The 50,600-nt window shown below is 35.2% G+C and carries 49 protein-coding genes, 1 tRNA gene and 1 pseudogene (1 of these 51 running past the window's edge); 18 read left to right on the top strand and 33 right to left on the bottom strand.

The window, feature by feature from the left end; translation table 11 throughout:
* On the bottom strand, positions 1–1,259 hold the 5' portion of the coding sequence (gene asnS / locus EKL97_RS01725; RefSeq protein ID WP_126567892.1) for an asparagine--tRNA ligase. The gene continues 178 nt to the left of window position 1, outside the view; 1,259 of the gene's 1,437 nt are visible here — the first part of the coding sequence; its start codon is at positions 1,257–1,259; its stop codon lies beyond the left edge, outside the window.
* A gap of 397 nt (positions 1,260–1,656) precedes the next feature.
* Between asnS and EKL97_RS01730 the strand changes: the two genes are divergently transcribed.
* A complete protein-coding gene (locus tag EKL97_RS01730; RefSeq protein WP_126567894.1) occupies positions 1,657–2,115 on the top strand; it encodes an RNA methyltransferase in 459 nt (152 codons plus the stop codon).
* A gap of 53 nt (positions 2,116–2,168) precedes the next feature.
* Here the strand turns inward: EKL97_RS01730 and EKL97_RS01735 are convergent, their stop codons facing one another.
* From EKL97_RS01735 to EKL97_RS01745, 3 genes are all read right to left on the bottom strand, one after another.
* On the bottom strand, positions 2,169–3,020 hold the full coding sequence (locus EKL97_RS01735; RefSeq protein WP_126567895.1) for a sulfurtransferase: 852 nt from the start codon (positions 3,018–3,020) through the stop codon (positions 2,169–2,171).
* Between the two features lie 42 nt (positions 3,021–3,062).
* The gene (lgt, locus tag EKL97_RS01740) at positions 3,063–3,890 is read right to left on the bottom strand and encodes a prolipoprotein diacylglyceryl transferase (RefSeq protein WP_126567897.1); all 828 of its coding nucleotides are present in this window, start codon (positions 3,888–3,890) and stop codon (positions 3,063–3,065) included.
* A gap of 261 nt (positions 3,891–4,151) precedes the next feature.
* Positions 4,152–6,569, bottom strand: coding sequence for an efflux RND transporter permease subunit (locus EKL97_RS01745; protein ID WP_126567898.1), 2,418 nt, complete (start codon positions 6,567–6,569; stop codon positions 4,152–4,154).
* Positions 6,570–6,767: 198 nt separating this feature from the next.
* Between EKL97_RS01745 and EKL97_RS01750 the strand changes: the two genes are divergently transcribed.
* On the top strand, positions 6,768–9,038 hold the full coding sequence (locus EKL97_RS01750) for a cation:proton antiporter (RefSeq protein WP_126567900.1): 2,271 nt from the start codon (positions 6,768–6,770) through the stop codon (positions 9,036–9,038).
* 1 nt (position 9,039) lies between these two features.
* Positions 9,040–9,369, top strand: a complete 330-nt coding sequence (locus EKL97_RS01755; RefSeq protein ID WP_126457989.1) for a DMT family transporter — start codon at positions 9,040–9,042, stop codon at positions 9,367–9,369.
* On the opposite strand, the gene EKL97_RS01760 is transcribed toward EKL97_RS01755, so the two are convergent.
* The 4 genes from EKL97_RS01760 to EKL97_RS01775 form a co-directional block, all read right to left on the bottom strand.
* Positions 9,366–11,864, bottom strand: coding sequence for a DUF5686 family protein (locus EKL97_RS01760; protein WP_126567901.1), 2,499 nt, complete (start codon positions 11,862–11,864; stop codon positions 9,366–9,368). The two genes, EKL97_RS01755 and EKL97_RS01760, sit on opposite strands and share 4 nt — an antisense overlap.
* Before the next feature lie 111 nt (positions 11,865–11,975).
* A complete protein-coding gene (gene frr / locus EKL97_RS01765) occupies positions 11,976–12,539 on the bottom strand; it encodes a ribosome recycling factor (RefSeq protein ID WP_126451955.1) in 564 nt (187 codons plus the stop codon).
* Between the two features lie 70 nt (positions 12,540–12,609).
* Positions 12,610–13,317, bottom strand: coding sequence for a UMP kinase (pyrH, locus tag EKL97_RS01770; RefSeq protein ID WP_126458007.1), 708 nt, complete (start codon positions 13,315–13,317; stop codon positions 12,610–12,612).
* Positions 13,318–13,385: 68 nt separating this feature from the next.
* Positions 13,386–14,165: a patatin-like phospholipase family protein gene (locus EKL97_RS01775; RefSeq protein ID WP_126567903.1), complete on the bottom strand. Its 780-nt coding sequence runs from the start codon at positions 14,163–14,165 to the stop codon at positions 13,386–13,388.
* A gap of 105 nt (positions 14,166–14,270) precedes the next feature.
* Here EKL97_RS01775 and EKL97_RS01780 point away from each other — a divergent pair, with 105 nt between their 5' ends.
* Complete coding sequence (locus tag EKL97_RS01780) at positions 14,271–14,876, top strand: thioredoxin family protein (RefSeq protein WP_126567904.1); 606 nt, start codon at positions 14,271–14,273, stop codon at positions 14,874–14,876.
* Positions 14,877–15,297: 421 nt separating this feature from the next.
* Here the strand turns inward: EKL97_RS01780 and EKL97_RS01785 are convergent, their stop codons facing one another.
* A complete protein-coding gene (locus EKL97_RS01785) occupies positions 15,298–15,888 on the bottom strand; it encodes a thymidine kinase (RefSeq protein ID WP_126451959.1) in 591 nt (196 codons plus the stop codon).
* Between the two features lie 248 nt (positions 15,889–16,136).
* Here EKL97_RS01785 and EKL97_RS01790 point away from each other — a divergent pair, with 248 nt between their 5' ends.
* The 6 genes from EKL97_RS01790 (at position 16,137) to EKL97_RS01815 (ending at position 22,050) form a co-directional block, all read left to right on the top strand.
* Entirely contained in the window at positions 16,137–17,213 is a 1,077-nt protein-coding gene (locus EKL97_RS01790) for a hypothetical protein (protein ID WP_126458016.1), read from the top strand.
* A gap of 77 nt (positions 17,214–17,290) precedes the next feature.
* Positions 17,291–18,004 (top strand): 16S rRNA (cytidine(1402)-2'-O)-methyltransferase, encoded by a 714-nt coding sequence (gene rsmI / locus EKL97_RS01795; RefSeq protein ID WP_126451961.1) that lies wholly within the window; start codon positions 17,291–17,293, stop codon positions 18,002–18,004.
* A 13-nt stretch (positions 18,005–18,017) separates the two neighbouring features.
* A complete protein-coding gene (locus EKL97_RS01800; RefSeq protein ID WP_126553003.1) occupies positions 18,018–18,362 on the top strand; it encodes a HopJ type III effector protein in 345 nt (114 codons plus the stop codon).
* 106 nt (positions 18,363–18,468) lie between these two features.
* Complete coding sequence (gene recJ / locus EKL97_RS01805; RefSeq protein WP_126567906.1) at positions 18,469–20,160, top strand: single-stranded-DNA-specific exonuclease RecJ; 1,692 nt, start codon at positions 18,469–18,471, stop codon at positions 20,158–20,160.
* Positions 20,161–20,169: 9 nt separating this feature from the next.
* A complete protein-coding gene (locus tag EKL97_RS01810; RefSeq protein WP_126458025.1) occupies positions 20,170–21,438 on the top strand; it encodes an MFS transporter in 1,269 nt (422 codons plus the stop codon).
* A gap of 255 nt (positions 21,439–21,693) precedes the next feature.
* The gene (locus tag EKL97_RS01815) at positions 21,694–22,050 is read left to right on the top strand and encodes a hypothetical protein (protein ID WP_126458028.1); all 357 of its coding nucleotides are present in this window, start codon (positions 21,694–21,696) and stop codon (positions 22,048–22,050) included.
* Between the two features lie 58 nt (positions 22,051–22,108).
* Here the strand turns inward: EKL97_RS01815 and EKL97_RS01820 are convergent, their stop codons facing one another.
* The 4 genes from EKL97_RS01820 to EKL97_RS01835 form a co-directional block, all read right to left on the bottom strand.
* Positions 22,109–22,315, bottom strand: coding sequence for a hypothetical protein (locus tag EKL97_RS01820; RefSeq protein ID WP_126515206.1), 207 nt, complete (start codon positions 22,313–22,315; stop codon positions 22,109–22,111).
* Positions 22,316–22,318: 3 nt separating this feature from the next.
* On the bottom strand, positions 22,319–23,077 hold the full coding sequence (locus EKL97_RS01825; RefSeq protein ID WP_126561296.1) for a UDP-2,3-diacylglucosamine diphosphatase: 759 nt from the start codon (positions 23,075–23,077) through the stop codon (positions 22,319–22,321).
* Positions 23,078–23,081: 4 nt separating this feature from the next.
* A complete protein-coding gene (locus tag EKL97_RS01830) occupies positions 23,082–23,546 on the bottom strand; it encodes a 6-pyruvoyl trahydropterin synthase family protein (RefSeq protein WP_126561295.1) in 465 nt (154 codons plus the stop codon).
* Between the two features lie 262 nt (positions 23,547–23,808).
* On the bottom strand, positions 23,809–24,576 hold the full coding sequence (locus EKL97_RS01835) for an enoyl-CoA hydratase/isomerase family protein (RefSeq protein WP_126567907.1): 768 nt from the start codon (positions 24,574–24,576) through the stop codon (positions 23,809–23,811).
* A gap of 125 nt (positions 24,577–24,701) precedes the next feature.
* Here EKL97_RS01835 and EKL97_RS01840 point away from each other — a divergent pair.
* Positions 24,702–24,775 (top strand) — tRNA-Ala (locus EKL97_RS01840).
* Positions 24,776–24,863: 88 nt separating this feature from the next.
* Here EKL97_RS01840 and mtgA read toward each other — a convergent pair.
* Positions 24,864–25,547: a monofunctional biosynthetic peptidoglycan transglycosylase gene (gene mtgA / locus EKL97_RS01845; RefSeq protein ID WP_126458041.1), complete on the bottom strand. Its 684-nt coding sequence runs from the start codon at positions 25,545–25,547 to the stop codon at positions 24,864–24,866.
* A gap of 61 nt (positions 25,548–25,608) precedes the next feature.
* On the bottom strand, positions 25,609–26,721 hold the full coding sequence (locus EKL97_RS01850; RefSeq protein WP_126567909.1) for an NAD(P)/FAD-dependent oxidoreductase: 1,113 nt from the start codon (positions 26,719–26,721) through the stop codon (positions 25,609–25,611).
* Between the two features lie 233 nt (positions 26,722–26,954).
* On the opposite strand from EKL97_RS01850, the gene EKL97_RS01855 reads away from it, so the two are divergent.
* Both EKL97_RS01855 and EKL97_RS01860 read left to right on the top strand, forming a co-directional pair.
* Entirely contained in the window at positions 26,955–28,868 is a 1,914-nt protein-coding gene (locus EKL97_RS01855) for a S9 family peptidase (protein WP_126567911.1), read from the top strand.
* A gap of 110 nt (positions 28,869–28,978) precedes the next feature.
* Complete coding sequence (locus tag EKL97_RS01860; RefSeq protein ID WP_126567912.1) at positions 28,979–31,411, top strand: ATP-binding protein; 2,433 nt, start codon at positions 28,979–28,981, stop codon at positions 31,409–31,411.
* Here EKL97_RS01860 and EKL97_RS01865 read toward each other — a convergent pair.
* The 10 genes from EKL97_RS01865 to pdxA form a co-directional block, all read right to left on the bottom strand.
* Positions 31,408–32,754, bottom strand: coding sequence for a sigma-54-dependent transcriptional regulator (locus tag EKL97_RS01865; RefSeq protein ID WP_126553021.1), 1,347 nt, complete (start codon positions 32,752–32,754; stop codon positions 31,408–31,410). The two genes, EKL97_RS01860 and EKL97_RS01865, sit on opposite strands and share 4 nt — an antisense overlap.
* A gap of 114 nt (positions 32,755–32,868) precedes the next feature.
* Positions 32,869–33,165 carry a hypothetical protein gene (locus EKL97_RS01870; protein ID WP_126564373.1) on the bottom strand — a complete coding sequence of 99 codons (297 nt, stop codon included), beginning with the start codon at positions 33,163–33,165 and terminating at the stop codon, positions 32,869–32,871.
* A 34-nt stretch (positions 33,166–33,199) separates the two neighbouring features.
* Positions 33,200–33,496, bottom strand: a complete 297-nt coding sequence (locus EKL97_RS01875) for a hypothetical protein (protein ID WP_126458056.1) — start codon at positions 33,494–33,496, stop codon at positions 33,200–33,202.
* A gap of 35 nt (positions 33,497–33,531) precedes the next feature.
* Complete coding sequence (locus EKL97_RS01880) at positions 33,532–33,828, bottom strand: hypothetical protein (RefSeq protein ID WP_126567914.1); 297 nt, start codon at positions 33,826–33,828, stop codon at positions 33,532–33,534.
* A gap of 266 nt (positions 33,829–34,094) precedes the next feature.
* Entirely contained in the window at positions 34,095–35,441 is a 1,347-nt protein-coding gene (gene accC, locus EKL97_RS01885) for an acetyl-CoA carboxylase biotin carboxylase subunit (protein ID WP_126458062.1), read from the bottom strand.
* A gap of 84 nt (positions 35,442–35,525) precedes the next feature.
* A complete protein-coding gene (gene accB, locus EKL97_RS01890; RefSeq protein ID WP_126458065.1) occupies positions 35,526–36,005 on the bottom strand; it encodes an acetyl-CoA carboxylase biotin carboxyl carrier protein in 480 nt (159 codons plus the stop codon).
* A 23-nt stretch (positions 36,006–36,028) separates the two neighbouring features.
* Entirely contained in the window at positions 36,029–37,027 is a 999-nt protein-coding gene (locus EKL97_RS01895; protein WP_126451979.1) for a beta-ketoacyl-ACP synthase III, read from the bottom strand.
* A gap of 172 nt (positions 37,028–37,199) precedes the next feature.
* Positions 37,200–37,394 carry a 50S ribosomal protein L32 gene (rpmF, locus tag EKL97_RS01900; protein WP_007137315.1) on the bottom strand — a complete coding sequence of 65 codons (195 nt, stop codon included), beginning with the start codon at positions 37,392–37,394 and terminating at the stop codon, positions 37,200–37,202.
* 9 nt (positions 37,395–37,403) lie between these two features.
* A complete protein-coding gene (locus EKL97_RS01905; protein ID WP_126458068.1) occupies positions 37,404–37,946 on the bottom strand; it encodes a YceD family protein in 543 nt (180 codons plus the stop codon).
* 85 nt (positions 37,947–38,031) lie between these two features.
* Positions 38,032–39,081 carry a 4-hydroxythreonine-4-phosphate dehydrogenase PdxA gene (gene pdxA, locus EKL97_RS01910; protein WP_126458071.1) on the bottom strand — a complete coding sequence of 350 codons (1,050 nt, stop codon included), beginning with the start codon at positions 39,079–39,081 and terminating at the stop codon, positions 38,032–38,034.
* A gap of 57 nt (positions 39,082–39,138) precedes the next feature.
* Between pdxA and EKL97_RS01915 the strand changes: the two genes are divergently transcribed.
* Positions 39,139–39,726, top strand: coding sequence for a riboflavin synthase (locus EKL97_RS01915; RefSeq protein ID WP_126561290.1), 588 nt, complete (start codon positions 39,139–39,141; stop codon positions 39,724–39,726).
* Between the two features lie 35 nt (positions 39,727–39,761).
* Here the strand turns inward: EKL97_RS01915 and EKL97_RS01920 are convergent, their stop codons facing one another.
* Both EKL97_RS01920 and EKL97_RS01925 read right to left on the bottom strand, forming a co-directional pair.
* On the bottom strand, positions 39,762–39,998 hold the full coding sequence (locus EKL97_RS01920) for a hypothetical protein (protein ID WP_126567916.1): 237 nt from the start codon (positions 39,996–39,998) through the stop codon (positions 39,762–39,764).
* Positions 39,999–40,335: 337 nt separating this feature from the next.
* A complete protein-coding gene (locus EKL97_RS01925) occupies positions 40,336–41,427 on the bottom strand; it encodes an ImmA/IrrE family metallo-endopeptidase (protein ID WP_126567917.1) in 1,092 nt (363 codons plus the stop codon).
* Positions 41,428–41,980: 553 nt separating this feature from the next.
* On the opposite strand from EKL97_RS01925, the gene EKL97_RS01930 reads away from it, so the two are divergent.
* The 4 genes from EKL97_RS01930 to EKL97_RS01945 all read left to right on the top strand — a co-directional run bounded on the left by EKL97_RS01930 (position 41,981) and on the right by EKL97_RS01945 (position 45,524).
* Positions 41,981–42,418, top strand: a complete 438-nt coding sequence (locus EKL97_RS01930) for a multiubiquitin domain-containing protein (protein WP_126567919.1) — start codon at positions 41,981–41,983, stop codon at positions 42,416–42,418.
* Between the two features lie 2 nt (positions 42,419–42,420).
* Positions 42,421–42,780, top strand: a complete 360-nt coding sequence (locus EKL97_RS01935; protein ID WP_126567920.1) for a hypothetical protein — start codon at positions 42,421–42,423, stop codon at positions 42,778–42,780.
* On the top strand, positions 42,777–44,249 hold the full coding sequence (locus EKL97_RS01940) for a ThiF family adenylyltransferase (protein WP_126567922.1): 1,473 nt from the start codon (positions 42,777–42,779) through the stop codon (positions 44,247–44,249). Before EKL97_RS01935 ends, EKL97_RS01940 begins: the two co-directional genes overlap by 4 nt.
* A 225-nt stretch (positions 44,250–44,474) precedes the next feature.
* Entirely contained in the window at positions 44,475–45,524 is a 1,050-nt protein-coding gene (locus tag EKL97_RS01945) for a ParA family protein (protein ID WP_126567923.1), read from the top strand.
* Between the two features lie 125 nt (positions 45,525–45,649).
* Here EKL97_RS01945 and EKL97_RS01950 read toward each other — a convergent pair whose 3' ends face one another.
* From EKL97_RS01950 to EKL97_RS01975, 6 genes and pseudogenes are all read right to left on the bottom strand, one after another.
* Positions 45,650–46,297, bottom strand: a complete 648-nt coding sequence (locus EKL97_RS01950) for a GIY-YIG nuclease family protein (RefSeq protein ID WP_126567925.1) — start codon at positions 46,295–46,297, stop codon at positions 45,650–45,652.
* On the bottom strand, positions 46,287–47,690 hold the full coding sequence (locus EKL97_RS01955) for a primase-helicase family protein (protein WP_126567926.1): 1,404 nt from the start codon (positions 47,688–47,690) through the stop codon (positions 46,287–46,289). Before EKL97_RS01955 ends, EKL97_RS01950 begins: the two co-directional genes overlap by 11 nt.
* Before the next feature lie 204 nt (positions 47,691–47,894).
* Entirely contained in the window at positions 47,895–48,665 is a 771-nt protein-coding gene (locus EKL97_RS01960) for a hypothetical protein (RefSeq protein ID WP_126567928.1), read from the bottom strand.
* 178 nt (positions 48,666–48,843) lie between these two features.
* Positions 48,844–49,092 carry a hypothetical protein gene (locus tag EKL97_RS01965; protein ID WP_126567929.1) on the bottom strand — a complete coding sequence of 83 codons (249 nt, stop codon included), beginning with the start codon at positions 49,090–49,092 and terminating at the stop codon, positions 48,844–48,846.
* Between the two features lie 71 nt (positions 49,093–49,163).
* Positions 49,164–50,140: pseudogene (locus EKL97_RS16055) on the bottom strand (DUF3871 family protein).
* On the bottom strand, positions 50,121–50,519 hold the full coding sequence (locus tag EKL97_RS01975; protein ID WP_126567931.1) for a hypothetical protein: 399 nt from the start codon (positions 50,517–50,519) through the stop codon (positions 50,121–50,123). The pseudogene EKL97_RS16055 and the gene EKL97_RS01975 overlap by 20 nt, the downstream one beginning before the upstream one ends.
* Between the last annotated feature and the right edge of the window lie 81 nt (positions 50,520–50,600).

Below are 50,600 nucleotides of genomic sequence, written 5' to 3' on the forward strand. Positions count from 1 at the left end.
TTCATTTTTTCAACCAAAACATCAAAACGCTCTTCTCTTTGAGAACCGCCCACGATTTCTCCAATCCCTGGGAAAAGAATATCCATCGCACGAACTGTTTTTCCGTCTTCGTTCAAACGCATGTAAAATGCTTTGATATTTGCCGGGTAATCAAACAAGATTACCGGACATTTAAAGTGTTTTTCCACCAAATAACGCTCGTGTTCTGATTGTAAATCAGCTCCCCATTCGTTGATGATATAGTTAAATTTTTTCTTTTTATTAGGCGTACAATCCCTTAAAATATCAATGGCTTCGGTGTACGAAACACGTTTGAAATTGTTTTCCAAAACAAAGTTTAGTTTGTCCAGCAAAGCCATTTCGCTTCTTTCCGCAACTGGTTTCGATTTCTCTTCATCCAATAATCTTCCTTCCAGGAATTTCAAATCCTCAGGACATTTTTCCAAAGTGTATTTGATTACATGCTGAATAAAATCTTCGGCCAAATCCATATTGTCGTTCAAATCATTGAACGCTACCTCTGGCTCAATCATCCAAAATTCAGCAAGGTGACGCGAAGTATTCGAGTTTTCGGCTCTAAAGGTAGGTCCAAAAGTATAAATCTGTCCCAAAGCCATTGCAAAAGTTTCTCCTTCCAGTTGTCCCGAAACCGTTAGGTTCGTTTCTTTCCCGAAGAAATCTTCTTTGTAATTTACTTTTCCGTCTTCAGTTCTTGGCGTTCCGTCAAATGGTAAAGCCGTAACTTTAAACATTTCTCCCGCACCTTCTGCATCTGATCCCGTGATAATTGGCGTGTTCACATATACAAAACCTTTTTCCTGAAAATAACTGTGAACCGCATACGATAATACCGAGCGTACTCTCATAATCGCTCCAAACATATTAGTACGAACTCTTAAATGCGCATTTTCACGCAAGAAATCTAAACTCGGTTTATTCTTAGGTTGTATTGGGAATTTCTCTGCATCTGAGTCTCCAAGGATTTCCAGTTGAGCTACCTGAATTTCAAATTTTTGTCCGGCACCTTTACTTTCTACTAACGTTCCGGTAACGGATATCGCTGCTCCAGTTGTAATTCTCTTCAAGGTTTCGTCTGGCGTATTCTCAAAATCGACAACACATTGTATATTATCAATAGTCGAACCATCGTTTAAGGCAATAAATTGATTGTTTCTAAAAGTTCTCACCCATCCTTTTGCATTTACTTCATGAAGCGTCGTGGCACTGTTTAGTAAGTCTTTAACTTTTGTATGTCTCATTTTAATTATATAATTGATATTAAATAGTGTCTTGTAACCGAGCTGCAAATATAAATGATTTGTTTGTAATTGTCACGTTGAGAAATGAAGCATTCCATCACTGTTTTTGTTTTTTGGAGCTCTTTCCCGCTATCCATTACAATCTTATTGTTTTTTGAAACAAAAACAATAAGGATTTCCATTTCTATCGGGGCTAGGGAATAGTGGCTAAAAGAATATTTTGCTCTTGTTTTGTCATTCTGAGGAACGAAGAATCGCTGTTTGGTTTCCAATTTGTGAGTATTCTTCCTTCGTCAGAATGACAAATTAGGATTAAAAAATACTGTTGCAATTTTATATGTAACCACTTTGAAAATCAAAACTTGACAAACCGACTAACACTTTGTATTTTTACACCATGAACGATAATTTTATAACAGAATATTTTGGCATTGGCATTCAAAACGGAAAAACACCAGAGAACTTAGGGGTTTTATGGCGCACCGCACAAAATCTTGGTGCAAGTTATATTTTTACTATTGGAAATCGATACGCTAAGCAAGCTTGCGATACGCATAATGCTGTAAAGTCAATCCCTTATTTTCATTATGAAAATTTTGAGGATTTCTATAACAACTTACCTAAAGGCGCTCGCTTAGTAGGTGTGGAACTCGATGAAAACGCTGTTGATCTCGAGACGTTTGAACATCCACGACGTTGCGTTTATCTGTTAGGTGCCGAGGATAATGGACTTTCTAAAAAAGCGATTGAAAAATGCCATCATTTGGTCAAATTCAAATCTGAGAAAAGTTTAAACGTATCTGTCGCAGGCAGTATTGTACTTTATGATAGGGGTCTTGCTAAACCAAGATCGTGAAAATAACACAGAGTAATCCTTTTGGTGATGTATCTTAATGGCGTGATTTCGATTTATAGTTTTGTGGCAATCGTTTTTTCGTTTCTGGACCATTCACTCCAAGAGCCAACGTACAGTTTTGGAATTTCTAGCGCAGCATAATCGATGGCTAAAAGAGTTTGGCATGCGGTAACGCCAGAGCCACAATGAAAAATGATGTTCCCCATTTTTGTTGCTCCAAAAATCTCTTGATATTTTTGTCGTAATTCTGCTGGTGGTAAAAACCGCCCGTTTTCATTTAAGTTGGAAGTAAAAGGAATATTGATTGCCCCAGGAATATGACCTGCCACTAAATCTATTGGCTCACTTACCCCACGATACCGACTGTTTTCTCGAACATCAATAACCAAATAATTTTTGTTTTGAGAATTGTTTTCTACTTCGGTAATCGTTGCAGTGGGTAGTTTCCAATTGTCGAATGTGTAGTTTGCAACAATTTTTGGTGTTTCAGTTTTATTATTTGTTGGAAAACCTATATTTTCGGCCTGTTGTAATCCTCCATTTAAAACTTGAACTTTTTCATGGCCAATTGCTCGCAACATCCACCAAAATCGAGCTGCAGCATTGGCTCCGTTTTTATCATCATAAATAACAACATGACTGCTATTTGTTATTCCGAGTTTTGTCAAAGTCTCTGCAAATTTTTCAATTTCTGGTAAAGGACGTCTTCCTCCATTCGCGAAATCTTCTTTAATATCAGCCAAATCAGTATTTAAATCGACAAACAATGCTTGGTCTAAATGTTTTGCTTTGTATACTACTTTAGCCTCTTTTCCGTTGCTGGCATCAACAAGAACTAGTGGATCGGTTTTGTATAATTCCAATAACTCAGCAGCTTCAATAAGCGGTGAAAGGTGTTTGTTCATATTTTTTATTTTGCTGTATACCATGATTTTATTGCGGTTTTTTTAGATCATTCCCTTTTTTTGCCCTTTTCTCATTGTAAAATACAGTCCAATTAGTATAAAAGGAATACTTAATATTTGTCCCATATTCAACTTCATGCCTTCTTCAAATGCTACTTGATCGATTTTTACAAACTCTATTAAGATTCGCATGGTGAAAATTAGCGTAATTGCTAGACCAAAGTAAAAACCATTTCCTATCGTTATGTTTTTAGTTTTGTAGATAATAACGAGTACTAGAAAAATAATAAAGTAAGCAATAGCCTCATACAATTGAGCGGGATGCCTTGGTATAGTGTCAACACGTTTAAAAATAAATGCCCATGGCATTGTTGTGGGATTGCCAATCATTTCCGAGTTCATTAAGTTGGCAAGCCTTATAAACGCTGCTCCAAGCGGAGCCACAATTGCAATTAAATCTAGGACTTTGAGGTACTTGATTTTATATTTTTTTGAATATAAATAAAGAGAAATAATTAAGCCTACGGTTCCTCCGTGACTTGCTAATCCCGAGAAACCTACAAATTTATAGGCTCCAGTGATCGTTTTTTTTATGGGTAAAATAATTTCGATTATATTTTTAGAATAATAATCAAAGTCATAGAAGAAGCAATGCCCCAATCGCGCTCCAACAAAAATTCCAATGATGCCATACAGGAATAACGCTTCGTGTGCGCTATCACTTAAATTTTCTTTCTTATAAATTTTCTTAAGTATTGCCATAGACAACAGTAAACCCGCAGCGAATAATAGGCCGTAATATTTTACAGGGAATCCGCCTATATTGATGATCTCTGAGTCTACATCCCAATTTATATATAATCCAATCATAATTCTTTTTTCAAGGTTTTGTTAGTACTGTATAGTGGTGATGTACAAATTTTATTGATAAACTATAGAACAATTGCAATCCTAATTTTATACTTTTTTTAGTGCAACTTAACTTTTAACTTTTTTTGAGATATTGAAATCGTTTAGTTCAAAAAAATCATCTAAGCTAAGCGGTTCCCTAGCCCGGATAGCAGTGAAAATCCTTCCTGTTTTTTTTAAAACAGGAAGATTGCAACGAATAGCCGGAAATAGCTCCTGATATTATTTTTTGAGTTCTAAATCATCAATTGCTGCGTCGCTTGGTTCAATAATGTCTATTTTAGGTTCGATGAAATCTTGCTCGTTGGCTAATGTTTTGTTTAAGGTGAGTACTAAAGCTGGAAGTAACATTAAATTAGACAACATCCCGAATAATAAGGTCAATGAAATTAATCCGCCTAGGGCAATTGTTCCTCCAAAACTAGACAGCATAAATACAGAGAACCCAAAGAACAATACGATAGAAGTATAAAACATGCTCAGGCCGGCATCCGTAAATGTGGCGTAAACGGATTTGCGAATTTTCCAGTTATTTTTCTTTAATTCCTCGCGGTATTGCGACAGAAATCTTACGGTGTCATCCACCGAAAGACCAAACGCAATTCCGAAAACCAATATCGTCGACGGTTTCAGCGGAATGTCCAGAAAGCCCATGATTCCTGCGGTTAGCATTAACGGCAATAAATTAGGAATGATAGAAACCAACACCATTTTGAACGAACGGAACATAAAACCAATCAAAAGTGCGGTCAGGAAAAAGGCGAAAGCCAGCGACGAAAGTAAGTTGTCCAGTAGGTAACCGGTTCCTTTCTGGAAAACTAAAGCTTTTCCGGTGATGGTGACTTTATATTGATCTGGCGGGAAAATTTTATCAGCTTTCTTACGAATTTCAGCTTCAATTTTGGCAATATTATCGCCATTTTCATCGCGCATAAAAGTCGTGATTCGGGCAAATTGTCCAGTGGAATCTACATAGCTTTTCATCAGATTATCTTTCGAGTTTTTTGTAGCATTTTTAGCATACGACAAAATAAACGACTGTTCCTGTGACGTTGGCAATTCATAATAGTCTGGGTTTCCGTTATAATACGCTTGTTTGGAATATTTAATTAAATTGACAATAGAAATGGGTTTTGACAATTCCGGAATTTCATCAATGGTTTCCTCCAGTTCTTCCATTCGCCTAAGCGTAGACAATTTCATAACTCCTTTTTTGCGTTTGGTGTCAATCATGATTTCGAGGGGCATCACTCCATCAAATTCTTTTTCGAAGAAAACAATGTCTTCAAAAAAGGCTTCTTTTTTAGGCATGTCTTCAATTAAACTACCGGAAATGCGCATTTCGTAGATGCCTACAATGCTAATTACTAAAAGAATAACAGAAACGACATAAATTGAAAAGCGATTATATTTTACGTTTCTCAGAATCCAATCCATAAAAACTTTTACATAATTGCGGTCTAGGTGTTCGATGTGGCGCTCTTTCGGAGCCGGAATATAACTGTGAAAAATAGGGATGACAATGATGCACAAAAAGAAAAGTGCCATAATATTGATAGAAGTCACGACGCCAAATTCCAGTAACAATTGATTATTAGAAGCCACAAACGTAGCAAAACCTATGGCCGTGGTGAGATTCGTCATCAAGGTTGCCATTCCTACTTTGGTAGTGACACGCTGTAATGCTTTGGCTTTATTGTGGTGAATTTTATATTCCTGATGGTATTTATTGGTCAGGAAAATACAATTCGGAATTCCGATTACGATGATTAATGACGGAACTAAAGCGGTCAAAACAGTGATTTCGTAGTTCAGTAATCCTAAAAATCCAAAAGACCACATTACCCCAATAATGACAATTACCATTGATATTAACGTCGCCCTAAAACTTCTAAAAAAGAAAAAGAAAAGCAGTGAAGTAACTAATAGTGAAGCTCCAATGAAGATACTTATTTCATCGGTGATGGTTTTTGCGTTTAGCGTCCGGATGTAAGGCATGCCTGAAACGCGCAGGTCGATTCCGGTTTCTTTTTCGAATGTTTCGACTGCGGGAACTAATTTATCCAGAATAAAATCTTTTCGGGCTGCTGTGTTTACAATTTTTTTATCCATGTATACGGCAGAGCGAATGCTTCCCGATCTTTTGTTGAAAAGTAATCCTTCGTAAAAAGGCAAATCATTGAATAGTTCTTTTTTGATCTTTTGAAGATATGCCGGATCAAGAGTTTTGCTTTGGTCCACAAAAGGAACGAGTTCAAAGGTTTGCAGCGAATCATTTTTTTGTAATTTCTTTAAGTCATTTAACGAAATTACTAAATCTACCGCCTTGTCTTCTTTCAGCGTATTCATCATTTTGCTCCAGGAAGCATAGGCTTTTGGGGTAAATATGGAGTTATCTTTTACACCGATGATGACTAGATTTCCCTCTTCGCCAAATTTATTTAGAAAAGCGTTGTACTCAATATTTACAATATTATCATCCGGTAATAAATTGGCTTCGGTAAAAGTGAAGTGGATATTTTTCCATTGTAGTGCTAAAAGAGCTGTTATCACAACAATAATGGATAACATCAAAATTCTATTTCTGAGGACAATTCGCGCTATTAATTCCCAAAATCCTAAACTAAACCACTTAATCATAAATCAATATTAAAGGCGGTAAAGGTAGTCAAAACCACTATAAATCATTTATTTTAAAGGAAACTTTTTGTTGTTTTACCGGGCTAATAACACCCATTTTTTATTTTACAATAAAATAATTTTGTGGCATATAAATTATACATTTGAATTTCTCATCTTTGTTTCTTTAAAGTGGGGAAAGTCCATATAAAAATAGATATGAAGAATTATAAAAACACACTATTTTATTTAAGTGTTACTGGCGGCTTTATAGCGCTAATGTATTGGATCATAAGTAAAGGAAAGCATTTAGAAGTGGCAGAAACGATAGTGACACCAGAGAGCGGAAACGGTTCGTGGAGTGATTTTTTAGTGTCGATTCAGCATAACTTCCAAGATCCTTTGGCTATCCTTTTGGCACAAATTATTACGATTATTCTAGTTGCTCGTGTTTTTGGCTGGATTTTCAAGAAAATTGGTCAGCCTTCAGTAATTGGGGAAATTATTGCGGGTATTGTTCTAGGACCATCTTTGCTGGGATTGTATTTTCCAGAATTTTCAATTGCTTTATTTCCTGTTGAATCGTTAGGAAACTTAAAGTTTTTGAGTCAGATAGGACTGATTCTTTTTATGTTCGTGATAGGGATGGAACTCGATTTAAAAGTGCTGAAGAACAAAGCAAATGAAGCCGTGGTAATCAGTCATGCGAGCATCGTCATTCCCTTTACTCTCGGGATTGGTCTGGCTTATTTTGTGTACAATCGATTTGCTCCTGAAGGAGTTAAGTTCCTTTCTTTCAGTTTGTTTATGGGAATTGCGTTGAGTATCACTGCTTTTCCGGTTCTGGCCAGAATCGTTCAGGAACGAGGAATTCATAAAACAAAGTTAGGCGCTATTGTTATTACATGTGCTGCTGCTGATGATATTACGGCTTGGTGTATTCTGGCAGTGGTCATTGCGATCGTGAAAGCAGGAACGTTCGTGAGTTCCTTATACATTATTATGTTGGCGGTACTTTATGTTGTGGCTATGATTTTTATTGTAAAACCATTTCTAAAAAGAATTGGGGATTTATATGGTTCTAAAGACAGTATTATAAAACCAGTTGTGGCGATCTTTTTTCTGGTACTTATTATTTCCTCGTATGCTACTGAGGTTATCGGTATTCATGCTTTATTTGGAGCGTTTATGGCGGGAGCCATTATGCCAGATGTTCCAAAATTCAGGACCATATTTATAGAAAAAGTAGAGGATGTGGCGTTGATTCTTTTACTGCCTTTATTTTTTGTATTCACAGGTTTGAAAACTGAAATTGGGCTGATCAATGATCCGTATTTGTGGAAAGTGACCGGTTTTATTATTCTGGTAGCCGTAGTAGGAAAATTTTTGGGGAGTGCATTGGCCGCCAGATTTATAGGGCAAAGTTGGCGGGATAGTTTGACAATTGGCGCTTTGATGAATACCAGAGGTTTGATGGAATTGATTGTGTTAAACATCGGGTTGGAGCTTAAAGTGTTGACTCCTGAAGTCTTTACCATGATGGTCATTATGGCTTTGGTCACGACTTTTATGACCGGTCCGGCCTTAGATCTCATCAATTATATTTTTAAAACCAAAGATGGGGTTGAGATTTTGGAACCATCAAATGATAACAAATACCGAATTTTAATTTCATTTGGAAACAATGAAAAAGGAAAATCGTTGCTTCGATTGGCCAATAGTTTGATAAAAAAACAGAAAAACACTTCCAGTGTTACCGTCATGCATTTGTCTTTAAGTGATGAGGTACATACTTTTAACATGGAAGACAAAGAAAAAAATAGTTTTTATCCTATTGTTGAAGAATCCCATCTCCTGAAACAGGACATCACCACGATTTTTAAAGCAACGATGGATATTGAAACTGAAATTGCCGATGTAGCCAATCAAGGCGACTATGACTTGTTATTGATAGGTCTAGGGAAATCTATTTTTGAAGGGACTATTCTTGGAAAAGTAATTGGCTTTACCACACGGATCATCAATCCGGATCGTTTGATTGATAAGTTTACCGGCAAAGAAGGCTTGTTTGAAAACTCGCCCTTTGATGAAAGAACCAGACAGATTATTTCTAAAACCAAGATGCCAATAGGGATTTTGATCGATAAAGATTTACAGCACGTAAACCATATTTTTATTCCAATTTTTAGCCCTGAAGACTCTTTTTTGATTGATTATGTGCAAAAATTAATTTACAACAACAATTCTAAAATTATTCTTTTGGATGTAAATGGGCATCTTACGACTAATTTTGTCATGAAGAGCGCTATTGATTCTTTGGAGCAAAAATACCCAAATAACATTGGTTTGATAACCGATAAAATCATTAAAAAGGAATTTTTAGATCAGCAGGATTTAATGGTAGTCAGTCTTGAAAGTTGGAAAGACTTGGTGGACTCCAGAAGCACTTGGCTGAGCGGCGTTCCTTCGGTATTAATTTTAAAACAATAATATGAACTGGATTTTATTAATTTTAGGAGGTCTTTTTGAAGTGGGTTTTGCCACTTGCTTGGGCAAAGCCAAGGAAAGTTCCGGAATGGCAGCCACATTCTGGTTGTGCGGATTCTTGATTTGTCTGGCAATAAGCATGGGATTACTTTACAAAGCCACACTCACTTTGCCTATAGGCACCGCATACGCGGTTTGGACTGGGATAGGAGCAGTGGGAACCGTATTGGTTGGAATTTTTGTCTTTAAAGAACCAGCTGATTTTTGGCGAATATTTTTCATCACCACTTTGATCAGTTCTATTATAGGATTAAAATTTGTGTCGAGTCATTAAATTCCTATATTGAGAACGAAGCTTATTTTGACAGCAATATTATCTTGAAATTTACTCAACTGATTGGGTCCATACCGGTAAAACCCACCTAATCCAAGTCCTTTGTAAATTTGATTCAGTTCGATTCCCGATTCGAAATACCCTTTGTTCAGTGTCTTATAATCCAATCCGATGTGCTGCTCCGGGTTTTGTAAATTACCCCAAGCCACTCGGGATACAATGACTAAAGACGGTTTTATTTTTTTGAATAATGTGACACGGCTAAACCCGTGCTTGAATTGAAAATAGGCATATTGACTGGAGAAAAACTCATTGAAAAACATGGTTTCAAAACTGTTTTTGCCTGAAAAAGTGATCCTTTGAATGATAGTTTCTTTGGTAATATTATTAGGCGAGGTGTTGTACAAATGAGTTAAGGGTATTGCACCAAAAGAATATCCTGCCTCGAAAAGTAAGCTTGTTTTTTGACCGTTTAAATATTTTTTTTCATACTCTGTTTTAAAATCTATTTTGCTAAACTCAAAATCATTTTGCCAGATCTTGGGGAGGGATTGGGTGTATTGAAACGTAAATTTAGGAAAACGTTTTTCAACCTCAATTCGTCCCGTAGGCGTTTGCATATAATCACTAAATGGATTCCAGCGCAAAGAAACCATCGCAGTAGTCATCACGTAATTAGGATATAATTTTCCGTTTAAATTGAAAATATAATTGAATTGTGGCTCCACAGCCGTTCTAGAGAGTTCCCATAAACTTTCGGTTTTTGGAATGATTTTAGTCTCTATAAATGTTTTCCAAGTTACATAATTATAAAAAGTACTGATGTTTATTGGTCTGGGATCATAAATTTTAAAAGGCTTTTTGTCAATTGCAAATACGGTACTGGCAATTTCTCGAAGATCATCCGTATAGGAAACTCCTATCCAGGAATTAGTAAATTTCCCTACACGCGCTGCGATGCCTAAGTTATACTTAAAATCATCATCTTTTGTTCCGTAAGCGGTGTAGCCTTCGACTTTGAAATTTTTTGAAAATCGTTCGTTTGTAGTGCCCCCAATTCCCAATCTAAATCCTTCGTAGTTATTATAGCTAAACAATTTTCGTAAGTCTAAATCGAATTTTCCTATAGGTAAATACCCGTTGATAATTTTCCTGCCAAAACGGAGGCGGCTTTCAATTCTTTTTTTGATCGAAATACTGTCGAGTGCTAGATAGGTCTTTTTGCTTCGGCTGTCTAAGCTGTCTTTTCTGTAAGTGTCCCAAAAAGCTTCTGGTTTATTAATCGCATCGTCTTTGATTTCGATAGTGACGGCTGATTTTTTTATTTGGATTGGAATGTTATATTGGATTTCAAAATTGTTGGTTTGCGACAATAAATAGGTGAAATCCGAGGCTGTTTTTTTTCGTTCTTTAAAATCGTTTTCTACATCACCATCAAATTGAATCGTTCCGCCAAGGATTTTTATATCGTCATCATTTTTGCCCTTTACAATTTTAAAGGTTTTGTCCGTTGGAAACCATAATTTTTCACTGGGAATGTACTTAAAGTTATGAATTCCACTAATGTCAAGAACGCCTTTTATGCGCATTACTGCTTTGGCGACAGCAAAATTATTTTGGTCAATATAAAGTACGCCTTCCAGTCCTGACGCTCTTCTTTTTTTCTTATTCTTGAAGTAAATCATGTAGGTGTTTCTGCCGTCAATGATCAGGGAATCCAACAGTTTATAGTTGTAATCTTTTAGGGCATCATTGGCAATGGGGCTGTTGTACTTGGTCTCAAAAAGTTCGTAACGGGAATCGTAAATAGAGAAGGACTGCAAATTAAATGCAATGATTTCATAAACAGGTTGCTTGAAACCCGCCATTTTGGTACCTAATATAGTTTCTTTTAATGTGCTATTAGCAAATTGATATTGTGATACTTTTTCAGTTTGAAACAGATGTTGCTGACGTACGATATCTTTAAACTTATACTCGGAAGAGTCAATTTTTGAGAACTGATCACCGCTTGATTTTTGGACAAAAACAGAATCGATTCTCCCGTCAATGGAGTCAGGATTTGCGCTTACAATGAGTTTATTATAGGATTTAAACTCGAAACTGTAGAGTTTTTTTTGGGGGTTATTATTGTCTTTATTTTCGATCGCCTTTCGGATAATTGCCAAAGCTGGGTTTTCGTCTGGAACCACCACTTCATTCAGATCATCTGTTTTTTGAGATAGCATGACCACATAATAATTTTTGTTTTTTTCAAGGGTAATTCTGGCTTTGGTGAAACCAATATATGAAATATCAAAGGCTGTAAAGGGAATTGGAGTAACGATACTAAACTTCCCATCCACATCAGAGATGGAGTTTATACCGTCAGTTGTAGTAATCGTAGCAAATGGTAATGGTTTATTGGTTGTAGACTCTTTCACAATTCCATTGACTTGAAACTGCGCCTGTAGCGAAAGCGTTAAAAAAAAGAAGAACACACACAATTGCTTCATAAATAGGGTTTACTGCAAAACGGGTATAATCTCATTTTGGTATCGCAAAAATAACAATAAAAAAATCCGTTCCCCTAAGCGAACGGATTTTTAATAGGATTTGAAAAGGAATTACACCTTCATGATTTCAGCTTCTTTCACCACTAAAAGTTCATCTATTTTACGGATATAACTATTGGTTAAGTTTTGCACTTCTTCTTCGGCACTTTTGCAAATGTCTTCTGATGTTCCTTCTTTTTCTAATTTTTTGATCTCAGTGTTAGCATCTTTTCTGGCATTTCTGATACCCACTTTAGCGTCTTCGGCTTCAACTTTGGCTTGTTTGGCAAGATCACGTCTTCTTTCCTCAGTTAGTGCAGGAACACTGATGATAATTACATCACCGTTATTCATTGGGTTAAAACCAATGTTGGCCACCATAATTGCTTTTTCAATCACGTGCAGCATGTTTTTTTCAAAAGGTTGTAACGTAATTGTTCTGGCATCAGGCACACTGATTTTTGATACCTGCGAAAGCGGTGTTGCCGATCCGTAATAATCAACAAAAACACTTCCCAGCATGGCAGGAGATGCTTTTCCGGCACGAATATTCAAAAATTCTTTTTCTAAATGTGCAATAGAACCGGTCATGGATTCCTTGGTGCTATCTAATATAAATTCAATTTCTTCAGTCATTTTTTTAGGTTTTGGGTTTTGGGTTTTAGAAATTTGGAGCAATCCAAAAGCTATAACCAGGAACCATTAACTATATATTTACTACGGTTCCTATGTTTTCTCCTTCGCAGATTTTCAATAAATTGCCTACTTTATTCATATCAAAAACCACGATTGGTAATTTATTTTCCTGGCTTAATGTAAAAGCGGTTGTGTCCATTACATTCAATCCTTTTTTGAGGACATCTTCAAAGGAAATAAAATCGAATTTTACGGCAGATGGATTTTTTTCCGGATCACAATCATACACACCATCCACGCGAGTTCCTTTTAGAATCACATTAGCATTGATCTCAATACCCCGTAAAACGGCTGCGGTATCTGTTGTGAAATAAGGATTTCCGGTTCCGGCTCCAAAAATTACAATTCTTCCTTTCTCCAGGTGGCGGTCGGCTCTTCTTTTGATATAAGGTTCCGCAATGGATTCCATTTTTAACGCCGTTTGCAAACGGGTTTTCATTCCTTTTTCTTCCAGTGCACCCTGTAAGGCCATTCCGTTGATCACAGTGGCCAGCATTCCCATGTAATCTCCTTGCACTCTGTCCATTCCTGCGCTGGCTCCGGCAACTCCTCTAAAAATATTTCCACCACCTATTACAATCGCTATTTCTACTCCTTTATCATGAATTAGTTTAATTTCGTCAGCGTATTCAGCTAGTCTTTTTGGGTCAATTCCGTATTGCAAGTCGCCCATTAAAGCTTCTCCACTTAGTTTAAGAAGAATTCTTTTGTATTTCATGTGTGTGTTGAGTTGATTGGTGCAAATATAGACATATTCTGTTTTCTAAAAAATGCGTTATTTAAATTTTATAAATTTAGTTTTTCGTACGATTTTTTTGCGGCTTCATAGCCAATGTTAAATACGGCATCCATTTTAATTCGGTTGGTTTCAAACGTACTGTACAGGCATAAATCCTTTGGTTCTATGATCCAGTCGCAGATGTTAAATTTATGCATATTAGAATTTGCCGAAAGAATATCAAAAGCCCGAGTCGTTACCGCTTTGATCGTATTCAAATCTTTGGCGTCTATTTTTTGAATGGGACTCACGTAAACACCAATCAGGGTATCGCATTGTCCTTGCAGGATATCTGTTGGAAAATGATTTAGGATCCCTCCGTCACTATAAATGCTTCCTTTTATTTCATAAGGGGACAAAATACCCGGAAACGCCGAGGAAGCTAAAACAGCATCTGTAATTTTTGTTTCTGGGGCAAATATTTTTAGTTTTCCTCGAACCATATCGGTAGCTGTAATTTGAATTGGAATTTTTAAATCGCCCAAAACAGCCTCTCCAAAAATAGTATGAAAATAACTTTTGAAGGATTCTGAATCAATCAACCCCGCCTTTTTAAAGGTCAAATGTTTCCAATGAAAAAGATAGATCGACTTGAAAAACTCCAGAATTTCCTCCGGTGTCTTTCCCCAGGCATACATTGCACCAACAATAACACCTGCGCTCGTGCCCGCTATCTGAGACGGGCGTATGTTTTTTTCTTCTAAAAATTTGATCACGCCAGCATGAGCAATACCCTTAGAGCCGCCTCCGGAGAGAACTAATCCTATCGATTTTGTTTTTAAATCCATCTTTGTAATTTAGGATAAAAATACACTTTTTGTAGAATTGAAACTGATATAAGTCATCTTTATAGGCCAATTTTATGCTAACTTTGTGTAAACAACTTACGTATTATGAAAATTCCTGTAGCTAAAGCATTATTTAACAGTCATTCCTATACCGATTACAGAAAACTTATTTCAGATTTAATATTGGAAGGAAAATCCACAGGAAAGGAACAATCCGAAAATTTGACGCAGTATAGCACCCTGAATGAAACCCGTATGCATCGTTTGGACAAAACCATTACAATTACGGAAGAAAATCAGATTAAGTTAAAGAATCTAAAAAGTGAATACATTTGGGTGGTAATTTCAGAAGGTTGGTGCGGAGATGCTGCTCAGTTGTTGCCAATCATGAATACAATGGCAGTGCAATCTGGCAAAATTGACTTGAGAATTGTGCTGCGTGATGAAAATGAAGAATTAATGAACTTATATTTGACGAACAAAAAAAAATCAATTCCTATATTGATCGTTGTCGCTAAAACAACAGGCGCTATACTCGGTAGTTGGGGACCAAGACCTAAAGCTGCTGCTGATTTGGTTGCGGATTATAAAAAAGAATTTGGAGTTATTGACGAAACTTTAAAAACCAACTTACAACTCTGGTATTTGCACGATAAAGGGATAACAACCCAAAACGAGTTGATTGGTTTAATGGTTAATATAGAGGTGTAATTTTTAAGTCAATACGCATCAAATTTTGAATAGTCTAACCTATTTTGTTTAAAAAGTGATTATAGGAAGTCAGGCATGTACTTTTATGGTAGCATGTCTTAAAACCAATATTTAAAAAAATATCTGATATTTATCAAGTTATTGATACCACAACACCTGTTTTATTGCTATCAGAGTTGCAGATTTAGGATTATTGGTCTCAAATATAGTTCAACCGTGTAGACTAAATTCTATTTGCCAGTTATAGCAGGAATCAATTTAACAAAGTTATTCCACGAGAATCCTTTTTTTGTAGTTTTGTTAAAAAGGAATAGTTGTGATAACAGACTTTAATTTATTGGATTTAAATAAAACCTATTCGTATGTGAATTATCTAACTTGGGAATTTCAGAAAAAAATGGAATTAAGAAGGGGAGAGGATTTACTTCTCCTGATCTTTCCGCATCGCATGATAATACGCAGCACGGCTCAATGGTTCGTATTCTTCGGTTTCGCCCAGCATGACGAGTTTGTCATTGTCGGTTTTGCGGAAACTGTAATTCGCGAGATTTCCCGTGCGGGTACACACGGCATGGACTTTGGTTACATATTCAGCAGTTGCCATTAAAGCAGGCATCGGGCCAAAAGGATTTCCCTTGAAATCCATATCCAATCCGGCCACAATAACACGGATTCCCTGATTGGCCAAATCGTTACAGATCTTGACAATTTCGTCATCGAAAAACTGTGCTTCGTCAATGCCCACTACATCACAACCTTGCGCCAAAATTGCAATATTTGCGGCAGCGGGAACGGGCGTAGAACGGATTTCATTAGCATCATGAGAGACCACCATTTCATCATCATAGCGGGTGTCGATTGCTGGTTTGAAAATTTCGACTTTTTGCTTGGCAAATTGCGCTCTTCTCAAACGACGGATCAATTCTTCGGTCTTACCCGAAAACATGGAGCCACAAATGACTTCGATCCAACCAAATTGTTCTTTGTGATTTACTGTATTTTCGAGAAACATTTTGTATTTTTCTGACTTAAAAAATGAATAGTTTTTATTGCTTTATAATAAAGAAACCGACTTAAAAATTGTATACTTTTACGTCGTTTCAAAAGTATAAAATTTATATCAAATGGGAGATTCGAGAGCACTTATTTAAAAAAATAAAAATCGTGTTCACAAAGATTCCCTTTTCTTGGGACGATATCAAACGGAATACGAAAACGCATCAAAAAAGACCCGCTTAACACCCTATAATTTCAACAGACATGAAAAAAAAATTGGAAGCCGATTTAATCAGCATTGCACACAGAATATTACAGCTAAAGAATAAATCTGATATCAATCAATTATATCTGGAAACACAGAAGTTATATGAAAAACTTTCTGTCTTACGATTTGTGGACGAACATTTCAGTGAAGCAAAACCAACCATTGGTATAACGGAAATCAGCAGAGAAATCGCAGCTGTTTTTGATACAACTGATTCCGTTCAACCACAAACAGTTGCGGTACTAGAAGAAACAATAGTTGAAGAAACAGTAGAAACGACTTTGGAACAAACCCAAGAAATAACTCCTTCAGAGGAACCGGATCCAGTTGCAACGGAAGAAGAAAGTGCCGTGGAAGTCCAAGAAACTGAAGCTGATAAAATTCCTGAAGAGGAAATAATTATTGAGGAAGCAGCTGCTGAGAAAACTATCGAAATGCCTTTAGAGCAAGCCGAAGCGCTACTTGAGGAGCATGAAAAAGAAGAGGAAATGGTAGTCGGCGAAACAGTTGTTGCTACGGAAACGGAAGCAGAGGATGAGACAGCAGAACCGGAAGCGCCTTTTGAACCTGCTTTTGAATTATCACAGGAAGAAGAAACGCAGACGGAATTGGAAATGCCAAAGAAAGCGCAAGCGGTGCAAATCTCTTTTGAGGATTTATTAGGAGGCAATTATCACGACACGCTTTTTGTAAAAAAACAGCAAGTAGATAACATTCCAACAGCAATAGTTATTGAAACTCCAAAAGAAAATCTACAACCTGAAGAACCGGAATCAGAAAGTACTCCCGCAGCACCAACCGAAAAAGTAGAGCCAAAAATAGTTTCGCTGAACGAAAAATTAGCCAAAGGAATCAATATCGATTTAAATGACCGCATTGCTTTTATAAAACATCTTTTTGGAAACAGCAGCGAAGATTACAACCGCGTTTTAAATCAATTAATCACATTTGATACCTTCTATGAAACTAGAGATTTTATCCAGGAAATGGTAAAACCGGACTATAACAACTGGGAAGGAAAACAAGAGTATGAAGAACGTTTTATGGATATTATAGAGAAAAAATTTTTGTAAATCGCCTTGAATTGTTCTGAATATACATTTGAACAAATACAGACTTTCTTTAAATTTTGTATTTAATTATTTTATCTATGTCAAAATTATACATCGTTCCTACGCCTATTGGCAATCTCGAAGATATGACTTTTCGAGCGATTCGGATTCTTAAAGAAGTCGATTTGATTCTCGCCGAAGATACGCGTACAAGCGGAAAATTGTTAAAGCATTTCGAAATTGGCACTCACATGTACAGCCATCACATGCACAACGAACACAAAACCATCGAGAATTTAATTTCGAGGTTAAAAGCCGGAGAAAATATCGCCTTAATCTCAGATGCAGGAACGCCAGCGATTTCTGATCCTGGTTTTTTACTGACCCGCGCTTGTGTTGAAAACGGAATTGATGTGGAATGTTTACCGGGTGCAACGGCGTTTGTTCCGGCATTAGTCAACAGTGGTTTACCCAATGATAAATTTGTTTTCGAAGGTTTTTTGCCTGATAAAAAAGGACGTCAAACTAGATATTTAGCGTTGGCAGAAGAAACCAGAACGATGATTTTATATGTTTCTCCACATAAATTAGTAAAAACTTTAGCGGAATTCATTACCTTTTTTGGCGAAGACCGCCAAATATCGGTTTCCAGAGAATTATCCAAACTACACGAAGAAAATGTTCGCGGAAGCGTGAAAGAAGTGGTCGATCATTTTAATAAAATAGCACCAAGAGGTGAAATTGTCGTCGTGATCAGTGGAAAAACTATCACTAAAGAACCTAAAAAAAGTAAATTTTCGGAAGAAGAATGACCCATAAAAAACTATGAATTTAGAATCCTTTTTAGATAAATTAAAGCAAACGCCAGAAATAATCACGTTTGCAGAAACCATCGCAACAATTGAAGATAACTACGATTTTACTCCTACGGCATTTGAGAATGGTTTGCAACACAATGCAGCTGGAGAAAATTCAGGATCTTGCAAGTTGTTTGCTTTCGCTGAAATTCAAAGTTTATCAGAAGCAGCAACATTAGCCTGTTTTGGAGCGTATTATTACGAAGATGTTTTGCAAAATCCAAACGGAACAGATCACCAAAACATCCGCAATTTCATGAAAACCGGATGGGATGGAATTGCATTTTACGGAAGTGCTTTGGTTTCAAAATAAAATTACAATCCGATGTCAGGTCGAGCGCAGTCGAGACACATCAGTTGGTCTCGACTGCGCTCGACCTGACAAAATTCTTAATACAATTTTATAATTCCTAATCAATATGCGTTGGACCCTAAAACCAAAACCTTCCGAAAATGCCGTTCAACATTTGGCGAAAGCATTGAATGTAGAAGATTTTGTGGCCACTTTATTAGTACAACGCGGCATTGAAACTTTTGAAGATGCCAGACGCTTTTTTCGTCCGAGTTTAGATGATTTGCACGATCCGTACTTGATGAAAGATATGGAAAAAGCAGTTTCTAGAATCGAAAAAGCAATTGAAAATGAGGAAAATATTCTTGTTTTTGGCGATTATGATGTCGATGGTACCACCGCAGTTTCTCTCGTTTCTTCCTATTTAAAAACCTATTATCCAAACGTGGCGACTTACATTCCGGATCGTTATGATGAAGGGTACGGAATTTCATTTAAAGGAATTGACTTTGCTGATGACAATGGGTTTTCACTTATCATCGCTTTGGATTGTGGTATAAAATCCATTGATCATGTGGGGTATGCCAAAGCAAAAAACATCGATTTTATCATTTGTGACCACCATAGACCAGGAAATTCTCTGCCTGAAGCCGTTGCTGTTCTCGATCCAAAACGTGATGATTGTAATTATCCTTATGATGAGTTGTGTGGTTGTGGAATAGGTTTCAAATTGATTCAGGCTTTGGGTGTCAACCGAAACCAGACAATTGAGGATTTGGTTCCGTATCTGGATTTAGTATCGGCTGCCATTGCCGCTGATATCGTTCCGATGACCGGAGAAAATCGGGTGCTGGCTTATTTTGGACTGCAAGTTATAAACACGGATCCAAGACCAGGAATCAAAGCTATAATCCACCAGATAAAAAAACAAACCTTAGACATTACCGATGTTGTTTTCATCATCGCTCCCAGAATAAACGCTGCCGGACGGATCAAACACGGCAATCATGCGGTAGAATTACTAACCGAATTTAATTTTGAGCAAGCCCAACAATTTGCTTCTGAAATTGAGGCATATAATTCTGAACGAAAAGATTTAGATAAATTAATTACCAAAGAAGCGTTGCAACAGATTGAGGAAAATAATGAAAAAGAACGTTTTACTTCCGTAGTTTTTCAAGAAGATTGGCACAAAGGAGTAATAGGAATTGTTGCTTCCCGATTGATAGAAACCTATTATCGACCAACACTTGTTTTTACCAAAAGTGGGGATAAATATGCGGCTTCGGCACGATCCGTAAAAGGATTTGATGTGTATAATGCACTCGAAGCGTGTACAGAATATTTGGAACAATTTGGCGGTCACATGTATGCTGCGGGAATGACATTGGCGGCAGAAAACTATCAAATCTTTAAAGACGCTTTCGAAAAAGAAGTGGAAAGAACCATTCATTCGGATATGTTGACACCCGAAATTGCAGTTGACGCCGAGATTGATTTTGCGGATATTACTCCAAAATTAATTCGGATTCTGAAACAATTTGAACCGTACGGACCACAAAATATGACCCCAATTTTCCTGACTAAAAACATCAAAGACACTGGTTATGGAAAACCTATGGGTCAAGAAGAGGAACACCTAAAACTTTTTGTCAAACAAAATAATTCCGAAGGTATTGCTGCAATTGGTTTTAACTTAGGTGACAAAATGGAACTGACTACGCATCAAAAACCTTTTCAAGCGGTCTATTGCATTGATGAAAACGAATGGAAAGGAAAAACAAGCTTGCAATTGCGATTGCGAGATATTAAAGAATGATTATTTGTTATGAAAAAAAAAGACCCGTATTCGGCACTGCGGTATAAAGAATTCAATATTTTTTTGTTATTGCGTTTTGCTATGGTTTTTGGCTGGTCGATGCAATTTATTGTCATTGAATGGGAAGTCTACAGTTTAACCAAAAACCCGTTGTCCTTAGGAATTATTGGATTAATGGAAGTTATTCCAGCCATTTCAATGGCTTTATTTGCCGGACATATAGTCGATCAAAAGGAGAAAAAAGGATTGCTATTTAAATGCATATTAGGATTTTCAATTATTAGTTTGGGCTTGTTTTTATTTACATGGCCACCCTTTATAAAAGACTTTTCTACCCAAACTATTTTATATTCTATTTACTTTTTCGTGTTTTTAGGCGGATTGGTTCGTGCTTTTCTTGGCCCGACGATATTTTCTCTTTTGTCTTTGATTGTTCCTAAAAAATTATATCCCAATGCTGCCACTTGGAGCAGTTCTGTTTGGCAAATAAGTTCCGTTTTAGGACCTGCGGTAGCCGGTTTTTCGATCAATTGGATTGGTGTTCATTGGTCCATGTCCATCGTTTTGGGGTGTTCACTTTTTGCGTTAATCGCTTTAACCCAAATTGCAACGAAACCTATTTTGAATCCAAAAATTGGCGAACCCATTATGGAAAGTTTGAAGGAAGGTGTGAAGTTTGTCTACAACAATAAAACGATTTTAGGTGCTTTATCACTAGATATGATTGCCGTCCTTTTTGGAGGAGCTGTAGCGCTGTTACCCATTTTTGCACAGGATATTTTGAAAGTCGGTCCACAAGGGTTTGGTGTTTTGAGAGCTGCACCGGCAGTTGGCGCATTTTTGATGCTAATAATATCAGCTTATATTCCTTTTACCAAAAATGCAGGTATGAAATTGTTATCGGCAATTTTTGCGTTTGGGATTTGTATTATCGTTTTTGGACTTTCATCGATTTTTTGGTTGTCAGTTGCGGCTTTATTTTTAAGCGGTGTTTTCGATGGGATTTCGGTGGTGATACGCCAAACTATTTTGCAATTGAAAACTCCGGATCACATGAGAGGCCGAGTTGCAGCCGTGAATTCTATATTTGTGGGTTCCTCTAATGAATTGGGTGCTTTTGAAAGCGGATTAACCGCAAAGCTGATGGGAACTGTTAGCGCAGTGGTCTTTGGTGGAAGCATGACACTGATTACTGTATTTATTACAGGAGCTGTATTCCCTACTTTTAGAAAACTGGACTTGCAAAAAGATATTGAGGAACATGAAAAGAGCGAGTAATATTGTCATTGCTTCGCCAGTTTGCTATCACTCGTGTCCGACAAGGGGGAATCACACAATTTGAATAACTTGATGTGATTTCTCCTTCGTCGAAATGACAAACTGCACGGTTGTTAATTACAAAAGTAGAATGGCATTATACATTCTATTTTAAAAAAATCTCAAGATTATTTTACCAAACTTTTATGCTTTTTTATGTTTTATTATTTAGAACAAATATAAATAATACTTATATTTGCTTCAAACTAATGAAACATGCAAGAAATAAAACAAATATATCATAACAATTTAGGCACTGCTTTCTACTGGAGAAAAGATAATGACGTTGTACTGGACAAAGTCCAATTGGTTTTTAGAGAAATGGGTTTTTATTTTACCCAACAGGAACTGCAACTATTTAAGCGTTGTATTGAAGACAGCTACATCCAAAACAGATGCTGCGACGATTGTGAACTGAAAAACAAATGCCACAAATTTTTACTAAAAACACCTTGTTCCCAAATTGATTTGGCCGTTTCCATGGAAGAATTAGATGCCGTAAAAGATTTGGTAGAAGGCACTTTGTTTAAAATAAATCTAGATGATTATTTGTATGGAGAGGGAATGAATTAGGGATTGGTTTATTTGCGATAATTGCAAAATATACAAAAAGTATTTTCTTATATGCTTTTCAGTTTTTAATTTGATTGGTATGTTTTTCGTTTTGAATTCTGTAAAACGAAATCATGAAAGATACAATTGCAACGATAATTTTGAAATATGATTTTTTATTATTTTCAAAAGAAAAATCATCCAAGTCGATAGATAAAAAACCAACAGTCAACAATATAATTCCTAAATGAATAAAAAATTTAGATACTTTATTTTCAGTTTTCATAATTTAATTTTTATACTTTTTAATCTCAAAATTCTCACCGTCAAAAACACCATAAGTAAAATACGTAATCCAGTCACCTAGATTCACATATTCGGCATTTTCTCCTACTGTTACTTTCATAGGCAAATGGCGGTGGCCAAAAATAAGGTAATTGTAGTGTTTGGTTTCCAGTTTTCTTTTAGAATAGAGAATCAGCCATTCGTTGTCTTCGCCAAGAAAAGTCACATCTTCATCGCCAGAAATGAGTTTGTTTTTTACGGAAAGGTATTGCGCCAGTTTCACGCCAATATCCGGATGCAACCATCTAAAAAGCCATTTGAAAAACGGATTTGTAAATATCTTTTTCATGCGTTTGTATCCTAAATCACCGGGACCTTTTCCGTCGCCGTGGCCAATAAGGAATGTTTTATCTCCAAAAGTATATTCTTGATTGTCATGAAACACAGGAATATTGAGTTCTTTCTGGAAATAATCTTCCATCCATAAATCATGGTTTCCCACGAAGAAATAAATTGGAATTCCGCTGTCTCGGATTTCGGCCAATTTACCTAAAATACGGATAAACCCTTTTGGAACTACGGTTTTGTATTCGAACCAAAAATCAAATAAATCGCCCAATAGAAAAATAGCTTCAGCATCGTCTTTTACTTCGTCGAGCCAAGCTACGAATTTTTGTTCTCTCGGGAAACTCAATTCGGGTGTCGGTGCGCCAAAATGCTGGTCGGAGGCAAAATATATTTTTTTGTTATTGTGTAATTGCATGAAGTTACAGTATGGATTTCACATTATCACTGGCAAACCATTCCGCGAAAGAAGATTCGGTTTCTTGTAATTTCAAAGAGAAAAGGGTGATTCCTTCGGGTAATCTTCTGATGATTCTTTGAGAAAAATCAACTACCATATTTTCGCTTGTTGGTTGGTACTCTACTAAAATAACATGGTGTCCGCGAACTATTAATTCGTTTGCCAATTCGATATGCGGGGTTGTTCCGTTGAAAACAGTCGCATGGTCAAACTGATCTACTATTTCTTCTTTTACAATTTTCTTTAAATCCGTGAAGTCAATCACCATTCCAAATTTCACATTAGTGCGATCTGAAATTGGGGTTCCAATTACCGTTACTGACAATTTATAACTATGTCCGTGGACATTTTTACATTTCCCATCATAGCCATATAAGGCGTGTCCGGTTTCGAAACTAAATTGTTTAGTAATTCTGATATTGCTCATTGGAGTTTAATTTTGATGCAAATTTAGCAAATTGATATGAGAAATGGGATGTAAATATTTTCCCTCCCCAACCCTCCCCAAAGTGGAGGGAGATAGAATGAAATTATTTTGTTTGTAATCCGAATTTGATAATCCACAAATGTTCTAGCCCTGATGGAAACGGCATCCTTTTTATAAGGTGATTTTTTTTCACCTTATAAAAAGATATAGTGTACAGCAGGAAATAGCTCCTGAAATAAATTCAGAATAAATCCTTCGAAAATCACTTTTTGAATTGGGACAATGCTTTTCTGGTAAAATCAGACAACACCAATTTACCCGAAATCGCGGCGCGTTCTAGCAACAATGTATCCCAATGTTGCGTTCCTTTCCAGAAAACCTTTTTCATCTCCAATAAAGCTTCTGGATTGTAACCGGATAATTTACCAGTGAAATCAGCTATTGCGGCATCCAGTTCTGTTATGGTTTCAAAAGTATTAGCGTATAATCCTTTGGCTGTGGCCCAATTAGCGGTTTTCCATTCATGGGCTGCGAGGGTCATTTCGGCCATTGCCGTTTTTCCGATTTTCTTCGAAACGACAGGTTCTATTACAAAGGGACCAATTCCGATGGCCAATTCTGATAATTTTATTGATGCATTTTTTGTAGCCAATGCATAATCACAGGCGGAAGCAATTCCTACGCCTCCACCAACTGCTTTTCCATGAATGCGCCCGACGATAAGCTTGGAACATGAACGCATTGCATTGATCAAATGCGCAAATCCAGAAAAAAATTGTGTTCCTGCTTCTTCATTGGAAACAGCTAAAAGTTCATCAAAAGAAGCACCCGCACAAAAGGCACCCGAGCCTTCACTTTGTATAACTATCACTGAAACGGCTGAATTTGTGCTCAAAATAGTGAACTCATTCGTTAAAAGATCCAACAATTCTCTTGGAAAAGAATTGCTCGAAGGATGACCAAATGTAACGGTAGCAATATTATTTTCAATTGTTGTGAAGAGCGAACCTATTGGATTTTCTGATACCATAGTGAGGATTTTGATGTAAAGTTAAAAAAAGTAAAGGAGGATTTGACTTTTTTTCAAATAGAATGGATTTGTATTTTGAAATTTGCTTTTTGGGAAATTTATATGTTATATTTGCGAACTAGTTTGGGGGATTAGCTCATTTGGCTAGAGTGCTTGCCTGGCAGGCAAGAGGTGATCGGTTCGAATCCGATATTCTCCACAAAACAAAACCGTAAAATCTTTTAATTAAGAGTTTACGGTTTTTTATTTTTAGAAATTATCTGATTACTTTTTAAGACTGCTAAAAACTATTTTGGATATTCAATTTTTCCTACTTGTCGCATCACGCGTACAATTTTAGCTTTTCGCCTGTTGATATACGTGGAAGAACTAGTCGCCGAATATTTTCTTGGATTGGGTAATATCGCGGCTATTCCTGCAGCCTGGATTAGTGTTAAACTGGAAGCATCTTTTCGATACCAATGTTCAGTGGCTGCTTGAGCTCCATAGACACCATTCCCCATTTCGATACTGTTCAAGTAGACTTCCATAATGCGTTCCTTTCCCCAAATGATTTCAATCAGAAGAGTGAAATATGCTTCCAATCCTTTTCTCAAATAACTGCGGCCTTGCCAAAGAAATACGTTTTTGGCCGTTTGTTGTGATATTGTGCTTCCTCCTTTTATTCTTCGGCCTCGTTCATTGCTTTTATACGCTTTTTGCATGGCTACAAAATCAAAACCATTATGTTTCAGGAACGTTCCATCTTCACTGGCAATCACGGCTTTTTGAAGATTCATCGAGATGTTTTCAATAGGTTCCCAGTCGTGGCTGAAGAAAACTTCTTTTCCTGCAGTTTTATTTTCAATTGCACGAATCACCATTAATGGGGTAAACGGAACGGGTACAAATTTAAAAAATACCACAAAAAATAAAGAGAGTCCGATGAACCACAACAATATTTTGAATAAAAAACGAATTAGTTTGCTCATAAAAGAGGTTGTTTTTTTTTAATGGGTTGTTTTGATTTCCTGGGTGTTATTTTCGTTGCCATTATACTAAATCTGCTAATTCTGTTCCAATTAAACTTCCTATTGCCACTCCCATTCCACCCAATCGTACACCGCAATAGACATTGTCTGACAGTTGTGAAACGATAGGACTTTTGCTGTTACCAACACCCATAATGCCGCTCCAACGGTGTGCAATTTGGAAATCCTGATTCGGCAAAATTACTTCTTTTAATAATTGTTCCAATTTATTTTGGACAATTTCTGTTTGTCCAAATTCAGTTGTATTTTCCGTTTCAAAATCCAGATTTCTTCCTCCGCCCAGTAGTATTCTATCGCCAATATTCCTAAAATAATAATACCCTCTATCCAAGTGAAAAGTTCCTTTTATATTTAAGTTTTTGATAGGCTCCGTAATTAAAACTTGTGCTCTGGCCGGTTTAACCGCACCATTTGTCAATGTATTAGCAAAACCATTTGTTGCAAACAGTATTTTCTGGGTACTAAAACTAAAATCAGCAAGTGCCACTTCCACTTTATTCCCGTTGTCGAAATAGGAGGTAACGGTTTGTTGATTCAGGATTAAAATATTTTTAGAAACCGCTTCTTTCAACAACGCCTGCATCATATTTCCGGTATCTATTTGTGCTTCAAACGGATTGAAAACTAAATATTCCTCTATCCCGCTAAACCCAAAACAGTTTACTTCCATGGCGAAAACATCGGCTTTGAAAAGTGGTCTTAAGATTTCATTGATAAATGGTAATTTCCCAGCACATTCATTATAGCTACTTTCATCTGCCTTTAAAAACAACTCATATCCGCCGTATGGCTTGAAATCTATCGTGTCATCACCCAATCTTTTTCGCAACAACTGCAAGCCTTGCCACCGTTTTTGAACGAGATGAATAACTTCCTCTTCCGAGTGGGATTTTAAATCGTCTATAATTTCTGAAAGACTTCCGAAACACGCAAAACCGGCATTTTTAGTACTCGCGCCTTGCGGTAACATTCCTTTTTCTAATACTAAAATTTTGCTTTTAGGGAATCTTTCGCGCAAGCGTAATGCAGCATGCAAGCCCACAATCCCACTTCCTACGATGGTATAATTTACATCAGTAAACCAGTTTTTCAACTCCCAATAGCTCAAATCCATGTTTAAATATTTTTATAAAAATAATAATTTTTTGGAGCTAATACCGCTATCCGTTCTAAATAAATTCACTGAACTCCAATTAAAATAAAAGTAGTGTGAAGTAATCTTTTATTTTTTAAAGAAAAAAACAAAAGGATTTCCACTTTTATCGGGGCTAAAAAACAAGTATTAAAAACAAAAAAACATCAAATTAAATTGGCTAATTTTAGCATTCGAAAAAATAAATTATTAAAATGAACAAATTCCTATTTATACCTTTATTAATGATGAGTTTAAATGCTATGGCACAAAATGTAATGACTCCAGAACTGCTCTGGAAACTAGGAAGAGTAACCTCTTTAGGCATTTCCAAAGATGGAAAAAATGTAGTGTATAAAGTAACAACTCCTTCTGTTCAAGAAAATAAATCGGATACAAAATTCTACACTTTACCCGTAAATGGCGGAAATCCAACCGAAGTAAAAGATACCGCAGCCCTGTTAAAAGACAAAAACAGTTCTCCTGACGGGAAATATATCGTTTACAATGAAGAAGTAAAAATGGAGAACGTTCATGGAAAAGATTTTTATCCAGAATTAGTAAAATCAGATGTTCAAATCTATGACGGATTGAATTATCGTCATTGGGATACCTGGAATGAAGGCAAATACAACCATGTTTTCTATAAAGAAAACAAAGAAGGCGCTATGGGAATTGACATTCTGAAAGGCGAAAATTTCGACAGTCCACAAAAACCTTTTGGTGGTGATGAAGATTACATTTGGTCGCCAGACAGCAAAAGTATTCTGTACGTAAGCAAGAAAAAAGCAGGAACTGACTATGCTCTTTCTACCAACACCAATATCTATGAATACAACCTGAAAACTGGGAAAACCAGCAATAGAACGGAAGAAAACCTTGGATATGATACCGCTCCACAATTTTCTCCAACCGGAAATTTGACTTGGTTGCAAATGAAACGAGATGGGTATGAGGCAGATAAAAACGACCTGATAGTTAGTTTCAAAGGAATGAAAATGAACTTAACGGCCAATTGGGATGGAACAGTAGACAATTTCATCTGGAGTAGTGACGGGGAAAAAATATTTTTTGTTGCCCCTGTAGACGGAACAAAGCAGTTGTTTGAAGTTAATTTTCCTGGTCTGACCAATCCAGAAACTACGGGAGCAATTACCGTTCGCCAAGTCACCGATGGAGAATTTGATGTCAATGATTTAGTTGGGTTTTCCGGTGATAATATCATTGTAACGAGAACCGACATGAATCATGCGGCAGAACTTTTTTCTTATAATCTGAAGAAAAAGACTTGGAAACAACTGTCTAATGTCAATACTACAATTTATAATTCTTTGGCGTTAAGCAAAACCGAAAGAAGATATGTTACGACAACAGATGGTAAAAAAATGTTAGTTTGGGTGGTTCTTCCTCCTAATTTTGATGCTTCAAAAAAATACCCAACGCTTTTGTATTGTCAAGGCGGACCTCAATCTCCATTGACACAATTTTATTCCTTCCGATGGAATTTACAGCTGATGGCTGCCAACGGCTATATTGTTGTGGCTCCTAACCGTCGTGGAATGCAAGGTCATGGCGTGGAATGGAATGAGCAAATCAGCAAAGATTGGGGCGGACAAGTAATTGATGACTACCTGTCAGCGATTGATGCTGTTGCTAAGGAAAAATATGTTGATGCCACTCGTTTAGGATGCGTTGGTGCCAGTTACGGTGGGTATTCTGTTTTCTATCTGGCCGGAATGCACAACAACCGATTCAAAACCTTCATTGCCCATGATGGTGTTTTTAACACCCAAAGCATGTTTGGGACTACCGAAGAAGTTTTCTTCAGCAATTGGGATTTTGGCGGTGCTTATTGGGAAAAAGACAATGCTGTAGCGCAAAAAACCTACACGACATTCAACCCAATGACTCTGGTAGAGAAATGGAACAAACCTATTTTAATTATTCAAGGCGGAAAAGATTTTCGTGTACCAATAGGACAAGGACAGGAAGCGTTCCAAGCAGCACAATTACGAGGAATAAAAAGTAGATTTTTGTATTTCCCGGAAGAAAATCACTGGGTACTGAAACCTCAAAATGCGCAGGTTTGGCAAGGTGAATTTTTCAAATGGCTCAAAGAAACCTTGTAGAAATCATTTTAAAAATAGGAAGCCTCACTTTTTCGTGGGGTTTTTTGTTTGTGTCAAAATATTTTGAATACCTTAACTTTAAATAATTTTGTAATTTTTATCTTTGAAAAATGAATAACAAAAAAAGTTATATTCCGATAAAAGTTTTCCTGAGTTATCTGGTTTTGGCGGTGCTTTTTGCCAGTGTGGGCTGGTTTTTATACTCCGAGAACAAGAATTTTTCAAAAACCGAAGAAAGAATTACCGAGGAAAGCAATACTATTTTACGGGTTAGCAACTTGCTCTCTGATACATATGAAACGGAAAATTTAGCTCGAATAGCCATTCAATCAGAATCAGAAAAAGATTTTAACAACTATATGAAGAAAAATATGCTGTTAAAAGCAGAAATTGATTCCTTGAAATTGTTTGTCTCCACACCACACCAAATCACTTTACTAGACAGTGTCAAGCAATTGCTATCTAAGAAAACGATAAATATTCAGCAACTTAAACTTATTAAAAATAAAACTGAAAATGAAGATGCGGTGGACGACGCGATTGGTGATTTGACTAAAATGGAGTCTTCCTTGCGGAAACTGGAATTAGAAGATTTTGTAAAAGATCCCGCCAGAATGGGAATTTATCAACGAAATGTCCTTCAGAAATATGTTGCCTACTTAAATCAAAACATTCCGGATGATAGTACCAATACGTTAAGTAAAAAAGCAACCGATTCTATTTTGACGGTTTCTAAAAATTTATTAAATGAGGTAAAAAGAGAAACATCCCGAAAGAAAAAATTATTGAATTTTGAGGAAAATAAATTATTGCAAAATGAACTTTCAATCTCTGACCAGCTAAGAAAAGTCCTTAACACTATAGAACGGGAAATTATAATAAACACCACAAAAAACTATTCGGATAGAGAGAATTCCTTAGCAAAAACGAATCAAATTGTAACCTCTGCGGCTATAATTGGATTATTGCTTACTTTGTTTTTTTTGATTATAATTCTAAATGATTACTCAAAAACCCAATCCTATAAGAAACAATTGGAGGAGGCAAATCTAAAATCCAAAAAATTACTTATTAGTCGGGAGCAACTCATTGCAACTGTAAGCCACGACCTGAAAACCCCTTTAAGCACGATTATTGGCTATACGGAATTATTGGGAAATTCCGATTTAAGCAGTAAACAATGCTATTACACCAAGAACATCAAAGGTTCCTCCGATTATATTTCACAATTGGTTCAGGATCTATTGGATTTTACTCAAATTGAAGCTGGGAAAATCACGATAGAAAAAATCCCGTTTTCGCTGTACGAGATGATTTATGAAGTGGCAAATAGCATTCAATCCGTTTATGCACAAAAACCAATTCAACTAATTGTTGAAATTGACCCTAATCTCGAAAAAAAAATCATTGGGGATCCTTTTCGTTTAAGACAAATAGTATCAAACCTTATTGGAAATGCGTTCAAGTTTACTGAAAAAGGATTCATAAAAATTAGCGTTGAAATCTACTTGGAAACACAATTGATAGCGATACAAATAGAAGATTCCGGGATTGGAATAGCAGAAAAAAACCAAGAACTCATTTTTGAGGAATTCATTCAAGCCGATAAGAATATAGAGAAAAAATATGGAGGGACAGGATTAGGACTTACCATTTCTAAAAAAATGACAGCGATTCTAGGCGGTGCTTTGCATTTGAAAAGTGAATTAGGAAAGGGAAGTTTGTTTACAATCCAAATTCCCTTACTTTTTGATGTCACGGTTTCCGAAAAACAGACTACTGCGAATCCGTCAAAAAAGCACTATACAGCCATACTGATAGATGACGATGAAAGCTTGTTGAAATTAACAACTGAAGTTTTAAAACAAAACCAATATATTGTATTCCCTTTTGCTAGTGCAAAAGAAGCTCTTGATTCGCTATCAAATATTACCTTTGATTTGATTATCACCGATATTCAAATGCCAGTTATGGACGGGTTTTTATTTTTGAAAGAACTCATAGATAATCCCAAATACGAGTATGAAAAACAACCTGTAATAGCGGTCACCGGAAGAAATGATTTAAATCTGAACAACTACACAACCGCAGGATTTACCACTGTAATCAGCAAGCCCTATTCTCCTAATATACTGCTTAAAACACTACAGTCTATTTTGAACAATGACGCAGTTCCCTTTGAAGGAATTCTAAAAAGCAAGCAAACAAAGGGGGAAAGGCCTTATTCATTAAAAGTCTTGAACGCTTTTTTATCTAATGATATAGTTGCTTTAAAAGAAGTGTTACTCTCATTTATGAAAAGTACAGCAGAGAATTTAGAAAATTTAGATCGGTCAGTTTCAAACATTGATTTTATGGAGATTAAGAATACAGCTCATAAAATGGGGCCCATGTTCAAGCAAATTTGCGCCTCAGAAATTAGTGTTATTCTAGATGTATTAGAGCAAAAAAACTTAACACTTGAAGAAATAACCATGGCTTCAATTAATTTGAAGCTCAAAATAACAGATCTTTTTGTCCTGTTAGAAAAGGAATTAAACTAATTGATGTTGTATAATTTTAATTTATTATACAGTGTTTTTCTGTTGATTTTCAATAATTTAGCAGCTTCTGTTTTGTTGTTATTGGTTTTAGCTAAAGCTTCCTGAATGACTTCTTTTTCGTTTTGAGACAAAGACAGATCAGAGGTATCTAGGTTTTCATTTTGAAAAAATTCTGTGGGTAGTGCTGATTTTTCAATGAAATCTCCTTGTGACAAGAGCGTGGCCCTTTTGATGCAATTTTGAAGCTCACGTAGATTTCCCGGCCATCTGTAGTTTTGAAAAATTGTAACTACTTCAGCAGAAAGCCCAATGATTTTTTTGTTTAATTCCTGATTTGATTTTTCAAGGAAAAAATCGGAAAAGAGCATCAAATCTTCGTCACGATCTACTAAAGAGGGGGAATGTATAGAGAACTCATTTATTCTATGGTACAAATCCTCTCTGAATGTCCCATTTTTGACTGCTTCCCGTAAGTCTTCGTTTGTGGCGGTGATGATTCTGATGTCTACATCAATTTCTTTATTGCTTCCTACAGGCTTAATTTTTCTTTCTTGGAGTGCTCTCAATAGTTGGATTTGATTCTCATAGGAAAGATTCCCTATTTCGTCAAGAAATAATGTACCTCTGTTTGCTGCCTCGAAAAATCCAATTTTATCATTTATGGCTCCCGTAAAAGATCCTTTTACATGGCCAAAAAACTCACTTGCAGCTAATTCTTTTGGGATCGATCCACAGTCTACGGCAATGAAATTATTGTTTGTTCTGGAACTGTTCTGGTGAATGCCTTTGGCAATAACTTCCTTTCCCGTTCCGCTTTCGCCGATGATTAAAACTGACATATTTGTTGGGCTGACGAGTTGGATATATTCTGCCAGTTTTTGAGATGCTTTTGAGATCCCCTTCACAAATTCACTAGTCGGTTTTTTATTTTTTTTATTGTCAGTTTTAGGTTCAGAAATTACTTTATCAGAATTAGTGTGCGTTTCCATTTGAAGAGAATTTTGAATAACCAATAAAACTTCTTCGGGATTGAATGGTTTAGAAATATAATCTGCCGCCCCATTTTTCATGGCTTTTACAGCAGTATTCACATCAGAATATCCCGTCATTAAGAGGACGGGAACATTAGGATGGGTACTCTTGATTTCTGACATAAGTTTAATTCCATCATAATTTGGAAGTCGTAAATCCGTAATGATGAGGTCAAATTCATTGTTTTTGATTTGAGATTTTGCTTCTTCAGCTGAAAATGTAGCCGTTACTTCATAATCGTTTTTTACCAGAAATTTTTCTAATAATTTACAAAAAGCAACATCATCTTCAATCAATAAAATTTTAGCCATTGTATTTTAACTTTATGGCTAAAATAAAGGTATTAAATTTGTATTTAGCTAATTTTTTGCAAAAAAAGAGAGACTGTTAAAACAATCTCTCTTTTTAAACATAACTCACCTAAATTATTTATTTATCCAGTTTCCTTCAGCATCCGCATAAACAGTAGCATTCTGGTCTCCAACTGTAATTTCTAGTTTGTATTCTTTATTTTTATTGATGTATGCTTTTCCCAGAATTGCTCCGGGATATGCTTTTTCCATAGCTGTTTTTATTGCTTGAGGAACGGCTTCTGCTTGTACTTCAGTATATTTTTCTTGTAGTAAAACAGATTGATTTTGTGGGTTTTGAACGGGAAGTATTGTTGCAAATGCAGACATGCTTCCTAAAATAATTGCTGCTGATAAAATTAACTTTTTCATAGTGTTTTTTTTAAATTGTTATTGTTTTGATGCTTTATTTTTGAATCCATTTCCCAGTTTCATCTGCAAAAAGAATAACTTTTTTCGCTGCTGCAGTCACTTCTAATTTATACTCTTTGTTAGCATTTACGTGTGCTTTGTCCAGAACAGCGTCTGGATGTGCTGCTAGTAAAGCGGTTTTAATAGCATCCGGAACATTTTCTACTTGTACCTCTACATATTCCTCTTGAATGGATAGCGTTTGTACTAGTTCATTTGAAGTTGGAACTGTAGTGGCAAATGCTGTCATACTTCCTAAAATAATTGCTGCTGATAAAATTAACTTTTTCATAGTGTTTTTTTTTAAATTGTTATTGTTTTAATGCTTTATTTTTGAATCCATTTCCCAGTAGCATCTGCAAAAAGATTTCCTTTTTTGTCCCCAACAGTCACATCCAGTTTATATTCTTTATTTGCATTTGTATATGCTTTGTCTAGAATTGCATCTGGGTAAGCCGTTTTTAACGCTTTTGTTACAGCTTCCGGCACTTCTTCATTTTTCACTTCAATATATTCTTCTTGAATTGAGGCTGTTTTTGCTGTTGTAGTTGTTACCTGAGCTGTAGTTGTATATGTTGAAAAACTCGCTATTACAATTGCTGCTGATACCATTAACTTTTTCATACTGTTTTATTTATAGATTATTATTGTTACTTATTATTGTTCAAGTAATTGAAATAATTGTACCAGAGTTATAAAGGAAGGCGCTGTGTCATTAAATATCTGTAATAGAGATGTTTAATGAAATATGTTTTTTTTTAATAAGGAGAAATGTGGGTAAAACGTAGCGTGTTGTGGGTATAAATTACCCGCTTTGTTTTTTTGTAGTGGTTCTAAACAAAAAAACCTTGCATCGCTGCAAGGTTTTTTATTATAGATATGTAAATCTGCTATTCTGGGTCGTTCATTTTGAACGTATCCATAAAAGCGGTTGTGTAATCACCTGCAATATAGCGAGGATCATCCATCAACTGTCTGTGAAAAGGAATGGTAGTTTTTATTCCTTCAATCACAAATTCGTCTAAGGCTCTTCTCATTTTACTAATTGCTTCTTCACGAGTTTGTGCAGTAGTAATTAACTTTGCAATCATAGAATCGTAATTTGGCGGAATTGTATATCCTGAATAAACGTGAGTGTCTAAACGAACACCATGTCCACCGGGCATGTGAAGTGTTGTAATTTTTCCTGGAGAAGGACGGAAATCATTATAAGGATCTTCTGCATTAATTCTACATTCGATGGCGTGCAACTGTGGTAAATAATTTTTACCTGAAATAGATATTCCGGCAGCAACCATAATTTGTTCCCGAATTAAGTCGTAATCAATAACCTGTTCTGTAATAGGATGCTCCACTTGAATACGGGTATTCATCTCCATGAAATAAAAGTTACGGTTTTTATCCACCAAAAACTCAACCGTTCCAGCACCTTCATACTTAATATATTCGGCTGCTTTTACAGCTGCTTCCCCCATTTTCTGACGCAATTCATCGGTCATAAACGGTGATGGAGTTTCCTCGGTCAATTTTTGGTGACGTCTTTGAACAGAACAATCTCTTTCTGAAAGATGACAGGCTTTTCCGTAAGCATCTCCTACAACTTGAATTTCAATATGACGAGGTTCTTCGATTAATTTCTCCAAATACATTCCGTCATTTCCAAAAGCTGCGGCTGATTCCTGACGGGCATCTTCCCAGGCTTTCAACAAATCTTCTTCTTTCCAAACTGCTCTCATCCCTTTTCCACCACCACCGGCAGTAGCTTTAAGCATTACGGGAAAGCCAAAATCTCTTGAAAGCTGTAGCGCTTGTTCATAGGATTCTAAAATCCCAACTGAACCCGGAACACAAGGAACACCCGCTTCTATCATAGTCGATTTTGCAGAAGCTTTATCTCCCATTCTATCAATCATTTCTGGAGAAGCTCCAATGAATTTGATTCCATGTTCTTGACAAATTTTAGAAAACTTAGAGTTTTCAGAAAGGAATCCATATCCTGGATGTATTGCATCTGCATTTGTAATTTCTGCGGCGGCAATTATATTTGACATTTTCAAATAGGACAAGTTGCTTGGAGGTGGTCCTATGCAAACGGCTTCGTCAGCAAACCTTACATGTAAACTTTCGGCATCTGCAGTAGAATACACCGCTACTGTTTTGATCCCCATTTCCTTGCAAGTTCTAATTACGCGTAACGCAATTTCTCCTCTATTTGCAATTAATATTTTTTTAAACATCTTGTTTTGCAATTTTAAATGTTGAATTTTAAATTTTAAATTATTTCAAATAATGAAAAAGCATCATTCAAAATTTATAATTTCTTATGATGGATCTACTAAGAATAAAGGTTGGTCAAATTCAACTGGCGACATATCGTCAACCAATATTTTTACGATTTTACCAGAAACTTCAGATTCAATTTCGTTAAATAACTTCATAGCTTCTATTACGCAAAGAACATCTCCTTTAGCGATGCTTTTACCTACTTCAACAAACATCGGTTTATCCGGAGATGGTTTTCTATAAAAAGTTCCAATAATTGGAGATTTTATAGTGATGAAATGAGCGTTTTCTATCGCAGGTACTGCCGGAACAACTGCAACGGGAGCCACTTGTTGTGGAGCTAATGGTTGCTGAAGCACTCCTTGAGCGGGCATTTGCTGTACATAAGTAGTCTCAGTGACATTTCCTTCTAAGGTTGTTCTGATGGTGATTTTCACGTCATCCATCTCTAGTTTAACTTCTGCAACTCCTGAATTTGCGACAAACTTGATTAGATTTTGAATTTCTTTTAAATCCATAATTATTTGTTTTTAGTTTAAATTTATTTTTTGTCGTATGCCCATTTTAGATAAATAGATCCCCAAGTGAATCCACCTCCAAAAGCAGCCAAAATTATCGTATCTCCTTTTTTGAACTGATGTTCAAAATCACTAAGCACTAATGGTAAAGTGGCAGAAGTTGTATTTCCGTACTTTTCGATATTCATTAATACTTTAGATTCTTCTAAATTCATTCTGTTGGCTGTCGCATCAATTATACGTTTATTGGCTTGATGAGGAACCAGCCAATCGACATCTTCATTTGTCAGATTATTTCTTTTCAAAATTAATTCGCTTGAATCTGCCATATTGGTTACGGCGTATTTAAACACTGTTTTCCCGTCTTGAATAATGTTGTGTTTGTTGTCTCTTACCGTTTCAAAAGAGGCAGGGTTAAGTGATCCGCCGGCATCAATTTTAAGAAAATCTCTGCCAATTCCATCACTGCGCAAGTATTCATCCTGCAATCCTAATCCTTCATAGTTAGGTTCAAAGAGTACTGCACCAGCACCATCTCCAAAAATAATACAAGTAGATCGGTCTTTATAATCCACGATAGAAGACATTTTATCAGCACCAATTAAGAGTACTTTTTTATACCTTCCGGATTGAATATAAGCAGCAGCTGTTGACATCCCAAACAAAAAACTGGAACAAGCAGCCTGCAAATCATAAGCAAAAGCATTTGTGGCTCCAATTTGGGTTGCTACATATACGCCTGTTGACGCTACTGGCATGTCGGGCGTTGCGGTTGCCATAATTAGTAGATCGATCTCTAAAGGGTCAATGTTCGCTTTGGCCAATAAATCCTGCGCGGCTTTTATGGCCAAAAAAGAAGTTCCCTTGTCCTTGTCTTTAAGGATTCTTCTTTCTTTTATTCCTGTACGAGAGGTGATCCATTCGTCATTGGTGTCGACCATGGCTTCAAGAGCTTTGTTCGTTAGTACAAAGTCTGGAACATAGGCTCCAACAGCGGTTATTGCGGCTGTGATTGTATTCATTGTATGCGTTTATTTCTAGTCAAATGGTACCATTTGAAAATTTTTAAAAGACTTGAAAATTACAAAAAAAATTCCATTCTCTTTGAATTAGAACTTCTTATTTAACGAAAATTACAAACAACAAAAAAACTCTCACGATGTGAGAGTTCGAATATCATTTACAAAAAATGTATTATGCAACAGCTACAGATTTATCTATAACAACTTGCCCTCTGTAGTACATTTTACCTTCATGCCAATACGCTCTGTGGTATAAATGTGCTTCTCCAGTAATTGGACAAGTAGCAATCTGTGCTACAGTAGCTTTGTAATGTGTTCTTCTTTTATCTCTTCTTGTTTTGGAGATTTTTCTCTTAGGATGTGCCATTTTACTATATTATTTATCCGTTAATAGTTGCTTTAACTTGTCCCAACGCGGGTCAATATTTTCTTCTTCTTTATTTTCTTCTTTTTCTTCCTTTATCGTCAATTCATTGAGTTTTGTCAAGGCTTCAGTCTTTAAACTTCCATCTTGTATGCCCGGATGAACGCGTCTTAAAGGGACTGACAGCACAATCATTTCATAGATATATTGTGCAATATTTATTTCAAACTCTCCGTGGGGCAAAATCAATAATTCGTCGTTGTCATTATTGTAAACCTCATCAAAACGAACGATTAATTTCATTTCGCCCTCAATTGGCAGATCAAAATCTTCGCTGGTAAGATCACATGGCACATTTACAGCCCCTTTGTGATTAAAACGCAACTCTAACAGTGTGCTTTTTTTCTCTAAAACTACATTTACTTTGATCTTTGAATCTTGATATTCATCATAATCAAAGATTTCAAAGAACGCATTACTGATTTGATACTCAAAATGATGTTTCCCTAGCTTTAATCCTATAAAAGGAATTAAATATTCTTTTGTGTTCTTCATTTCAACAACAATTTTCCCTTAAACTTCGGGAGTGCAAAGATATAAAATTATTGCAAATCTAATAATGTTATTCACTTTTTTTTGTTCACAACTGCTTTTCTTTTGTTTTTAATGGTTTTTTGCTAATTTCTGCATATTGATTTCTGGAATGATAAATGTCTATTGCCAGATATACCGCCTCTTTGAAGGAGTTAAAATCAGCTATTCCCTTGCCTGCTATATCATAAGCGGTGCCGTGATCTGGTGAGGTTCTTATTTTATGCAAGCCTGCAGTATAATTTACTCCTTTTCCAAAAGATAATGTTTTGAAAGGAATCAATCCTTGATCGTGGTAGGTTGCTATAACGGCATCGTATTTCTCGTATTGATTACTGCCAAAGAAACCATCTGCAGCAAATGGACCAAATACTAAGATCCCTTTGTCGAACATTTTTTTTAATGTAGGTTTTATAATCAAGTCATCCTCTGTCCCTATGACTCCGCCATCTCCACAATGCGGGTTTAAACCTAAAACTGCTATTTTGGGTTTATTAATGCCAAAATCTTTGATCAAAGTCTGTCTGACCGTTTCGATTTTTCGCACAATCAATTCTTCCGTTAGCTGTGAGGCGACTTCACTAAGCGGAATATGATCTGTCAGCAATCCTATTCTCAAATTATCCTGAACCATCAACATCAAGGCATTGCCTTCTAGTTCTTGGTCTAGGTAATCCGTATGACCCGGAAACTTAAAATCGTCTGATTGTATATTGAATTTATTTATTGGTGCTGTTACCAGAACGTCTATAACACCTTCTTTGAGTGCTTTCGTCGCTGCAATAAATGATTTTATAGCATATTCCCCTGCCTTAGAATCATCCTTGCCAAGATTTAAATCCACACCTTCTTTCCAGAGGTTTAATACATTGATTTTGCCTAATACGATTTGATCTAATTTGTCGATCCCGTGGAGCAAAGATGTTGATTGAAAACTTTTTTTAACAAAAGACAACAACTTGACATTAGCAAAGATAACTGGAGTGCACAACTCTAACATGCGAGAATCCTCAAATGTTTTTAAAACAACTTCGCTTCCAATACCGTTTAAATCTCCAATAGAAATTCCGACAATTATATTTTCTGCTTTTTTCATAATGACATACCGTTATTTATTGCTAATTTTGAAGTGCAAATTTAGTAAAAAAAACAAGAAATGTTTACAGGAATCATAGAAACCCTTGGTATCATCCAAGAAATAAAAAAAGAAAAAAATAACGTTCATATTACCATAAATGCATCAATTACCACTGAACTTAAGATAGATCAAAGCGTGGCACATAACGGGGTCTGTCTTACGGTTGTTGCTATCAACGACACTTTTTATACCGTAACCGCAATAGACGAAACTATAAAAAAAACAAATTTATCGGATTGGAAAGTTGGAGACAGTATCAATCTGGAAAGAGCAATGAAGCTGGGAGATAGGCTGGACGGACATATTGTTCAGGGACATGTAGACCAAACGGGCACCTGCATCACTGCCGAGCAGACCAACGGCAGCTGGCTTTACACTTTTGAATATGAGGAAAATTGGAACAACATTACCATTGAGAAAGGATCCATTACGGTAAACGGCGTCAGCTTAACGGTTGTGAACTCAAAGAAAAATCAGTTTAGTGTCGCCATTATTCCTTATACATACGAACATACTAATTTTAAAACTTTTGAAGTTGGCACAAAAATAAATCTTGAATTTGATGTCATTGGTAAATACGTTTCCAGATTGTATGCCAACAAATAATAACTCGATAGTATTATAAACAAAAAAACGCGAATCTACATTAGAGTTTTTTGTTTTAACTTAAAGCTATAAATGATGTAAATCCCAAATAGCAAAGCAAGTGCCATCATGGTGTTAATATTTTCATCTACAGGCAATCCTGGCGGAGGTTGCGGCGTTGTTGATGTCCTTTCCCCAGCTGCGGCGGGTTGCGGCGGATCTTTAGCTAATACATTAAAAATACAAAACATAAATAAAACCAGAGTAAAAAACACCATTTGGACAATTTTCATATTTAAAATTGAATTATTCTTTAAAAAAATCAGAGTATTTAAGCTTTAAAATAAATACATCCTTTCAACATAAATAACACTAACCCGAAAAAAATGCGGTTTTTATAAAAATTTAGATTTAAAAAAAAGCCTTACAGTACTGCAAGGCTTTTAAACTTAAACTGTGGTCCCACCTGGGCTCGAACCAGTCCACTTATAAAGCTAAAATTCAAGTCCTTATATATGCTATTATTTAATAGGCATCCGAATAGCATGCCTTTTGAATCTATTTTACGTCATAATTATAGCGCAAATATCTGATTTTACTTTTTTATGTTACCGAATTGCATGCCTTATTTTATATGTGACTTTCGGGCAGAACGTTGATTGAATTTATAGAAGTTCTTTTTCTGTAGTAATCAGGATTTTCAAAACAAATTCTACCTCTGATAATTGCTGGATGAACTCTAGCCTTTTTAGAAAATTTTAAAATACACTCATCATCAAATTCATCATATTGGTCCACGAAATCATTCCAAATTTCCGGACTGATTAAATTATCTTTTGCATAACTATCGGCTTCGAATTCTTCACGAGTAACATTTGGTGAATTAGTAAAAAAAGTTGTGTTTTTATATTTTGATTTGGTTAAGTGCTTGAACACATGTCCCAATTCATGCATAATATTGAAAGCGAAATTATCTAATCTATTATATTTCAAACTTAAAACAATTGATGGATTTTCATTACTCATAAACGCTTTCCCATCAACTGGTGTTTGAGGAGGTCTGTCTAAAGTAAAAAATACAATACCATAATCTTCTAAAATGCTTTTCGTTTTTGATATTGTCTTTTTATTTTCGTAAAAACAAGCCTTGAGTCTGTCAATTAATTCATCTTCTTTAGAAGGATCAAAAGGTTTACTATTAACTAATTTAGCTTTATATTCGGCTAAGTATGACCAAGCAACAACATTATTCCTGTTTTCCTTAAACTTTAAAGATTTTCTAAAATTGTTAAAAGTGTAAGTCTCGACTTTTTGTTTTAAAGTACTTATATCGTTTGCACCGTAAACATCATAAATTGTTTGTAGACTGCTGCCCGATTCAGATTGTGTAGGTAAGTGCTTTTTTAAAAAAGATATAGGAACTAAATTTTCAATTTCATTTAACCCTTTGATTTCTTCTTGTTTTTGAATCAATTTTTTGTCTTTTTGAGCCTCATGGAGATCGAACTCCATTTGCCTTATTAGCCATTTATTTGCGTCATCAAATCCTGCTGCCTCAAGTGAAATTGCTAGTTTTATATTAATTGGTCTATTGCAATTAAGGATATTACTTAAAAGTGAATGTGCAATATCTAATCTTGATGCTAATTCTCTTTGACTCAAATTTCGGTCATCCAATAAGCGACTTAGCGCTTCGCCTGGATGCTCAATTTGTTTTGTCATAATTGGAAAATGATTTTAATTTTATTAAATGAATATACAAAGGTAAGCATCTCTCGTGTAACTTCTACAGAATTGTTAATAACTTTGTTGACTAGTTTTTAAAAAATATTATCAAATATCTGAACAAGTTGTCGAATTACTAGTAAACACGGTGTTTTATTTATTCGACGGAAATAATTTTAATAACTAAAAAAAAGTTAACAAATTTGTTACCGATTTTAACTAAATAATAAAAAAGTATTTGTATGTTTGCATAATACTAACCAATAAATAAAAACCAAAGCTGAATAAATAAAAAAAAATCCAATCTATTGCGACAACAATAAATTGGACTATTAATTGGGTTTCAAGTTTCTCACGACTTTCATGATAAGGTTTATTCACCTTACGTATTACCCTTTTCTGTTATGCAAGATTAATACTTTTTTTATTAATAAATGTATTTTGGTGTAACAATTTGTCTGGACTAGCATTGATTCTATGCTGTTTTAAAGAAATGGAATCGATTTAACCCTGAAATATCAGGATTTTTCAAACTTAATACATAAAAAATATGTTTACATTTAAAATTAATAACAAGAAGTACGAGTCAGCTGACTCAAAAATTAATGGATCACAAATACTTAAAATTGCAGGATTTCAGCCAGAAATAGATTATGAACTGCTAATTAAAGTAAATGAAAACGGTTTTGAACCCGTTGAACTGACGGAAGTGATTGACTTAGAAAGCCCAGGAATAGAGGGGTTCTTTGCGAGTCCTTACGAGCATATCATTATTTATGTTGATGATGAACCGATAAAGGTAGAAGAATGTGTTATGACTCCTACAAAAATTCTTATTGCTGATGGAAAAAAGCCTGAAGGTTACTATCTTAAGCAAATTATTGGGCACAACGAAATTGGTTATAAGAATGATAGAGATCACAAAATAGCCATTAAAAATGGTCTGAAGTTCACAACTTGTAAACTTGAACCTACTACTGTTTCTTAAACATGGGAAATCAAGAATTATTGAATCAGTTGCAAAGCAAAGGATTCGAAGCTTGGATGCACACAAATGATTTTGTGTGCTTCAGGTTTGTAGTACCTCACGGCAGATTTAAAGGGAAAGCAATTGAAATTGCCCTTTCTGCTCCGCAATTTCCAATTATACCACCAAGTGGACCTTACTTTAAACCACATTTACTGCCAAATAGTGGAGGAGGAGGAGATCATCCTTATGGTGGAATACATGAATGGAATAAGCCCACATCAGAATTCCAATATTGGAGTAGGCCATTTAATGGATGGACGGCAGGTATGGATGTGAATGATTATTTAGCTTTTATAAGAACTTTATTTGATTTCGAATGAATTATGGTGTAGCAATGACGGAAAGTGTTAACAAGGCTTTGTTTAAGCACTTAATACGTAAAGATGGACAAGAAGATTTGTGTTTTGCTTTTTACAAATTGGCATCAGGAAAAAAGCGTACAGTCGGAATTATAAATAAAATAATTCTACCAGAAACAGGTGATCGAAATGTTCAAGGTAATGTAAGCTTCAATTCTGAATATTTAGATAAAGTTACTGCCTATGCATTGACTAATTCTTACGGTATTTGCTTTATTCATAGCCATCCGTTTCCAGGATGGCAAGGAATGAGTTATGATGACATTGAGGCTGAAACGATGCTTGCACCAAGAGTAAAAGCTGTTACTGGCTTACCTTTAATTGGATTGACTCTTGGTACAGATAACACTTGGAGCGCAAGATTTTGGATAAAGGCTGCTCCCAAGAAATTTGAAAGTTTTTGGTGTGAATCAGTTAGAGTAGTAGGCAAACAGCTGAAATTAAGTTACTGCGAAAAACTTTTGCCAAGTCAAACCTTTGGCGAGGAATTTAAGAGAACTGTATCTTCATGGGGAGAAGCTAAACAAAATGATATCTCGAGATTGAAAGTTGGAATTATTGGTCTTGGAAGTGTTGGTTCTCTACTTGCTGAAGCATTAATGAGAACAGGGATTAAAAACCTTACTTTTATTGATTTTGACACAATTGAAAGAAAAAATCTTGATAGATTATTATCTGCTAGTGTTCAGGATATTGGCAAATTCAAAGTTGATTTTCAAAGGGATCGACTATTGTCAACAGGCGTAATTTCGGATTTGCAAATTCTGGCCTTAAGAAACAGTATTTCTGAAATTGAAGGGTATGAAGCTGCAATTGATTGTGATATTCTTTTTTCATGTGTTGATAGACCCTTGCCAAGATTTATTTTGGATTGCATTTCTTATGCAAACCTTATCCCTACAATTGATGGAGGTGTTGATACAAATCCAAAACCCGATATGTCTAACATTGATCAAGCTAGATGGAAAGCCCACACGACAGGCCCAGAAAGAATTTGCATGAAATGTTTACATCAATACAAACCGGAAGATGTGGCATTACAACAGTCAGGATTGTTGGAAGAGCCAAGTTACATAAAAGGTTTGCCTAAAGATCATTTTATTCATAGGGGTGAAAATGTTTTTGGATTTAGTTTAAGTTTGGCAGGTATGGAGATTCAACAGTTTTTATCTCTAATATTAAAACCTAGAGGATTTTATTACGGACCTAAAGAAATGGATTTTATCACTGGAACAATCGATTCTGCATTTGAAAATGAATGTTCTGGAAATTGTGACATCAAACAGTTACTTGGGAAAGCTGATGAAATCAAATTTCAAATGATATCAAATGATATCGCAGCAGAAAAAATCAGAGAAAAGTATTCGTTTTCTGAAGTTAAACTTCTTAATAAGAAGAATCTTCTGAAAAAGGTAAAGGATTTTGATTAACCTGTTTTTTTAAAATTTGTAATATGAGGCGGTCTAATGGCCGTCTTATTTCAAATATTGTCAACACATTAAATGTAATACTTCGCTGTTTGATAATTTTGCTATTACTTTTTAAAAAGGCTACATAAATTTGATGCGCTAATTGTCAGTGAAAATTCCTCCTATTGGTGAAATCACCAATAATGAAAAAAAACGTATATTTAAAAAAATTAAAAAGAAGATATAATGAAAAACAAAAGTTATGTTATGTGGAACAATAAAGGTGGTGTTGGAAAAAGTACAATCACCTTTCATATTGCTTCTGTTTATGCAGAAAAAAATTTGGATAGAGATGTCGTTGTAGTTGATATGTGCCCACAAGCGAACTCTTCATCAATGCTTATGGGTGGTGGAAAGCAAAGTGAATCAAAATTACAAGAATTGATTTCTAAAGATGAGCCACAAAGTATTGTTGGATACATTACTGAAGCTACTTTAAGTGGCGATGCAGACATTTCCAAATACGCTACTAAATTAATTGATATAAACACAAATCTTACCGATAATTTATATTTGATTTCTGGTGATGGCAATTTAGAATTAATTGCGCCCTTATTATCTGAGAGAGCAGAAGCTACCCCACTTTCTGCAGCTGATAAGCCATGGGTTAAAATTCACAGTATTATAAAAAATATGACTGAAAAAAGACTGTCTTCAGAAAGACCTTGTACCTATTTTATTGACACAAATCCTAGTTTTGCAATTTATACACAATTAGCAATCGTCGGTGGCGAAAAATTATTGGTTCCAATTAATGCAGATGATTCGTCAATATTTGCAATAACTGGGCTTTTTAACCTCATTTGGGGGACATCTGTTGTTCATCCTGTGTATGGTAAATACACTTTTGCTTCAAAAGCTAAAGACCATGATCTCCAATTGCCTAAAATTTCATATTTATTGGGAAACAGATTTACTCAGAAAAAAGGAGCTGCACATGCATTTAAGGCCTTATCCAATGAAGCTCTTCTAAAAATGTATTCAGAATTTAAAAATAATCCTGATAAATTTGAAAATATGCCGGAGGATATTAACAATATTTCAGATTTTGAAAAAGCATATAGTATTGAACTCAGAGATTTTAACAGTGCTGGAGTAGTTGCTGCGAACCAAGGCTTGCCTTTAAGTAAGATGGATAAACATACTTATGAAGTTTATGGTGAGAAAATTCAAGTAGCAAAAGAGCAAAGAGATTTGTGCAAGAAAGCTATTGAGAATTTGGTTAGTAATTTATAGAATTATTAGTAGGTTTTGAGAAAATGGGCTCGAAGGTTAAACCTAAAATTCATGCATATAAATGGGATTTGTAGTTTTGAAGTGCATTTATAAAAAAAAGACGGTTTTTGACACCGTCTTTAGTTTTAGGAGTACTTCCAAAGAAATCCTCCACTGTTTTCCCGTTCTCCACGACAGCAACGAGATATACAGGTTTTTGAAACTTCAGTTTTTTCTGATGCTTCTGCAACTGAAATGTACTTGGCTACAAGATTACCATCTAAAAAAGATTGTACTACTTCCCTTTTTCTACTATCATTCTCAGCAACGAATGTTTCCATTTTGTCATAACTCCATAGATAACCGCCTAAAGTATGATTTACGTTCCAACAGGCTCTACTTATATCTTGCTTCCTTACGCCTATTGTTTTTGAAGCGGTAGTTAAATCTTCAAATGTTGCATTTAATGAGCCGTCTAAATTGTATTTATAAACGGTTTTCTTAAATCCTCCACCTTTATCTGAGTTATAGCCATTCTCAAGTGCATCATACTCTGAGATATACTTTATCTCTTTAGAGGCTAATTCATCATTACTTGAAGCTGTATCTATTTGCTCCCAAGTAAAAGCATCGGGACCATAAGTCCCGACTGCTTCTTGAAAACAACTGCCAACTTTTTTATCTGCTTTTTGTAGGTGGTCTGCTTTTCTCTCCTCAAGAGATCTTGCAGTAGCTCCAATGTAAACTTCATTAGTTTGAATGTTCACAACCTTGTAGATGATTTTATTTTGCATATTTCATCTCTTTTTTTGCTAAAATGAAGCTGTAATTGCCTCCTGAATTTTTTGTGTGAAAATCACATCCATTGTCATTAGAAAAATTTGTTATCCATTTTGAAAAGATATGAGGGCTCACCACTTCAACTTGAGGATAATACTCTTCAAATTCTTTTTGTGTTGCTCTTTTATCTCGCCACTCATTAGGTGTAAAATTGATGTTAGCGTATTCTACAAATTCAGGACAACTTTTGCTATATGCTTTAGTTTTTTCTAAGTTTATTGAATCTACTTCAATCAAACCATTCAACAGATAATCTTGTAAACATGTCATCATGAAATAATAAAATTTGTTCCACTGATCTTCACCCCAATCATTACTAAAAAATCTTTTTCCAAATTCCATTTCAGGAGTAGAGTCTTTAGTATAATGGTTTGCTATTTCAAATTCATGTCTTCTTCGTAAGTCTGAATTTCCACCGTCTCCTTTAATCAAATAATTAGAGCTTAGTAAAATTTTAGGTGCGTCTTCGAAATCAATTATAAAAGATTGCTTTCCTTTTTTTTCAACTTCTATACCTGAAGTTATCATTGTGTAATAATCTTCAAAATCAACATTTTCTTTTAGATCATCGTAAGCGACTATATCTGTAGTAATATTTATCCTTTGATTCTTAAAAAAACTTCCCGTTTTCAGTTCTTTACCACTAACATAAACCGATTCTCGACACATCTCCAAGGCTTTAATGATGATGGTTTTTCCAGTTCCTCCATGTGCTTGTTTGTTAACCCCCATTTTTTCATCATACAATATTACTGCTTTGGGTTCTCCAATTTCTTTGTTTCTATGGAGTAGGTATCCTATCATCGTTTTAAAAGCTTTAAATCTTTCGTTATCGTTAAAGGTTAAGTTCTTGCAAAAAACTTCAAAATCACCAGGTTTTTCATCTGCAGGAATTGTAAAATCTCTTTGTATTATTTTATCCTCCCATATTACCGATGCTGAATTTTCGTAATCTAAAACTTGAACCCCTTCTTTTTTAACGTTGCAAAAGATATTTTTGAAGTAAAAATCAGAACTATCTTTACTGTCCCTATCTTTTTTAAATTCTAAGGTGTTTAAAAGAGTTAATTTTTTACTAGACACAAAAGTACCAACGCCTCGTGCAAATGTTTCCTGTATTTCTTCTGTCGCATTCTGTTTAAGGTATTCATTTAACACGTTGATTATTTCATGTTCAGATGTGCTTGTTATCTTATTGTTTTGACATTTTACTAATATATAATTAGTTGGATTAATTCGGAGATTTGCATAGCCGATGTTGTTTAAATTCAAAATTAAAGCTGACTGATTGATTTTACTTGGTTTACCTTTTTCATCTGTCCAAAATTGGACTGCTTTCTTATTCATGTATTATAACTTTATAATATTTGTCTATTTCACTAAATTCTATGGTAAGACAGTTGACCATATATTTTTTGAAATAAATTAATACCTACGATCTCGTTGTATCGTCTATTTTGGTTTTCATTATTTCAAAGAACTGGTGTAAAGGTGTGACTAATGTCAGGTAAGAATAGGGGAAATATTTGTTTCCCCCGTTAGTTAGGGAGCTTATTTCAAATGAAAGAAGTTATCCTTGGTGAAAAAGTCTTTTAATCGAGTGATTGATTTTGAAATAGATTTTGAACCATTTCCATATTCGCTCAATAACTTATTAGAGTGCTGTATCTCTTTATAATCATCAGTAGTTTTATCATAGTATAAAAAATGATTATCGATTAATTTGCCTAACTCTGCATTGTAAGGGTATCTAATAATTCCTTTTTGCCTTAGCAGCAGGAAAAAAGCGAGAATATCAATCTTGTTCATATTTAGCTTAATTTTTTCATCAAATTTGAACAAGTTGTCAAAAAGATTATTTTCATATAAGAATTCTAAAACTAATTCTATCTGTCTAGAAAGTAAAATCTTGATATCTTTAGATAAATAAGTTGCATTAAATATTTGGGTATCTAAATGTTTTAAATTTTGGATAGTTAGAGTGATATAACTTTTTCTTTCTATTTCATTATGTAAAAAATCCTTGTTAATTATTGAAGTTATTTGATTTATTGTAAAAGTTGCTAATGTTTTAATGTTCTGAGTTATGAAGTCTTCATAAAAATAAATGTCCTTATAATGATCAATATTATTGATGTCAATAGTTTTATAAATGATGAAAAAATCTTCTTTTTTTACTTCCGAATATATACCTTTTCCACCACTTAATTGAATTTCCTCTACCATTCCAATGTTTCTTTCATCATAACTTAAGAATTTATTTTGAAGATTTAAAAAATGGTATTCAGTACTAAAATCAATAAAAGAGGGTGTGAAATTCATAAGATAAAAGTTGACGTCAACTTGACAAGTTTTTTAAATAAAAAAAGGTAACGCAATTTATATAATTTTTGCGTTACCTGATTAACAATAGCTATTTACGTTTTCAATTGCTTTTTGATATAGGAGAGGCAGTTTCAAAAGCTTGGGTATACAAAAAAGTATAACTCCTTTGCCTATTTTACATTATAATATCAAAGTAATAGTAAAAGTAGGCGTCATTATTGATGATATACACCGTTTTTAACTCGTATGTAACCTTGATTTCTTGCACTAAAACAATTTGCCCTCTTTTTAGGATGCCAATATCTTGTAGGACTCTGACTTTAACTGGACAAAACAACCGTATTAGGACACCATAATGCGTAATTACATAGATTTCTCGTGGAGAACTGTATTTTAATAGCTCTGCCAACTCTTTTTTTGTCATTTTTATGGAATATATTATTGTTTTTAGAGGGTAAGCTTGTTACCAATTATCACAAAAAATGCTATATTATATTAATGGATGAAATAGCTTGATTCCTCCTTTTCAATGGCATTTAATAGATAATTCACATGAGCGTACGAATTCAGATTCCTTTCTAGGATGCTATCAATATAGCTGCTCTTATTGGCCTCTGTGAAAAGGTTGTAAAGATTCCAAAAGCTAATCGTATTGTTTTTTGATTTAGAAAAGTGAGCATCTGTGTGATAATCCCTGACTACAATATTTAATTGTGTGTCATTCATAGAAAGTGGGAATAGATTGTGTTTCTCTTCTTTGCTCAAATAAGGGAATAGTTTCATCTTCCCAATCAAGTGAGCAAACTGAATTTCTGTCAGAGAGTACCTGAACATTCTCTGCATATTTTCAAGATGCTCTTTCTTTTTGTAATTATTAATCAGTTCATAAATCTTGGATTTTAATTCCATAATTGAACTGACACGAAGGTCTTCTTTGAGTCCATCGGTAGAATACAAAGGTTAGTACAAACAGTATTTTGAAACCCTACAAACACCTTAAATTTCTCCATAGATTTTTTACTAAAAAGATTCTCTTGATTGTAACTTCTGACTCCACCAATGGTTAGATTAAGTTTATTTCCATTGACAACCTCACTAATTTCAGGTACTTCAATTACGAATGCCATACGCTCGTAATAAATCGTCTTCTCGTGCTCTAGAAGCTCTTTTGCGGGCTTTCCGATTGCAGTTGGAATTCTGCCTTTGATTACGTGAGATACTCGAATATCAGGCTTTAAAATGCCTTTGTAATTCAAGATGTCTTCAACCACTTCTTTAGTACTGCTGATAAATTCATAATGGCTAATTGTGCACTCGTTATCTTTTGCGAAAACAGGAACACTGCATTCATTTTTTAAATGGTTTAATGACACTTCAATTGTACTAGCTTCTATGAAATTCCTTTTAGGAAATACAATTACTTCTGTTTCATCAATAATTTGATGTTCCTGATTATTTAATACTAAGTTCATTTTCTTGAGGATTTAAGTTTTGAATAATTTCTTCGTCGTGGATTAACTGTGCTGAAAGATTATCAAGCACTTCTTTTCTAGCCATTACTACAGGATATAATTCTGTGCTTAAATTTGGATATTTCCCATAAACTTCTTTTAAAGCATCGGGTGTTGCACAAGCATTTATTTCTTCAGTAATTTTATCAATCGATATGCCTTGATTACACCAATTGATAAGCTTTTTACCCGTTGTTGAATTAATTATAAATTCAGGTATTCCAGCAAACAGTCCAGTTCTATCTTTGGATGCTGAAACTAAATGCTTATCATTTAAAAATTCGAAGCTTACTGTCAATTCATATTCAAAACCCTCTCTCGTAATCTCTTTTGTACCCAATTTCTGGACATGCTAACTTAGCCATCACATTAAGTTAAGAAATAATCTTAATTTTAGCCTATGAAACAAGTCCGCAAAATT

This window comes from Flavobacterium sp. LS1P28, assembly GCF_003970335.1.
In the GTDB taxonomy this organism is placed as follows: Bacteria; Bacteroidota; Bacteroidia; order Flavobacteriales; family Flavobacteriaceae; genus Flavobacterium.

Excerpts from the sequence above, each read along its gene's own strand:
- EKL97_RS01730 (WP_126567894.1), top strand. The coding sequence starts at position 1,657 with ATGAACGATAATTTTATAACAGAATATTTTGGCATTGGCATTCAAAAC.
- EKL97_RS01735 (WP_126567895.1), bottom strand. The coding sequence starts at position 3,020 with ATGAACAAACACCTTTCACCGCTTATTGAAGCTGCTGAGTTATTGGAA.
- lgt (WP_126567897.1), bottom strand. The coding sequence starts at position 3,890 with ATGATTGGATTATATATAAATTGGGATGTAGACTCAGAGATCATCAAT.
- EKL97_RS01745 (WP_126567898.1), bottom strand. The coding sequence starts at position 6,569 with ATGATTAAGTGGTTTAGTTTAGGATTTTGGGAATTAATAGCGCGAATT.
- EKL97_RS01750 (WP_126567900.1), top strand. The coding sequence starts at position 6,768 with ATGAAGAATTATAAAAACACACTATTTTATTTAAGTGTTACTGGCGGC.
- EKL97_RS01755 (WP_126457989.1), top strand. The coding sequence starts at position 9,040 with ATGAACTGGATTTTATTAATTTTAGGAGGTCTTTTTGAAGTGGGTTTT.
- EKL97_RS01760 (WP_126567901.1), bottom strand. The coding sequence starts at position 11,864 with ATGAAGCAATTGTGTGTGTTCTTCTTTTTTTTAACGCTTTCGCTACAG.
- frr (WP_126451955.1), bottom strand. The coding sequence starts at position 12,539 with ATGACTGAAGAAATTGAATTTATATTAGATAGCACCAAGGAATCCATG.
- pyrH (WP_126458007.1), bottom strand. The coding sequence starts at position 13,317 with ATGAAATACAAAAGAATTCTTCTTAAACTAAGTGGAGAAGCTTTAATG.
- EKL97_RS01775 (WP_126567903.1), bottom strand. The coding sequence starts at position 14,165 with ATGGATTTAAAAACAAAATCGATAGGATTAGTTCTCTCCGGAGGCGGC.
- EKL97_RS01780 (WP_126567904.1), top strand. The coding sequence starts at position 14,271 with ATGAAAATTCCTGTAGCTAAAGCATTATTTAACAGTCATTCCTATACC.
- EKL97_RS01785 (WP_126451959.1), bottom strand. The coding sequence starts at position 15,888 with ATGTTTCTCGAAAATACAGTAAATCACAAAGAACAATTTGGTTGGATC.
- EKL97_RS01790 (WP_126458016.1), top strand. The coding sequence starts at position 16,137 with ATGAAAAAAAAATTGGAAGCCGATTTAATCAGCATTGCACACAGAATA.
- rsmI (WP_126451961.1), top strand. The coding sequence starts at position 17,291 with ATGTCAAAATTATACATCGTTCCTACGCCTATTGGCAATCTCGAAGAT.
- EKL97_RS01800 (WP_126553003.1), top strand. The coding sequence starts at position 18,018 with ATGAATTTAGAATCCTTTTTAGATAAATTAAAGCAAACGCCAGAAATA.
- recJ (WP_126567906.1), top strand. The coding sequence starts at position 18,469 with ATGCGTTGGACCCTAAAACCAAAACCTTCCGAAAATGCCGTTCAACAT.
- EKL97_RS01810 (WP_126458025.1), top strand. The coding sequence starts at position 20,170 with ATGAAAAAAAAAGACCCGTATTCGGCACTGCGGTATAAAGAATTCAAT.
- EKL97_RS01815 (WP_126458028.1), top strand. The coding sequence starts at position 21,694 with ATGCAAGAAATAAAACAAATATATCATAACAATTTAGGCACTGCTTTC.
- EKL97_RS01820 (WP_126515206.1), bottom strand. The coding sequence starts at position 22,315 with ATGAAAACTGAAAATAAAGTATCTAAATTTTTTATTCATTTAGGAATT.
- EKL97_RS01825 (WP_126561296.1), bottom strand. The coding sequence starts at position 23,077 with ATGCAATTACACAATAACAAAAAAATATATTTTGCCTCCGACCAGCAT.
- EKL97_RS01830 (WP_126561295.1), bottom strand. The coding sequence starts at position 23,546 with ATGAGCAATATCAGAATTACTAAACAATTTAGTTTCGAAACCGGACAC.
- EKL97_RS01835 (WP_126567907.1), bottom strand. The coding sequence starts at position 24,576 with ATGGTATCAGAAAATCCAATAGGTTCGCTCTTCACAACAATTGAAAAT.
- mtgA (WP_126458041.1), bottom strand. The coding sequence starts at position 25,547 with ATGAGCAAACTAATTCGTTTTTTATTCAAAATATTGTTGTGGTTCATC.
- EKL97_RS01850 (WP_126567909.1), bottom strand. The coding sequence starts at position 26,721 with ATGGATTTGAGCTATTGGGAGTTGAAAAACTGGTTTACTGATGTAAAT.
- EKL97_RS01855 (WP_126567911.1), top strand. The coding sequence starts at position 26,955 with ATGAACAAATTCCTATTTATACCTTTATTAATGATGAGTTTAAATGCT.
- EKL97_RS01860 (WP_126567912.1), top strand. The coding sequence starts at position 28,979 with ATGAATAACAAAAAAAGTTATATTCCGATAAAAGTTTTCCTGAGTTAT.
- EKL97_RS01865 (WP_126553021.1), bottom strand. The coding sequence starts at position 32,754 with ATGGCTAAAATTTTATTGATTGAAGATGATGTTGCTTTTTGTAAATTA.
- EKL97_RS01870 (WP_126564373.1), bottom strand. The coding sequence starts at position 33,165 with ATGAAAAAGTTAATTTTATCAGCAGCAATTATTTTAGGAAGCATGTCT.
- EKL97_RS01875 (WP_126458056.1), bottom strand. The coding sequence starts at position 33,496 with ATGAAAAAGTTAATTTTATCAGCAGCAATTATTTTAGGAAGTATGACA.
- EKL97_RS01880 (WP_126567914.1), bottom strand. The coding sequence starts at position 33,828 with ATGAAAAAGTTAATGGTATCAGCAGCAATTGTAATAGCGAGTTTTTCA.
- accC (WP_126458062.1), bottom strand. The coding sequence starts at position 35,441 with ATGTTTAAAAAAATATTAATTGCAAATAGAGGAGAAATTGCGTTACGC.
- accB (WP_126458065.1), bottom strand. The coding sequence starts at position 36,005 with ATGGATTTAAAAGAAATTCAAAATCTAATCAAGTTTGTCGCAAATTCA.
- EKL97_RS01895 (WP_126451979.1), bottom strand. The coding sequence starts at position 37,027 with ATGAATACAATCACAGCCGCAATAACCGCTGTTGGAGCCTATGTTCCA.
- rpmF (WP_007137315.1), bottom strand. The coding sequence starts at position 37,394 with ATGGCACATCCTAAGAGAAAAATCTCCAAAACAAGAAGAGATAAAAGA.
- EKL97_RS01905 (WP_126458068.1), bottom strand. The coding sequence starts at position 37,946 with ATGAAGAACACAAAAGAATATTTAATTCCTTTTATAGGATTAAAGCTA.
- EKL97_RS01915 (WP_126561290.1), top strand. The coding sequence starts at position 39,139 with ATGTTTACAGGAATCATAGAAACCCTTGGTATCATCCAAGAAATAAAA.
- EKL97_RS01920 (WP_126567916.1), bottom strand. The coding sequence starts at position 39,998 with ATGAAAATTGTCCAAATGGTGTTTTTTACTCTGGTTTTATTTATGTTT.
- EKL97_RS01925 (WP_126567917.1), bottom strand. The coding sequence starts at position 41,427 with ATGACAAAACAAATTGAGCATCCAGGCGAAGCGCTAAGTCGCTTATTG.
- EKL97_RS01930 (WP_126567919.1), top strand. The coding sequence starts at position 41,981 with ATGTTTACATTTAAAATTAATAACAAGAAGTACGAGTCAGCTGACTCA.
- EKL97_RS01935 (WP_126567920.1), top strand. The coding sequence starts at position 42,421 with ATGGGAAATCAAGAATTATTGAATCAGTTGCAAAGCAAAGGATTCGAA.
- EKL97_RS01940 (WP_126567922.1), top strand. The coding sequence starts at position 42,777 with ATGAATTATGGTGTAGCAATGACGGAAAGTGTTAACAAGGCTTTGTTT.
- EKL97_RS01945 (WP_126567923.1), top strand. The coding sequence starts at position 44,475 with ATGAAAAACAAAAGTTATGTTATGTGGAACAATAAAGGTGGTGTTGGA.
- EKL97_RS01950 (WP_126567925.1), bottom strand. The coding sequence starts at position 46,297 with ATGCAAAATAAAATCATCTACAAGGTTGTGAACATTCAAACTAATGAA.
- EKL97_RS01955 (WP_126567926.1), bottom strand. The coding sequence starts at position 47,690 with ATGAATAAGAAAGCAGTCCAATTTTGGACAGATGAAAAAGGTAAACCA.
- EKL97_RS01960 (WP_126567928.1), bottom strand. The coding sequence starts at position 48,665 with ATGAATTTCACACCCTCTTTTATTGATTTTAGTACTGAATACCATTTT.
- EKL97_RS01965 (WP_126567929.1), bottom strand. The coding sequence starts at position 49,092 with ATGACAAAAAAAGAGTTGGCAGAGCTATTAAAATACAGTTCTCCACGA.